The organism is Collimonas sp. OK607, assembly GCF_900111995.1.
Lineage (GTDB): Bacteria > Pseudomonadota > Gammaproteobacteria > Burkholderiales > Burkholderiaceae_D > Collimonas.
Genome location: NZ_FOKF01000039.1, coordinates 1 through 44,143 on the forward strand (window position 1 = coordinate 1; position 44,143 = coordinate 44,143).

At 56.5% G+C, this 44,143-nt stretch carries 38 protein-coding genes and 2 pseudogenes; 15 read left to right on the forward strand and 25 right to left on the reverse strand.

Annotation, left to right across the window (positions count from 1 at the left end; all coding sequences use genetic code 11):
* Window positions 1-392 precede the first annotated feature (392 nt).
* From trpS to BM029_RS20740, 3 genes are all read right to left on the reverse strand, one after another.
* Entirely contained in the window at window positions 393-1,427 is a 1,035-nt protein-coding gene (gene trpS / locus BM029_RS20730) for a tryptophan--tRNA ligase (RefSeq protein ID WP_092439305.1), read from the reverse strand.
* 136 nt (window positions 1,428-1,563) lie between these two features.
* Window positions 1,564-2,526: a Tim44 domain-containing protein gene (locus tag BM029_RS20735; RefSeq protein WP_092439307.1), complete on the reverse strand. Its 963-nt coding sequence runs from the start codon at window positions 2,524-2,526 to the stop codon at window positions 1,564-1,566.
* Between the two features lie 254 nt (window positions 2,527-2,780).
* Window positions 2,781-3,182: a hypothetical protein gene (locus BM029_RS20740; protein WP_139217310.1), complete on the reverse strand. Its 402-nt coding sequence runs from the start codon at window positions 3,180-3,182 to the stop codon at window positions 2,781-2,783.
* Between the two features lie 112 nt (window positions 3,183-3,294).
* Here BM029_RS20740 and BM029_RS20745 point away from each other — a divergent pair, with 112 nt between their 5' ends.
* The 4 genes from BM029_RS20745 to BM029_RS20760 are packed head-to-tail and all read left to right on the forward strand — an operon-like array spanning window position 3,295 to window position 7,919.
* The gene (locus BM029_RS20745) at window positions 3,295-4,029 is read left to right on the forward strand and encodes a response regulator transcription factor (protein ID WP_092439310.1); all 735 of its coding nucleotides are present in this window, start codon (window positions 3,295-3,297) and stop codon (window positions 4,027-4,029) included.
* A gap of 9 nt (window positions 4,030-4,038) precedes the next feature.
* Window positions 4,039-5,586: a sensor histidine kinase gene (locus BM029_RS20750; RefSeq protein ID WP_092439312.1), complete on the forward strand. Its 1,548-nt coding sequence runs from the start codon at window positions 4,039-4,041 to the stop codon at window positions 5,584-5,586.
* Window positions 5,587-5,619: 33 nt separating this feature from the next.
* Window positions 5,620-5,886: a DUF4212 domain-containing protein gene (locus BM029_RS20755; protein WP_092439314.1), complete on the forward strand. Its 267-nt coding sequence runs from the start codon at window positions 5,620-5,622 to the stop codon at window positions 5,884-5,886.
* Complete coding sequence (locus BM029_RS20760) at window positions 5,883-7,919, forward strand: sodium:solute symporter family protein (RefSeq protein ID WP_092439316.1); 2,037 nt, start codon at window positions 5,883-5,885, stop codon at window positions 7,917-7,919. Before BM029_RS20755 ends, BM029_RS20760 begins: the two co-directional genes overlap by 4 nt.
* 13 nt (window positions 7,920-7,932) lie before the next feature.
* Here the strand turns inward: BM029_RS20760 and BM029_RS20765 are convergent, their stop codons facing one another.
* The 4 genes from BM029_RS20765 to BM029_RS20780 all read right to left on the reverse strand — a co-directional run bounded on the left by BM029_RS20765 (window position 7,933) and on the right by BM029_RS20780 (window position 16,516).
* Window positions 7,933-8,877 carry a transglutaminase family protein gene (locus tag BM029_RS20765; protein ID WP_371329150.1) on the reverse strand — a complete coding sequence of 315 codons (945 nt, stop codon included), beginning with the start codon at window positions 8,875-8,877 and terminating at the stop codon, window positions 7,933-7,935.
* A complete protein-coding gene (locus tag BM029_RS20770; RefSeq protein ID WP_092439320.1) occupies window positions 8,874-11,420 on the reverse strand; it encodes a circularly permuted type 2 ATP-grasp protein in 2,547 nt (848 codons plus the stop codon). Before BM029_RS20770 ends, BM029_RS20765 begins: the two co-directional genes overlap by 4 nt.
* A gap of 364 nt (window positions 11,421-11,784) precedes the next feature.
* Window positions 11,785-15,138 carry a transglutaminase family protein gene (locus tag BM029_RS20775; RefSeq protein WP_092439322.1) on the reverse strand — a complete coding sequence of 1,118 codons (3,354 nt, stop codon included), beginning with the start codon at window positions 15,136-15,138 and terminating at the stop codon, window positions 11,785-11,787.
* A 154-nt stretch (window positions 15,139-15,292) separates the two neighbouring features.
* On the reverse strand, window positions 15,293-16,516 hold the full coding sequence (locus BM029_RS20780) for a polyhydroxyalkanoate depolymerase (RefSeq protein WP_092439324.1): 1,224 nt from the start codon (window positions 16,514-16,516) through the stop codon (window positions 15,293-15,295).
* A 141-nt stretch (window positions 16,517-16,657) separates the two neighbouring features.
* Here BM029_RS20780 and BM029_RS20785 point away from each other — a divergent pair, with 141 nt between their 5' ends.
* From BM029_RS20785 to BM029_RS20810, 6 genes are all read left to right on the forward strand, one after another.
* Window positions 16,658-17,311, forward strand: a complete 654-nt coding sequence (locus BM029_RS20785) for a glutathione S-transferase family protein (protein WP_092439326.1) — start codon at window positions 16,658-16,660, stop codon at window positions 17,309-17,311.
* 15 nt (window positions 17,312-17,326) lie between these two features.
* Window positions 17,327-17,791: a cupin domain-containing protein gene (locus tag BM029_RS20790; RefSeq protein ID WP_092439328.1), complete on the forward strand. Its 465-nt coding sequence runs from the start codon at window positions 17,327-17,329 to the stop codon at window positions 17,789-17,791.
* Between the two features lie 257 nt (window positions 17,792-18,048).
* A complete protein-coding gene (locus tag BM029_RS20795; RefSeq protein WP_092439330.1) occupies window positions 18,049-19,464 on the forward strand; it encodes a circularly permuted type 2 ATP-grasp protein in 1,416 nt (471 codons plus the stop codon).
* A 1-nt stretch (window position 19,465) separates the two neighbouring features.
* Window positions 19,466-20,482: an alpha-E domain-containing protein gene (locus tag BM029_RS20800; protein WP_092439332.1), complete on the forward strand. Its 1,017-nt coding sequence runs from the start codon at window positions 19,466-19,468 to the stop codon at window positions 20,480-20,482.
* Between the two features lie 8 nt (window positions 20,483-20,490).
* Window positions 20,491-21,303, forward strand: a complete 813-nt coding sequence (locus BM029_RS20805) for a transglutaminase family protein (RefSeq protein WP_092439362.1) — start codon at window positions 20,491-20,493, stop codon at window positions 21,301-21,303.
* 126 nt (window positions 21,304-21,429) lie between these two features.
* Complete coding sequence (locus BM029_RS20810) at window positions 21,430-22,302, forward strand: proteasome-type protease (protein WP_092439334.1); 873 nt, start codon at window positions 21,430-21,432, stop codon at window positions 22,300-22,302.
* Window positions 22,303-22,469: 167 nt separating this feature from the next.
* Here the strand turns inward: BM029_RS20810 and panB are convergent, their stop codons facing one another.
* The 7 genes from panB to BM029_RS20845 all read right to left on the reverse strand — a co-directional run bounded on the left by panB (window position 22,470) and on the right by BM029_RS20845 (window position 28,533).
* Window positions 22,470-23,324 carry a 3-methyl-2-oxobutanoate hydroxymethyltransferase gene (gene panB, locus BM029_RS20815; protein WP_170851163.1) on the reverse strand — a complete coding sequence of 285 codons (855 nt, stop codon included), beginning with the start codon at window positions 23,322-23,324 and terminating at the stop codon, window positions 22,470-22,472.
* 2 nt (window positions 23,325-23,326) lie between these two features.
* Complete coding sequence (locus tag BM029_RS20820; RefSeq protein WP_092439366.1) at window positions 23,327-23,974, reverse strand: deoxynucleoside kinase; 648 nt, start codon at window positions 23,972-23,974, stop codon at window positions 23,327-23,329.
* Window positions 23,975-24,080: 106 nt separating this feature from the next.
* Window positions 24,081-24,590 carry a 2-amino-4-hydroxy-6-hydroxymethyldihydropteridine diphosphokinase gene (gene folK / locus BM029_RS20825; protein WP_092439336.1) on the reverse strand — a complete coding sequence of 170 codons (510 nt, stop codon included), beginning with the start codon at window positions 24,588-24,590 and terminating at the stop codon, window positions 24,081-24,083.
* Window positions 24,587-25,966, reverse strand: coding sequence for a polynucleotide adenylyltransferase PcnB (gene pcnB / locus BM029_RS20830; protein WP_092439338.1), 1,380 nt, complete (start codon window positions 25,964-25,966; stop codon window positions 24,587-24,589). The genes folK and pcnB overlap by 4 nt, the downstream gene beginning before the upstream one ends.
* Complete coding sequence (locus BM029_RS20835) at window positions 25,963-26,637, reverse strand: histidinol-phosphatase (protein WP_092439367.1); 675 nt, start codon at window positions 26,635-26,637, stop codon at window positions 25,963-25,965. The genes pcnB and BM029_RS20835 overlap by 4 nt, the downstream gene beginning before the upstream one ends.
* 2 nt (window positions 26,638-26,639) lie before the next feature.
* Window positions 26,640-27,335 carry a DnaA regulatory inactivator Hda gene (gene hda, locus BM029_RS20840; RefSeq protein ID WP_092415328.1) on the reverse strand — a complete coding sequence of 232 codons (696 nt, stop codon included), beginning with the start codon at window positions 27,333-27,335 and terminating at the stop codon, window positions 26,640-26,642.
* A gap of 115 nt (window positions 27,336-27,450) precedes the next feature.
* Entirely contained in the window at window positions 27,451-28,533 is a 1,083-nt protein-coding gene (locus BM029_RS20845; protein ID WP_092439340.1) for an AI-2E family transporter, read from the reverse strand.
* A gap of 264 nt (window positions 28,534-28,797) precedes the next feature.
* On the opposite strand from BM029_RS20845, the gene purM reads away from it, so the two are divergent.
* Window positions 28,798-29,850 carry a phosphoribosylformylglycinamidine cyclo-ligase gene (gene purM, locus BM029_RS20850; protein ID WP_092439342.1) on the forward strand — a complete coding sequence of 351 codons (1,053 nt, stop codon included), beginning with the start codon at window positions 28,798-28,800 and terminating at the stop codon, window positions 29,848-29,850.
* A 112-nt stretch (window positions 29,851-29,962) separates the two neighbouring features.
* On the opposite strand, the gene can is transcribed toward purM, so the two are convergent.
* The 5 genes from can to grpE all read right to left on the reverse strand — a co-directional run bounded on the left by can (window position 29,963) and on the right by grpE (window position 35,441).
* Window positions 29,963-30,631, reverse strand: a complete 669-nt coding sequence (gene can, locus BM029_RS20855; RefSeq protein ID WP_092415322.1) for a carbonate dehydratase — start codon at window positions 30,629-30,631, stop codon at window positions 29,963-29,965.
* A gap of 145 nt (window positions 30,632-30,776) precedes the next feature.
* Window positions 30,777-31,487, reverse strand: coding sequence for a chalcone isomerase family protein (locus tag BM029_RS20860; RefSeq protein ID WP_244545154.1), 711 nt, complete (start codon window positions 31,485-31,487; stop codon window positions 30,777-30,779).
* A 123-nt stretch (window positions 31,488-31,610) separates the two neighbouring features.
* Window positions 31,611-32,738 carry a molecular chaperone DnaJ gene (gene dnaJ, locus BM029_RS20865; RefSeq protein ID WP_092415467.1) on the reverse strand — a complete coding sequence of 376 codons (1,128 nt, stop codon included), beginning with the start codon at window positions 32,736-32,738 and terminating at the stop codon, window positions 31,611-31,613.
* A 132-nt stretch (window positions 32,739-32,870) separates the two neighbouring features.
* Window positions 32,871-34,805, reverse strand: coding sequence for a molecular chaperone DnaK (gene dnaK, locus BM029_RS20870; RefSeq protein WP_092439345.1), 1,935 nt, complete (start codon window positions 34,803-34,805; stop codon window positions 32,871-32,873).
* A 96-nt stretch (window positions 34,806-34,901) separates the two neighbouring features.
* Complete coding sequence (gene grpE / locus BM029_RS20875) at window positions 34,902-35,441, reverse strand: nucleotide exchange factor GrpE (protein ID WP_170851164.1); 540 nt, start codon at window positions 35,439-35,441, stop codon at window positions 34,902-34,904.
* A 174-nt stretch (window positions 35,442-35,615) separates the two neighbouring features.
* Here grpE and BM029_RS25970 point away from each other — a divergent pair, with 174 nt between their 5' ends.
* Window positions 35,616-36,002, forward strand: coding sequence for a hypothetical protein (locus BM029_RS25970; RefSeq protein ID WP_170851165.1), 387 nt, complete (start codon window positions 35,616-35,618; stop codon window positions 36,000-36,002).
* Here the strand turns inward: BM029_RS25970 and hemH are convergent.
* From hemH to BM029_RS20895, 3 genes are all read right to left on the reverse strand, one after another.
* Window positions 35,964-37,070 (reverse strand): ferrochelatase, encoded by a 1,107-nt coding sequence (hemH, locus tag BM029_RS20885; protein ID WP_092439349.1) that lies wholly within the window; start codon window positions 37,068-37,070, stop codon window positions 35,964-35,966. The genes BM029_RS25970 and hemH overlap by 39 nt on opposite strands.
* A gap of 59 nt (window positions 37,071-37,129) precedes the next feature.
* Complete coding sequence (recN, locus tag BM029_RS20890; protein WP_092439351.1) at window positions 37,130-38,800, reverse strand: DNA repair protein RecN; 1,671 nt, start codon at window positions 38,798-38,800, stop codon at window positions 37,130-37,132.
* 81 nt (window positions 38,801-38,881) lie between these two features.
* The gene (locus BM029_RS20895; protein WP_092439353.1) at window positions 38,882-39,811 is read right to left on the reverse strand and encodes an NAD kinase; all 930 of its coding nucleotides are present in this window, start codon (window positions 39,809-39,811) and stop codon (window positions 38,882-38,884) included.
* A 67-nt stretch (window positions 39,812-39,878) separates the two neighbouring features.
* On the opposite strand from BM029_RS20895, the gene BM029_RS20900 reads away from it, so the two are divergent.
* From BM029_RS20900 to BM029_RS20910, 3 genes are all read left to right on the forward strand, one after another.
* Complete coding sequence (locus tag BM029_RS20900; protein ID WP_244545155.1) at window positions 39,879-40,622, forward strand: HAD family hydrolase; 744 nt, start codon at window positions 39,879-39,881, stop codon at window positions 40,620-40,622.
* A gap of 79 nt (window positions 40,623-40,701) precedes the next feature.
* Window positions 40,702-41,724: a heat-inducible transcriptional repressor HrcA gene (gene hrcA, locus BM029_RS20905; RefSeq protein WP_092415306.1), complete on the forward strand. Its 1,023-nt coding sequence runs from the start codon at window positions 40,702-40,704 to the stop codon at window positions 41,722-41,724.
* A 17-nt stretch (window positions 41,725-41,741) separates the two neighbouring features.
* Window positions 41,742-42,107, forward strand: a complete 366-nt coding sequence (locus tag BM029_RS20910) for a TfoX/Sxy family protein (RefSeq protein WP_092439357.1) — start codon at window positions 41,742-41,744, stop codon at window positions 42,105-42,107.
* Window positions 42,108-42,148: 41 nt separating this feature from the next.
* On the opposite strand, the gene fur is transcribed toward BM029_RS20910, so the two are convergent.
* The 3 genes and pseudogenes from fur to BM029_RS20925 form a co-directional block, all read right to left on the reverse strand.
* Window positions 42,149-42,574: a ferric iron uptake transcriptional regulator gene (gene fur / locus BM029_RS20915; protein ID WP_092439358.1), complete on the reverse strand. Its 426-nt coding sequence runs from the start codon at window positions 42,572-42,574 to the stop codon at window positions 42,149-42,151.
* A 112-nt stretch (window positions 42,575-42,686) separates the two neighbouring features.
* A pseudogene (locus BM029_RS20920) lies at window positions 42,687-43,691 on the reverse strand (group II intron maturase-specific domain-containing protein); the annotation flags it as partial.
* Window positions 43,639-44,143: pseudogene (locus BM029_RS20925) on the reverse strand (recombinase family protein); the annotation flags it as partial. The pseudogenes BM029_RS20920 and BM029_RS20925, both read right to left, overlap by 53 nt.

The following is a 44,143-nucleotide window of genomic DNA, read 5'->3' on the forward strand; positions in this document are numbered from 1 at the left end:
AACTTCCTATTGCCCAGTAGGCGATCGCAGCGTTTGATACGATGACGTATCGGTGTGGCACTGTCCAAATGCCGGCTCAAGCCCATCAAACTTAACCCACCTTGTAGCGCTGCCTGAACCAACGCAGCCACGCTTTGTGCCCGTTTGGCGTGAACACCAGGACACCTTTCTTCCAACAATTTCTGTATGATTCTTCTTGCATGCATGAGTGCTCTTTCTCTGTCGCAGTTTGGTCGCTACGTAGGAGAAAGTTAACAGCTCATGCATGCAACTGACAATTCAAAATCATTAGCCCTTTGATTTTTATCGATTATTTGAGGGGAAGGGTCAGGGTCAGAGTAATTTACGACGATGAGACTATCGTAAAAAAACTCTGACCCCAAATGACCACATTAGAAGTAGCTTAGGCCTAGGGCTGCTTTGACTTCGTCGGCGGTTTTAGCCGCCACTTCACGCGCCTTGGCGGTGCCGTCTTTCAGGATCTGCATGACATACCCCTTGTCCTTGGCCAACTCCTCGCGACGAGCGCGAATCGGCGCCAGCAAATCCTGCAAGCAGGCTTCCAAACGCACCTTCACCAAGCTATCGCCCAAACCACCGCGCACGTAGTGCGCCTTCATCTCCGCCAACCCGTCCTTATCAAGATCAAACGCATCCAGATAAAGGAAAGCCACATTACCCTCCAGATGCCCAGGATCCTGCACCCGCAAATGCAAAGGATCGGTATACACCTGCTTGACCGCCGCCCGAATCTCATCCGCTGTAGCGCCAAGGTTGATCGTATTGCCCAACGATTTACTCATCTTGGCCTTGCCATCAATACCCGGCAAACGCCCAATCTCCGGCACCAAAGCCTTAGCCTCAACCAGCACATCCCGCCCGACAGTACGATTAAACCGCCGCACAATCTCATTGGTTTGCTCAATCATAGGAATCTGATCCTCACCCACCGGCACCAGCGCCGCCTTGAACGCCGTGATATCAGCCGCCTGGCTAGCCGGATAAGTCAGGAAACCCGCCGGAATATCCCGCTCAAACCCCCGCAACCGGATTTCTTCCTTAACCGTAGGATTACGCTCCAGCCGCGCCACGGTAACCAGGTTCAGGTAATAGAAAGTCAACTCCGCCAGCTCAGGAATCTGCGACTGAATCAAGATCGTCGACAAAGACGGATCGATACCGACCGCCAGGTAATCCAGCGCAACCTCCACCACATTCCGGTGCACCTTGTTGGTGTCCTCCATATTGTCAGTCAGCGCCTGAGCATCGGCCAGCATGATAAATTGCCGATAAGTGTGCTGATAAGCAACCCGATTCCGCAAGCTGCCGACGAAATGGCCCAGATGCAACGGACCAGTCGGACGGTCGCCGGTCAAAATCACGGCGGAATCCGGGGCTGTCGTTGACAAACTCGTTGGCAAACTCATTAACATTCCTTTAGCAATATCCTGAAAACCCCGTATTGTGCCATTAGTCGTACGAACCAAAAGAAAAAGCCGCCGGCAATTTCTTGCCGGCGGCTTTTAAACACCATCCTGAGTTACAACTGCCCAAAGGCTAGATTCAGGCGTTTTGTTCCACTTGCTCGATCCCTGCCAGTATCCAGCCGCCCTGTCCCGCGGTTGGCTTGGACAAGTTCCAGATCTCGGCAAACGGCGCAGCAGCAGAAGCGTCGTCTTCCTTGATCATGCCGGTGAACTTCACGCTGGCCAGATAGTCGGCATCGACAGTCTCGATTCCCAGCAATTCAGCGTCCAGCGTCACGACATCGGTATGGTTATCCGATGCGCCGCGCTCTTGCAACTGCATACGCAACTCGGCAAACATCTCCGGCGTGGTGAATTCGCGGATATCGTTGCTATCGGCCTTGTCCCACGCCGCTTGCAGGCGCAGGAAGTAAGTCTTGGAATGACGCAAGAAACCGACAGTATCAAAGTCCGCAGGCACGCCCCAGCCACCAACGCCAGCTGCACCAGCTCCGGCACCCATCGCCGCCGCTGCAGGTGCCGCGTCAAAGGCCGTACGTTGCATAGGCTGAAAAGCTTGCTCAACACGCGAAGCGATTTCCGGCGTGAAGCTCGAAGGCGCCGATGTAGCAAACGCAGGACGCATGCCGTTGTTGCCAGCGGCACCGTTGCCCATCTTGCGGCGTACCAGCTTGTAAATGAACATGGCGGCAAACGCGAACAAGGCGATCATGATCATGTTGCTGATCATGCCAGCCATCGCACCGCCCAGGCCCATGCTGGACAACAACGCGCCCAGGCCCAAGCCCAGCAAAGCGCCGCCCAACATGCCTTTCCACATGCTAGGTTTGGCGGCTGCAGCAGCGGCCGGTGCGGCAGCCGCCGCGGCTGGCTTGGCGGCATTTGTGGCCTGATTCTGCGCCGGCGCCGCCTGGCGATTCATGCCTTGTGATTTTTTACCGAAGGAACTGCCGCCGCCCATGCGCTTGGCTTCAACGGTCGACATACCAGCTGACAACGTCATGGCTACGACGATCAGCGCCACGAATAATTTCTTCATACTTTCTCCTGAGATTTGATGCAATCACGGTCATGCATGACCGTATGAGGTCATATGCACCGCCGAGTTTTTAAACTTCGTTTGAAACTTCGCAGCCATGCCATGACGCTAAACGGCCCGGAATTAAGACCCGATGCAAGACGCGCATCAGTCTGCCGATCAGCATCGTGGATGATTGGAATCGCCGGGAGCTTACCCGGCAGATAGGAAGGCGCCTGCCGCCAGCTGCAATAGCAACGGCGACGTAAAGGCGCTTAGGCTCTAGGCGGAGGTCCGACCGGAGGTAAAAACGGAGGTTGGCGCGCTTTGTCGTTACTTAGCGCCGGTGTTGAAGCAATTGCCGCAGCGGCAAATATAAGGGGAAAAGCAGGTACCGTCTCATCGCCAAGATCGACATGCATCTCGATGTCGTCCACAACGCTATCCTGTGAGCTGCAATCGATGTCAGCCTTACAGACCGGCGCACCTTTTCGAGCGTCCTGATGATCATCTTGCTGAACCGCGTATGCCAGCGTCGCCACTACGTTTGCCTGAGGGTTTGCTTTAAATTCAGTCATGCCTGCAAAGACTTGCATAGGCAGCAGAAACATCAGCAAAAGAATCAGTAAGCGTCGCATCAAAGTGGGAAAGCGGATCCGGGTCAGATTAGGTGGCAATGATTATACCAAACAGAAGCGGTAATTTTGCTGTCGACCTTGCTGCAAAGAATGAAACGCCATAGACTACAAGCAGTACCTTCCACCCACCGTACACGGAAACACCACCAACATGCGCATTTTGCTTGCCGAAGACGACAGTGTTTTAGCCGATGGACTGACGCGTTCGCTGCGCCAGTCGGGTTATGCCACCGACTGCGTGATGAACGGGATGGAAGCGGATTCAGCCTTGTCGACCCAGGATTTCGATTTGCTGATCCTCGACCTGGGGCTGCCCAAAATGACCGGCCTCGAGGTGCTGCGCCGTCTGCGCGCCCGCAATTCACGGCTACCGGTGCTGATCCTGACTGCCGCCGATTCGCTCGAGCAACGGGTAAAAGGGCTCGACCTGGGCGCCGACGACTACATGGCCAAGCCGTTTGAGCTGTCCGAACTGGAAGCGCGGGTACGTGCGCTGACCCGGCGTGGCGCCGGCGGCGGCCCCACCGTCATCAAGCACGGCCCGCTAAGTTACGATCAGGTCGGACGGATCGCCTATATCAACGAACAGATGCTCGACCTCTCGGCACGTGAACTCGGCTTGCTGGAAGTGTTGCTGCAGCGCACCGGTCGCCTGGTCTCCAAGGAGCAACTGGTCGATCACCTGTGCGAATGGGGCGAAGAAGTCAGCAATAACGCCATCGAAGTGTATGTCCATCGTTTGCGCAAGAAAATCGAAATCGGCGGCGTGCGGATTGCCACAGTGCGCGGTCTCGGCTACTGCCTGGAAAAAATCAGCGAACCGCAAGTCAGTTCCGCAATTTCCGCCGCACCGCTGTCCCCGGTGGATTCGTCCAGCCGCCGCTAATACTTGCCCATGCGCGACACTCAATCCCTGGCCGCGCAGCCAAGCCCGACCAACCCATCTGCCAATCACACTGAAGAGCGGGTACAACGCTCCCTGTTCGGCGAGATCCTGGACTGGATGCTGGTGCCGCTGTTGCTGCTATGGCCGATCAGCATCGCGATTACCTATGTCGTCGCAAAGTCGATTGCCAACCAGCCCTTCGACCAGGCGCTGGACGATAGCGTCACGGTATTGTCGCAGCAGGTCAGCGAAGTCAACGGCAAGGTCGTGACGCGCCTGACCAATCCGTCCCGTGATTTCCTGCGCGCCGACGATGTCGATAATGTCTATTACCTGATCACCGGTCCGCATGGCGAATATATCGACGGCGACCGCGACATGCATTTGCCGGTGACCGAAGAAGATCCCTTACATCCGGGCACGGTCCGGTTTTTGGATAGCTCCGTGCACGGCAACGATGTGCGGATCGCCTACACCTATGTCGATCTGCGCAGTGCGATCGACGCCAATGACGCTGCCGGCAAGAAAGAACCGCCACGGCTAGCGCTGGTGCAAGTAGGAGAAACGCTGGAAAAGCGCGCCCGGCTGGCGAACGAAATCATCAAGGGCGTGATCCTGCCGCAATTCCTGATCCTGCCGATTGCGCTGGCGCTGATCTGGTTTGCCTTGTCGCGCGGCCTGTCGCCATTGTCCGAATTGCAGCAGCGGATCCGGGCCCGGCGACCGGACGACCTGAGCCCGATCGATTCAGGCCAGGTGCCGGAAGAAATCTCGCCGCTGGTGCGTTCACTCAACGATATGCTGTCGCGCCTTTCACTTTCGATTCAAACCCAGAAACGTTTCATTGCCGATGCTGCACACCAGATGAAAACACCGCTGGCCGGCATGCGCATGCAGTCCGAACTGGCATTGCGGCAGACCAGCCACCACGATATTCATCGGTCACTAGAACAATTGGCAAAGAGTTCCGAGTCGGCGACCCGGCTGGTCAATCAATTGTTGTCACTGGCGCGGGCGGAAAACCAGTCGCAGGAGAGTGCGCCGTTTGTGCAAGTCGATTTATCCGAATTCGCGCGTGCGGTGGTGCAGGACTGGGTCCAGGCTTCGTTCACCCAGCGTATCGATTTTGGTTTTGAACAGGCCGAACAGGCATTGCCGATCTTGTGTAACCCGCTCATGTTGCGCGAACTGCTTGGCAACCTGATCGACAATGCTTTGCACTACACGCCTGTCGAAGGCAGCGTTACCGTCCGTGTTCGCGGCGAGTCGGCAACAGGAATGGCGATACTAGAAGTCGAGGATACCGGCGCCGGCATTCCGCCAGCCGAGCGTGACCACGTGTTCCAACGCTTCTACCGTATCCTCGGCAGCGGCGGCGGCAATGGCAGCGGCCTGGGGCTGGCGATCGTGCGCGAAATCGCCCAGCAACATGATGCCGAAGTGACGATTTCCTACAATCCGCGCAGCACCGATCCGGAATTGCCTGGCAGCCTGTTCCGCGTCAGCTTTCGCTTGTTGGAAAACCCGGTTTCAGAATCCAATACGGATTTCCATTAACAACAACCACTAGCCATCAGACCAGACATACGTATGTTGAAACTCCGCCCGCGCCATCCCGCCAGTCACTGGCAAAGCACCAGACGACTGACGTCGGGGCTGTTGCTGATCTGGTTTGTACTGACCTTCTCCGTCATCTTCTTTGCCCGTGAGCTGTCGAACATAAGTCTGTTCGGCTGGCCGTTGTCGTTTTATATGGCGGCGCAGGGACTGGCGCTGATCTACCTGCTGATCGTCGCGGTATATACCTGGCAAATGAAAAAAGCAGATCAACGCCAGCCGGACCGCGAGCAGCAATGAACGATAAATCTTTCTTCTGGCGGCTGGTACGCTATTACGGTTGGTATACCGGCGGCTTCATCCTCTTGCTGGTGGTATTGGCGATCCTGGAAAAAGAGGGCTTGCCGCGCACCTGGATCGGCTACCTGTTCATGTTTGCCACCATCGTCCTGTATGCCGGCATCGGCATCGTCAGCCGCACGTCGGATGTATCGGAATACTATGTGGCAGGACGGCGCGTGCCGGGGCTGTTCAACGGCATGGCAACCGCTGCCGACTGGATCTCTGCCGCCACTTTCATCAGCCTGGCCGGCGGTCTCTACTTGCAAGGCTTCGATGGCCTGGCTTACGTCATCGGCTGGACCGGCGGCTATTGCCTGGTTGCCTTGATGATCGCCCCGTATCTGCGCAAGTTCGGCCAATACACGATCCCGGATTTCCTCGCCGCACGCTATCGTGGCCACACCAACAGCAATCCCGTACGAATAGTTGCGGTGGCGGCTACAGTAGTGATTTCCTTCATTTACGTAGTGGCGCAAATCTACGGCGTAGGCCTGATCACCTCTCGCTTTACCGGCGTTGACTTTTCGGTCGGCATTTTCCTCGGCCTGGCCAGTATCCTGGTCTGTTCTTTCCTGGGCGGCATGCGGGCGATTACCTGGACCCAGGTGGCGCAGTACATCATTATTCTATTTGCCTATTTGATTCCGGTCATCTGGCTATCGACAGTACATACGCACAACCCGGTAGCGCCATTTTCCTACGGCTCGGTGCTGTCGCAAATCGACACCATCGAAAAGAAACTGGATAAAGATCCGAAGGAGATCGAAGTACGGGCGATGTTCAAAGCCAACGCCGATGACTTCGATACGCGCCTGCGCAATATACCGAAATCCTGGGAACAGGGGCGCATAGATGCACAGCAGCATCTCGAACTACTCAAGCGCAACAACAGTTCCCTGATCGAGATCCGAGCCGCGAATCGCGCCTTGAACAACTATCCGAAGACACCAGAGGAAGCCGAGCGCAAATGGCAGCAGGACAAAGCCGCCAACCTGGCGCGCGCCGAGCCACCGCTACCGCAGGCAACGCCCTATCCCGGCGCGACCAAGGAAGCATCGGATATCAAACGGAATAATTTCCTGGCGCTGGTGTTTTGCCTGATGCTGGGCACGGCTTCCTTGCCGCACATCCTGATGCGCTACTACACCACGCCGTCAGTGCAGGAAACCCGCAAGTCGGTATTCTGGACGCTGTTTTTCATCGTGCTGATCTACCTCACAGTGCCGGCGCTGGCGGTGCTGGTGAAATACACCATCTACACCTCGCTGGTCGGCTCCCAGTATGCGCACCTGCCGGAATGGGTATCGTACTGGGCTAATATCGACAAGAGCAATCCCCTGGTCAGTATTGTCGATCTTAACCACGACGGCATTGTGCAGCTGTCGGAAATCAATCTGGACGGCGATATGATCATGTTGGCGACGCCAGAGATCGCCGGCCTGCCCTATTACATTTCCGGACTGGTCGCGGCGGGTGGACTGGCGGCAGCGCTATCGACCGCCGACGGCTTGCTGCTGACGATTTCCAACGCCTTGTCGCACGATGTCTATTACAAGATGATCGATCCGCATGCTTCCAACGCCAAGCGTGTCACCGTATCCAAGTTGCTGTTGCTGGTAGTGGCGTTGCTGGCGGCGTACACCGCATCATTGAAACCGGGCGATATCCTGTCGATGGTAGGCGCGGCATTTTCGCTGGCGGCCTCGACCTTGTTCCCGGTGCTGGCGCTGGGGGTGTTCTGGAAACGCGGCAACCAGCAAGGGGCGATTGCCGCCATCGTAGTCGGGTTCAGCACCTGCATCTATTACATGCTGCACACCTATCCGGCGCTCGGCGGTTCAGTCAGCGGCCAATGGTTCCACATCGCGCCGATGGCTGCCGGTGTTTTTGGCGTGCCGGCGAGTTTGCTGACGCTGATTGTGGTGAGCTTGCTGACACCGCCGCCGGATCCGCGTGCGGTTGCGTTGCTGCATCAGATTCGGGCGCCTTAAAAAAGCTGCCGCCTCACACCGCGAAACCAAACCCCGGCGCCTCATGTGCCGGCAATACCGTCACTGCCACATCCATGGTTTGCTGCCCGCCGCCAATCAGCACGCCGCGCAAGGGCGAGACGTCGAGAAAATCGCGGCCCCAGCCGAGCGTGATGTGGCTGGTGTCCGGAAAGATGCCATTGGTCGGATCGGCATCTATCCAACTGCTGGGCTGGCCATCGAGGCTCGGGCAATATATCGATACCCAGGCATGCGAAGCGTCGGCGCCGATCAAGCGCGGCTGTCCCGGCGGTGGTTCGGTCAGCAGATAACCGCTGACATAGCGCGCCGCCAAACCCATTGAGCGCAGGCAGGAAAGCATGAAGTGCGCAAAATCCTGGCATACACCGCGTCGGGTAGCAAATACCTCGGTGACCGGCGTTGATACCGTGGTGGCCAACGGGTCAAAGGTAAATTCCTGGAAAATCCGCGTCATCAAGGCTTCTATCCCTGCCAGTAACGGCAATCCGGGCGTAAACGACTCTGCGGCGTAAGCCAGAAGCTCGCGCTTGATCCGCACGTGCGCCGATTCAAACAGGTAGCGCGTGGCTTCCAGATCGTCGGGTAATAAATATTGGCCGGCGTGATACGAAAGCGCGGCACGTGCCTGCTCCCAGGTCGGCGTGACCGAAGGTAATTGGCGCGGCGTCAGCGTGACCCAGGATTCGGCCAGCGCGCGCAGATCGGTATGGTCGCTTTCCAACGAAAACGATTGCATCGGATTACCGAAACTATCCAGCAGCAATCGCAGGTTTTGCGGTTCGGGCGTAATGCTGATACCGTGCGAAGTGCAGGTTTGCCATGGCAGCGAACGCGGCGTCAGGCGCAGCATCTGGTGCGACAAGCGCACTGCTTGCGAATACGCATAGTGCGTATCGTGACGAATGTGATAAGTGTAAGAAGGGTGCTCGCTCATCATGACACTCCCTGGCTCACCGGTGCATTCAGGGGAGTAAAGAAATGCCGGGCCAATTCATCGGACAAGGAAAAAGCGCCGGTGATCGCATCGCGCATCAGTTGCACCAGACGCGCATGTGCATCTGCCACAAACAAGGAATCGTGGCTTAAGTCCTGTAATTCAAATTCACGCAGCAAGGCTGATAAATGCGCCGGCGTATCCATGTTGAGGGTGCCGAGTTGTTCAGCGATATCGCTCAGATAGCGCTCCAGCATATGGAACTGGAATGCGATGCCATGCGGATTACTGACGTCGAACACCAGCAGATGCAACACCGGCAGCCATTCCGGCGCCCGTCGATAGCGCACGCGATAAGTGACTACGCTGTTGGCTGACTCCAGCAGCCACGGCAAGGTCTTGTTCTGGCGCTCTGCCGGCAACTGCAGGAACTGGCCGAACAAGGTCGCCAGATGCGTCATGCGTTCTATGTGCCGGCCCAGCATCAGGAAATGCCAGCCTTCGTCGCGCGTCATGTCGTCTAGCGCGTGTCCGGCCAGGCCCACGCACGCCTGGATCACGTTGTTCAGTATGGTCAATGCGCCGCTAGGTGTCGCACCGGTGTGAGCGCCGCTGTCTGCCGTCAGGCCTGGCATGCGATTAAGCGCTTGCCAGTTATCCAGCGAGAGGTGTTCGCGCACTTGGTAACCGCAATGATGCAAATGACGCAGATTGGCGGCGATGCTGACGCTCGCGGTGGGATCGACGATGGCAGCAATCAGGCCTAGCTGCATGGCGTTGACGGTTGGCCGCCCTGCTGTCGTGGCGCTCGGCAGAGTAATCCCGAGGCCTCGGCAGATTTCACAGAGCTGGTAAAAAGTCTCGCGCGCTTCACCCTGCAGATCGGTGCTGCGTTGCAGGGTCGCCCTGAGCAGATGCGCCAGGTTGTCGCAGCGCTCGGCGTAGCGCCCCATCCAGAACAGGTTTTCGCCGGCATGCGATGAAATATCGACGGTGCTGTAAATCGTATCCAGTGCGCGCTGCCGCGCATCGATGGCTTCCAGCGGCGCTGCCAATGGTGCGGTCGCTTCACTCACTTCCGGCCGCACCTGACTCAACACCCACACATCTTTACTGGCGCCGCCCTGCTGCATCGATACCACATCCTTGCGCTGGCGCGGTGCGACCCGCGTCAGGCCGCCCGGCATCACATGGTAGCTGCCGTCGGCAGCGGCGACCACGAATACCCGCAAGCTCACCGCGCGGCTCATCAAGCGATATTCGCCGCTGCGCGATAATACCGGCGCCTGCGACAAACGCACCCATTCCTGCGCCACATAGGCATGCGGCTGGGCCAGCAAACTATCGATCACGCGTTGGCGCGATTGTGCGTTCAGACTGTGGCCATAGACCGGTTGCATGCGCATCGATGGGAACGCCGGCATGATCACCAGCTGCTCCAGATTGGCCAAGGTGTAATCCAACGCAGGCTTTTCGCCGCACCACCACGACGCCACCGCCGGCAAGGCCAGCGGCTGGCCCAGCAAGCGTTCGCAAATGGCCGGCAGAAAGCCGTGCAAGGCGCCGGATTCGAGCACGCCGCTGCCGAGTGAGTTGGCGATCAGCACATTGCCGAGGCGCGCTGCCTGCACCAGGCCGGGAATCCCGAGGGCTGAGTCGGCGCGCAATTCGAGCGGATCGCAATAATCGTCATCCAGCCGCCGCAGGATCGCATGGACGCGCCGCAAACCGCTCAGCGTCTTCAGGTACACCATGTCGCCGCGCACCATCAGATCTGCCCCTTCGACCAGCGGAAAGCCCAGGGTATGCGCCAGGAATGCGTGCTCGGAGTACGTTTCGTTATACGGTCCCGGCGTCAGCAACACCACCAGCGGCGGTTCACCGCCGGCCGGCGCCAGCGTGTTCAGACTATCGTGCAGTGTGTGGAAAAATTTCAGCAGGGATTGGACATGCATGTCGCGCACCGTATCCGGTAATGCGCGCGACATGATCTGCCGGTTCTGCAAGGCGTAACCGGCACCCGAAGGTCCCTGGGTACGATCCGACATGACCCACCAATGGCCATCAGGTGAACGCGCCAGGTCGATCGCATACAGGTGCAAATGTATGCCAGCCGGCGGTTCTATGCCGCGGCAGGGCCAAAGGTAGCCATGCTGGCCGAATACCAATGCCGGTGGCAGCAACCCTTCCGAAAGCAGTGTTTGGGGGCCGTACAGATCGGCCAGGACCGCGTTGAGCAGGCGCGCACGCTGGGTTACTGCTGCGGACAAAGTCTGCCATTCATCGGCGGAGATGATCTGCGGCAACAGATCCAGTTCCCAGGGGCGGTTGGCGCCTTGCGGATCGGCGTACACATTGTAGGTAACGCCTTCTGCAGCAATCGCTTCGCGCACCTCGCGCGCGCGGCGCCGCAAAATCTCTGGCGACAAGCCTTCCAGCTGATCGATCAGCGTACGCCAATGCGGCCGCAGGCGACCGCCGGCTTCAAGCATTTCGTCGTAACGATCCGCTTCTGCGGGGTAACTCTCAAGTAAGCGCTGGTACATAGTCCTAGAGACGGCAGTAGAACGCGCCCGAGTGCGCTTTTGCCGGTGCACGTGGCAAGGCGCGACGACGCGGCAGGGCTTTCCCTGCTAGGAGGAGCAACGCAGCCAGGTGCGCCGACAAAAGTGCAATCGGGTGCGTAACGTTGCCACCCTGTGGGTGAATCGACAAGGTCCTCATATTCACAATGCCCAGACGTCTATCCAAGTACAAACTAGTGGTCTACTGCCGTTTCTAGGACAATCGATCGCTTGCGTCACCTGGAACAGTTTAAATGCAAGATCAGCCGCCAGCGCGTCCAAAAGCTGTAGCGCAACCAGGAAATAGTTGCGTTACAGCTTTTTCGACCATGCCTGCCGAGCTTGATCAGAAGTGACGTAAGTCTAACGTAAATGGGAGCTCGATGGATGCTATCGGCATAGTTACCTGCATCTGCCCCGGGGTGTGATTGAGACGGAAATAACGCGCGAGACGCCGGCTTTCCGCTTCGAAAGCATTGACCGGGAACGTCTCGTAGCTACGCCCGCCCGGATGCACCACGTGATATTGGCAACCGCCCAGGCTGCGACCGTTCCAGGTATCCACCAGATCGAAGGTCAAGGGCGAATCGATGCCGATGGTCGGATGCAGGGCTGACGGCGGTTGCCAGGCGCGGTACCGCACGCCGCTGACAAACTCGCCGACGCGCCCTGTCGGCTGCAAAGGCACGGGCACGCCGTTGCAGGTCAGCACATAGCGATCGGGCGCCATGCCACTGACTTTCACCTGCAACCGTTCGAGCGAGGAGTCGACGTAACGGGCGTTGCCGCCGGAGCGGCTTTCCTCGCCCAGTACATGCCATGGTTCCAGCGCCGTGCGCAGTTCGAGGGCGATGCCATTGACGGCAAAATCGCCGATCTTTGGAAAGCGGAACTCGAAGTGCGGCGCAAACCATTCCGGCTTGAGCGCATACCCGGCCTGCTGCATGTCATCCATCACGTCGCAGAAATCCTGCCAGATGAAATGCGGCAGCAGGAAACGATCATGCAACTCGGTGCCCCAGCGCACCAGGCGTGGCGGCTTGTATGGCGTTTTCCAAAAGCGCGCTACCAGCGCCCGCAGCAGCAATTGCTGGGTCAGGCTCATGCGCGCATGCGGCGGCATTTCAAACGCGCGCAATTCCAGCAAACCAAGACGGCCGGTGCTGCTGTCGGGTGAATACAGTTTGTCGATGCAAAACTCGGCGCGGTGCGTGTTGCCGGTCACGTCGATCAACAGATTGCGCAGCAACCGGTCCACCAGCCATGGTGCGCAACCGTCAGCGGCGAGTTGCTTATCCATCTCTGTGAACGCCAGTTCCAGCTCGACCACGGCGTCGTTGCGCGCTTCGTCCACGCGCGGCGCTTGCGAAGTGGGGCCGATGAACATGCCGGAAAACAGATAAGACAACGACGGATGGTTGTGCCAATAACTGATCAGGCTACGCAACAGATCCGGACGCCGCAGGAATGGCGAGTCGCTGGTGGTGGCGCCGCCCAGCACCAGGTGATTGCCGCCACCGGTGCCGGAGTGATGACCGTCGAGCATGAATTTCTCGGTGGTCAAACGGGTCTCGCGTGCGACGTCATACAGATAGGTAGTGTTGGCAACCAACTCGCTCCAGCTATGCATGGGCTGGATATTTACTTCGATCACACCAGGGTCGGGAGTGACGCTGAATTTACCCAGCCGCGGGTCGTTGGGCGGCTCATAACCTTCCATCAACAACGGCTGCTTCAAAGCCTGGGCTGTGGCTTCGATCGCTGCTACCAACTCCAGATAGTCTTCCAGCCGGGCCAGCGGTGGCATGAACAGATACAGCACACCTTGCCGTACTTCCGCACACAAGGCAGTGCGGGCAATCTCATCGGCCGACTCGAATGGCGCCGGCGCCGCTTGTGCTTCACTGGCGAAAGCCGAACTATATTTCGGCGCATCTGCAGCGGCTGCCTTATCCTTGCCGGCGGTAGCAGCCGGCGTCGCAAGCCGATGACGGATTTGCTGTGCAATCGGCAATGGCTGGAAGGCCTGCGTAGGATCGGGCTGATGCACGTAAGGGTAATCATCAGTCTTGACCCATGGCTGCGAATCGAGCGGCAGTCGGTAGCCTAACGGCGAATCGCCGGGTAGCAGATAGCAGAACTCACCGCGCAAATACCAGCTACCGCTTTTCCACTCGCGTTCATCGTCGCTGCGGGCCAGCGGCAATACGTAGCCGGCAACTTTGCGCAAGCCTTGCGAAAAGACGCGTGCCAGCCTGGCGCGTTCCTGCTTGTCATCCAGCCGCGCGTCGGACGGATCGACGTTAATCGCCAGACGGCGCTCGCGCCACAAGTAGTAGTAAATATCCTCATAGGCAGCAAACACGTGTTGGCGATCCAGCGACAGGCGCGCGGCAACGCCTTGTAAAAAACGTTCTGCGACATTGTCATCGCCGGCTTTCACCTGCGCCCGGGTTTCATCTGCAATCAATGCTGGCGTGGTCCAGATCGGTTCGCCGTCGCGACGCCAGTAACAATTGAGCGACCAGCGCGGCAACTGTTCGCCCGGGTACCATTTTCCCTGGCCGAAATGCGGCAAGCCTTGCGCCGCATATTGCTGCCGCAGCCGATGATAGAGTTCAGCCGCCAGCGGTTTCTTGGTAGGGCCCATCGCAGCCGTGTTCCATTCCTCGCCATCCGGATGATCGAGCGCGACAAAAGTCGGTTCACCGCCCATCGTCAGACGCACATCTAGCGTATCCAGGTCATCGTCGATGGCGTGGCCCAGTTCTTCAATCTCTTCCCATTGCTGCTCGCTATACGGCTTGGTGACGCGCGGCGATTCCCAGATGCGACGTACGCTCATGGCGTGTTCGAATTCTACTTCGCATGGCTCGACCATGCCGCTGACCGGTGCTGCCGACGACGGCTCCGGCGTGCACGACAGCGGGATGTGCCCCTCCCCTGCGAACAAACCGGAGGTTGGATCGAGACCGATCCATCCGGCGCCGGGCAGGTACACTTCGCACCAGGCGTGCAGGTCGGTGAAATCGGTTTGCGGTCCGGATGGGCCATCCAGCGATTTCTGGTCGGCCGTCAGCTGGATCAGGTAACCCGATACGAAACGCGCCGCCAAACCCAGGTAGCGCAGTATCTGCACCAGCAGCCACGACGAATCGCGACAGGAACCTGAACCAAGGTCGAGAGTCTGCTCCGGCGTCTGCACTCCCGGTTCCATGCGAATGGTATAGCTGATCATTTGCGCCAGCTGCTGGTTCAGACTGACCAGGAAATCCTCTGTGCGTATTCTTTCACGCGGTACCTGATCCAGAAATTTTTGCAGCAACGGCGTCAGCGGCAATTTCTTGCGGTACGGCTCCAGCTCGTTCTGTAATTCCGGCGCGTAGGAAAACGGCACTTTCTCGGCATACGGTTCAAGAAAAAAATCGAAGGGATTGAGCACCGACATCTCGGCTACCAGATCGACTTCGATGCGGAATTCACTGGCCTTTTCCGGAAACACCAGCCGCGCCAGATAGTTGGCCTGTGGGTCTTGCTGCCAGTTGATAAAATGCGGTTCCGGCAATATCCGCAGCGAATAACTCAGGATCCGGGTGCGGCAATGCGGCGCCGGCCGCAAGCGGATGATTTGGGGTCCCAGGCTGATCGGACGTTCGTAACGATAAGTGGTGAGATGATTGAGTGCTACGTGAATTGACATGGATATCCTCTGTGGCAATCAATAATTTTTTCGTAGGGCGGGCACGCCTTTGTGCCCACGCGTGAATTCACATCACGTACACGCCTGTTGAGGCACCGCATGGGCGTGCACTCCGGTTATCACGGTCACGCGTGGGCACAAAGGCGTGCCCACCCTACTGGTGGCTGTAAATAAATTCGCGCAAGCGCGGATAGATTTCCTTGTCCCAGCGGTGGCCATTGAATACGCCATAGTGGCCGACACCGGTTTGCACATGATGCGTCTTCATGTAGGGCCGTATGCCGCTGCACATGTCCTGCGCCGCCACGGTCTGGCCTACTGCGCAGATATCATCCTTCTCCCCCTCTACGGTAAACAATGCGGTGCGGCGAATCGCCGCCGGTTCTATCGTACGCCCTAATGCCTTCATTTCGCCAAGTGGTAATGCGTGATCCTGGAAAACGCTTTGTACCGTTTCCAGATAAAACTCTGCCGCCAGATCCGACATGGCGAAATACTCGGCATAGAAAGTCTTGATGACGTTGGCTTTATCGTCTTCGCCTTCCACCAGATAGTTGTACAGGTTTTGAAAAGCCTTGAGGTGGCGTTCCAGGTTCATGCTCATGAATGCATTCAGCTGCAGGAAACCGGGATAGACCTGGCGCTGGCTACCGGCGAAACGGCCGGGAACGGTGCTGACCAGATTGTCTTCGAACCAGGTGATAGGTTTGCTTTTCGCCAGGTGATTGACTGCTGTCGGATTGATGCGGGTATCGATGGGGCCGGCCATCAAGGTCATGCTGGATGGTTGCGCCGGATGTCGTTCGGCAGCCATCAGCGCTACCGCCGCCAGCGCCGCTACAGTCGGCTGGCAGACCGCCAGCAGATGCGTGCCGGGGCCGATTTTTTCGATGAAACGGATCAGGTGCGCGACATATTCGTCGAAGCCGAAACGGCCGTCGCTCAAGGCCACGTCGCGCGCATTGTGCCAGTCGGTGATATATACGTCATGATCGCGCAGGAGCGTGCTCACGGTGCCGCGCAGCAAGGTGGCGAAATGTCCCGACATCGGTGCCACCACGAGTACACGCGGCTGCACTACCTTGCTGTCCTTGCGGAAACGCAACAAAGTACAGAATGGTGTCTGTTCGGCCACTTCTTCATGCACCGAAACCGTGCAGCCATTCTCCTCCACGCTGTTTATCCCGAATGCGGGGCGCTGATGCGTCAACCGGGTGCAGGAAAACACTTCGCAAGCTGCAGCCAGCTTTCGCAGCGCCAGACTGTCGGGCCATCCTTGCCACTTGTAGCCCAACACCGGTGCGGCCATGCCAGCCCACGCGCGCATCGGATCGCTAAGATCCGAATAGCCCTGATATGCCTGGTAAATTTTAGTCATGGGACTACCCTGTTATTGGAATGCCGGCAAACACCTCGTCTGCAATATCCATGCCCATATCTCTGGCACGGCCTTTGCTCAGTAGTTGTCAAACGGTTTGCCAATCACGTCACTTTCGACCCAATACGGAAGAATATTGCCATGCCTAAGACCACATTGAGCATTACCAGTAAAAATTATTCGTCGTGGTCGTTGCGCGGCTGGCTGATGACGCGGTTTTCCGGCCTTGAATTCCAGGAAAACCCGATCTCGCCGGACGATCCGGATGCACGCGCCGAAATCCTGCTGCTGTCGTCGTCGATCCTGGTGCCTTGCCTGTATCACGGCAATATCGTGGTGTGGGATACCTTGGCTATCGGTGAATATCTGCACGAGATCCGGCCCAAGGCCGGGCTGCTGCCGGCGGACCGCGCCGCGCGCGCCCACTGCCGTTCGATCTGCGGCGAAATGCATTCCGGCTTCAGCGCCTTGCGTTCGGCGCTGCCGATGAACATCAAAGCGCATTTTCCCGACTTCAAGGTGTGGTCACGTGCCGAAGCCGACATCAAACGTATCACCACCATCTGGAAACAATGCCTGGCGACCTATGGCGGACCATTCCTGTTTGGCGAACGCTCGATAGCCGATGCCATGTATGCACCGGTGGCGACCCGGTTTTTGACGTACGATGTAAAACTGGATTCCGTCTGCAGCGCCTATTGCAAACGCATTATTGCAATGCCGGAAATGCAGGAATGGATCAAGGCCGCCAAGCTTGAACCGGACGACATCAATGAACTGGATGTAGAGTTTTGAGAAAGGATAGCTGCGATGGATACAAGCACAGGTACAACTGCCAGCCCGGCTGTGTCGTCGGCCGAATCGTCGGCCACCTCGTTCTCGCATGTCCGCGAGGGCGATACTGAATTCGAATCGGGCGGCCTGCGTGATTTTTTCCTGTATCGCGATCTCGGGATTGCCGCCGCCACCGGCGGCCAGGTGGTGGCGCATCTGGTGAAAGCCAACATGGCGCCCGAAGTAGGTACCGGCTGGCACCGGCACGAAGCTAATTTCCATATTGTCTACATGCTCAAGGGCTGGGCTCGTTTCATGTACGGCGATAAGGAAACGCTGGTCAAGGCCGGCGACTGCGTGCATCAACGCCCAGGCATAGTGCATTTTTTATTCGACTACTCGGAAGACATGGAGTATCTTGAAATCGTCAGCCCGGCGGCATTCACTTCAATCGACATGCCGGCACCGTGCGCCGTCCCGGCGCCGACGCCGTGGACCTGATCGCGTTGAGCGGCATTGGACACCAGGTTTTTGCAATCAAAACAACATGGAGGACGCCACCCAGATTACGCAAAATTTGCTAAGAGCTGACCCGGCATTGTCTAAAATAAAGCCTGTTCAAATTACAACATCACATGTTAATTTTTGAATAATCTTTTACACGAGCCAAAGCTTAAACGTCAGCCAGCAGCGTGCAACAGGCACGCTTCTTGATAGCTACTTGATAGTTTCCGATCAAACCACAGCAAAGCAAGATCATGGCAAATTTTTTCGATGAAATGTACTCCGATGGCAAATCGTCCGTGCGCCCGCACTATGACGAATTTTCCAATTGGCTCAACGCTCAGACCGCTGAAACCATCGCCCGCAAGCGCGCCGAAGCCGACCTGATTTTCCGTCGCGTCGGTATTACCTTTGCGGTCTATGGCAACGATGCCGGCACCGAACGTCTGATCCCCTTCGACATCATCCCGCGCATCATCCATGCGCAGGAGTGGGCTACACTCGAAGCCGGCCTGATACAGCGCGTCAAGGCGCTCAACATGTTCATCCATGATATCTATCATGGCCAGAACATCGTCAAGGCTGGCGTGATCCCCGCTGAACAGATTTTCCGCAATGCCCAGTATCGCCCGGAAATGCAGGGCATCTCGGTTGCCTCGGATATCTATGCGCATATTGCGGGGGTCGATATCGTACGTGCCGGCCAGGGTGAATTTTACGTGCTGGAAGATAATCTGCGGGTACCTTCCGGCGTGTCCTACATGCTGGAAAACCGCAAGATGATGATGCGGCTGTTCCCCGAATTATTCTTGCGCCACAAGATTGCGCCGGTCGATCACTATCCTGACATGCTGCTGGATAACCTGCGTTCGGTGGCGCCGGTTGGCGTTACCGATCCAACCGTGGTGGTGATGACACCTGGGATGTATAACTCGGCCTACTTCGAACATGCTTTCCTGGCGCAGCAAATGGGTGTGGAACTGGTTGAAGGCCAGGATCTGTTCGTCAACGATAACGCGGTCTACATGCGCACCACGCGCGGCCCGAAACGGGTCGACGTGATCTATCGCCGGATCGACGACGATTATCTCGATCCGCTCGCCTTCCGTCCCGATTCGTCGCTCGGGGTGCCCGGCCTGCTGTCAGTATACCGCGCCGGTAATGTCACGCTGGCCAATGCCATCGGAACCGGTGTCGCCGATGACAAATCGGTCTATCCGTTCGTACCCGACATGATCCAGTTTTATTTGTCGGAGAAGCCGATCCTGAACAATGTCCCGACTTACCAGTGCCGCAAAAAAGACGATTTGCAGTACACCCTGGATAACCTGAAGGACCTGGTCGTCAAGGAAGTGCACGGCGCCGGCGGTTACGGCATGCTGGTCGGACCAGCTTCAACCAAGCAGGAAATCGAAGATTTCCGCCAGCGCGTGATCGCCAAGCCGGACGGTTATATTTCCCAGCCGACCCTGGCTTTATCGGCTTGCCCGACCTATGTCGAATCCGGCATCGCGCCGCGCCACCTCGACTTGCGGCCGTTTGTGCTGTCCGGGAAAAAAGTCTCCCTGGTGCGTGGCGGCCTGACCCGCGTCGCCCTCAAGGAAGGTTCGCTGGTGGTTAATTCTTCCCAAGGCGGCGGCACCAAAGACACCTGGATTCTGGAGAAATAACATGCTCAGTCGCACCGCCGATCATTTATTCTGGATGTCCCGCTACACCGAGCGGGCAGAAAACACCGCACGCATGCTGGACGTGCACGTGCAAACCGGGCTGTTGCCGCAATCGGTTGAAGATGCGGAAATAGGCTGGCGCGCAATCCTTGGCATTTCCGAACTGCAGCAGGCTTTCGATAAAAAATATAGCGTGCTAACGCAAAAAGACGTGATTGATTTCATGGTGCGCGATCCGAGCAATTCTTCCTCGATCGCATCCTGCCTGAAACAAGCGCGCGAGAACGCCCGCGCGGTGCGCGGCGCGCTGACTACCGAAGCCTGGGAAATCCAGAACGCCACCTGGATCAAGATGCAAGGTTACTTGCAGACCGATGCGCTGGAGCGGAATCCGAGCGAATTTTTTGAATGGGTAAAACACCGGTCGCATCTGTCGCGCGGGGTGACCATCGGCACCATGCTCAAAGACGAAGCGTTTCACTTCGTCCGCCTTGGCACCTTCCTGGAGCGCGCTGACAATACCGCGCGCATCATCGATGTCAAATTCCACGGAGCGAAAAAAGGCCAGTACAAGAAAAATCATCAAAACGGCCAGCAACAAAGCACCGAACAGCGGCATGCTGAGGAGCGCAAGGATGCGATCGCCGAACCGCAGGTGGATTTCTACTACTGGGCGGCGATTCTGCGTTCGGTGTCCGGTTTTGAAATCTACCGCAAGGTGTACCGCGACGTGATCACCCCGGCCCGCGTGGCTGATTTGCTGATCCTGCGGCCGGACATGCCGCGCTCATTGCTGGCCTGCATGACGCAAGTGGTCGGCAATCTGAAACATGTGCAAAACGACATTTCTGCCGACACCGAGCGTTTTGCCGGAAAGCTGCATGCCGATCTCAAGTTCAGCAGTCTCGACGAGATCCTGGACGCCGGCCTGCATGATTACCTGACGCAGTTCTTCGAGCGTATTTTCGAACTCGGCAATCGCATCAGCCGCGATTTCCTGGTGCCTCTCAACACCTGATGCCTGACATGCTACTGACTATCCGGCATGAAACGGTTTATCACTACACCGCAGCGCTGACCTACACGATTCAGCAGCTGCGGCTGACGCCGCGCGCGGAAGTGCAGCAGCGTACCCTGGCCTGGAATATCCGGAGTTCGGGTACGCGTCATCCTTTCACCGATGCCTTCGGCAATCCAAGCCACACGCTGACCATTACCAGACCGCACCACGAAGTGCGCATCGTCGCCGAAGGTACGGTCGCGATCGCTCCCTTGCATCTGGGCCGTCTGCCGCAACCGGGCGAATTTTCGCCATTGGTATTTACGGTGCCGACGCAACTGACGCAGCCCACCGTAGCCGTGATGGATTTTGCGCATCGGCACCTGCAGTCTGGCGCCGGCAACACGCAGCTACTGGACCTGGCGCAAGCCATCTGTGCGGCCGTGGCCTACCAGAGCGGATCGACTGCAGTGACCACCAGCGCCGACGATGCGCTGGCCCTGGGACAAGGCGTCTGCCAGGATCACGCCCACCTGTTCCTGGCTTGCTGCCACACGGCAGGCATCCCGGCGCGCTACGTGTCGGGCTATATCGACCCCGGCAACACCAGTCATGCGGAAAGCCATGCCTGGGTGGACGTATGGGTAGAGGAACATGACTTTTCCGGCTGGATCAGTATCGATGTGACCCATGCGTGCTTTGCCAGCAATAACTATTGCAGACTGGCAATTGGACGGGATTACGATTCGGCTGCGCCGGTACGCGGGGTACGGCGCGGTGGCGGCGAGGAAACGTTGACCGTGCAGGTTAATGTTTCTGCGCTGCCATCAGATCAATGAGTCAGGGGCTTTAATTCAGGATTAATTCGTGAAAGTTTGTTACATGACTAACAAACTGTGGCAATCTGACCAGGATACGGATTTGGCTTACTGTAAAATCTCGACTTTGTATTTTTCTCACACATCATGACTTACTGCGTAGCCCTGCGCCTCGATTCCGGCCTGGTTTTTCTTTCCGACTCACGCACCAATGCGGGAGTCGACCACGTCGCCGTCGCGCGCAAGATGAGCGTGTTCGAAAACCCGGGCGAACGCCTGATGGTCTTCATGACTGCCGGCAACCTGTCTATTTCACAGTCGATCAAGGAAATCATCGGTGAGCGCGTGAACGCCGCCGGCAAGACCATCTGGACCGCCGACTCGATGTACGAGGCTGCGCAAATTGTCGGCGAGGTAATCCGCACCGTGCATGACCGCGAAGCGGCGGCACTGGAAAAATTCGGCATCGATTTCAACGTCAGCATTATCTTCGGCGGCCAGATCAAAGGCGAGCGTTGCCGCCTGTTCCAGATTTATTCGGCCGGCAATTTCATCGAATCGCACAACGAAAATACCTACTTCCAGATCGGCGAATCCAAATACGGCAAGCCGATACTTGACCGCGTCATCACGCCTTCCTCATCGCTTGACGAGGCGGCAAAATGTGCGCTGATTTCGATGGACTCGACCCTGCGCTCCAACGTCTCGGTGGGCTTGCCGCTGGATATGCTGCTGTATGAAAACGATACGCTGGCAGTCACCCGCTTTGTGACGATCGGCGAAAAGAACCAGTACTTCCAGATGATCCGGGAAAACTGGGGCAAACAACTCAAAAGCGTATTCGACGGCATCGCCGATCCGGTCTGGAATGCCAATCCGGAAACCACCTCCAATGTGCTGTCGGCACAAGGCTCGCGCAGCGAACCGCTGGTGGTGATGGCGCCGCAAGAACTGAGCACCGAGAGCCCGCCGCCGCCGCTGCAAACGCTGGCACAGGGAGCCAACGGCAAGCAGCATTAATTTCACGCTGCCTGTCAGGTGGAAAAAGAAGTAGGGTGGGCACGCTTTTGTGCCCACGCGTGAACTCACTCCACGCACATGCCTATTTCCGTGCCACTTGGGTCCGTACTCCGGTTATCGCGGTCACGCGTGGGCACAAAAGCGTGCCCACCCTACGAATAAAAAACTCAGAAGCAATGTTCAGGCGCCGGAAACGACTTGTCCTTCACCGCGCTGACATACGCCAACACGGCCGCATCGATGCTGGTCTGACCGTGCATGAAGTCTTTCACGAAACGGGCTTTATGGCCGGGAAAAACACCTAGCAGATCGTGCATCACCAGTACCTGGCCGGAGCAATCCGGGCCGGCGCCGATGCCGATGGTCGGGATGCTCAGCAGGTCGCTGACTTCCTTGCCCAGCGCTGCCGGAATCGCTTCCAGCACCAGCAAACTGGCGCCCGCTGCCTGTAACGCCAGAGCGTCTGCCTTCAACTGTTCGGCTGCCGCGGTCGATTTGCCTTGTACCTTGTAGCCCCCCATCTGATGCACCGATTGCGGCGTCAGGCCGAGATGGCAGCAGACAGGAATCGCGCGTTCGGTGAGGAAACGCACGGTGGGCGCCAGCCAGGCACCGCCCTCGATCTTGACCATTTGCGCGCCAGCCTGGATCACCGGCACCGCGTTCTCGAATGCGCTTTCCGGCGTGGCGTAAGTGCCGAACGGCAGATCGGCCAGCACCAACGCGGTACGATTGCCGCGCGCCACACTGGCGGTGTGATACACGATCTCTTGTATGGTTACCGGCAAGGTCGAGTTGTGGCCTTGGCAAACCATGCCGAGCGAATCGCCGATCAGCAAGGTTTCAACGCCGCAACGATCCATCAAGGCGGCGAAGCTGGCATCGTAGCAAGTCAGCATGGTGATTTTTTCACCCTTTTCGCGCAAGGCTTGCAGGGCCGGGATGGTGATCGATTTGCTGCGGGTAGCTGATTTCGCTGCCGGATCGCTAGCTGGGTCGGTGCCTTGTATATATCCTGCCATTGTCATTCTCCACGATTGAAAAATTCACGCTTGCCGCGCATGCCGTCGATGCGGGCCAGCAATAAGCTGAAATCGGCTTCATTGCCGGCCAGGTCCAGATGTTCGTTATTGACGATCAGCAGCGGCGCATCGTCGTAGTGATAAAAGAAGCGGCTGTAGCTTTCGCACAGGCGCGCCAGGTATTCATGCGAAATGCCGGCTTCCATTTCGATGCCGCGTTTTTTGATGCGCTCCACCAAGGTTTCCGGCTCTGCTTGCAGGTAAATCACCAGGTCCGGCGTCGCCACCTGCGGCCGCAAATGTTCATACATTTGCTGGTAGAGCTTGAGTTCTTCGTCAGCCAGCGTCAGGCTGGCGAAAATCGGATCCTTGGCCAGCATGAAATCGGCGACCAGGTGGCTGGGGCTGTCGAACAAGTCATTCTGTGCCGATTCGCGCAGCTGGTTGATGCGCTGGAACAGGAAGAACATTTGTGTCGACAGCGCGTAACGCGGGGCGTCACGGTAGAATTTTTCCAGGAAGGGGTTGGCTTGCGGTTGCTCCAGCAAGACTTTACCGCCCAGGTGCATGGCGATCTTGTTCACCAGCGTGGTCTTGCCGACCCCGATCGGGCCTTCTACGACGATGTACTTGTAGCTATCTAAATTCATCTGTCTAAATTCGCGTTTGAGAGTGGAGTGCAGCATGCGTGAAGAGATGCGTGAAGAGGACAGTGTGCCAGAAGCTGGCACATCCGGCAGGCGACCATACGGATTCTTATACTTTACGGATAGCCTGATCCGCTACCAGCGGGGCAAACTGATGTGCCGGGCCGTGCTTGGGAATGACGATGAAGGGATCGATCTGCAATAACGGAATCAAGACGAAGGCACGTTGTGTCATGCGCGGGTGCGGTACCGTCAGCACCTCGTCCGCGATGATCGACTGGCCGTAGAGCAGCAGATCCAGGTCCAACGTGCGCGGGGCGTTCGGATATGGACGCTGGCGGCCGAAATCCTGCTCAATCTGCTGCAATCCCTGTAGCAAGGCATGCGCACTCAGGCGGGTTTTGACACGCGCCACAGCGTTGATGTAATCGTCGCCGCCGGCGTCCAGCGGCGCTGTGCAAAACAAACTGGATTGTGTGTCGAGGCTGGTGTCGGGCAGCTTGCCGAGTTGCAGGATGGCGCGCTGGACCTGGGCGCTGGCATCGCCCAGATTGGCGCCTATGCCGATATAAGCGGTGATCAGTTCAGCAGACAAGGTAGCGGAAGCCATCGCTGTCATTGACCACCCTGATCGTCACTGCTGCGGCCGCCCGGATTGGCGGTCTTGGCACCGCTGCGCGATCCACGCCGGCGCGGACGTTTTTTAGGCGGCGCAGCTTCGGCCGCTACTTTCGGTTTTTGCGCCAGCAGCACTTCGCGCTCAGCGCTGTCGCCCTCCATGAAAGCGGTCCACCATTCGCCGATTTCGCTATCGATCTCGCCCGAGGCGCAGCGCAACAGCAGGAAATCGTAGCCGGCGCGCAGGCGCAGATGCTCCAGCAGCTTGTATGGGGCCTTGCCGGTGCGACGTTCAAAGCGCGGCTGCATGGCCCAGATGTCACGCATGTCGGAAGCTATCTTGCGTTGCAGGGCCAGCTTGTCGGTTTGCGCTTCCAGGACATCGTCTGCTGCCAGATGTAGCGCCGGAATAGGGAATTCGCCGGCTGCCTTGTACGCAGTCCACTTTTCCAGCACCTGGTGCCACAGCAACGAGGCGAACAGGAAGCCGGGAGAAACCGGCTTGCCTTGTTGCACGCGGACGTCGGTATTCGCCAGCGCCAGCGTTACGAACTTTTCGCCCAGCGGCTGCTCCAGCACCACGTCGAGCAACGGCAGTAAACCGTGATGCAGCCCTTCCTTGCGCAATTGTTGCAAGCAAGCCAGCGCATGGCCGCTCATCAGCAGCTTCAGCATTTCATCGAATACCCGCGCCGCAGGGACGTTATCGATCAACGCCGCCATCACCGGTATCGGCGCCCGGGTGGCCGGATCGATCGTAAATTTCAGCTTGGCGGCGAAGCGCACAATACGCAGCATGCGCACCGGATCTTCCCGGAAACGGGCTTCCGGATCGCCGATGATGCGCAAGGTCTTGGCGCGGATATCATCGATGCCGCCGTGGTAATCGAGCACGCTCTCGGTGGCCGGATCGTAATACATCGCATTGATCGTGAAATCGCGCCGCACCGCATCTTCATGCTGCTCGCCGAAGGTATTGTCGCGCAAGACACGGCCGTGCTCGTCTTTCGGCGAGCCGTCGGATGAAGCGCCGCGGAAAGTGGTGACTTCAAGCAGATCCTGGCCAAACATCACATGCACGATCTGAAACCGCTTGCCGATGATGAAAGCGCGCCGGAACAAACGCTTGACCTGTTCCGGCGTGGCGTTGGTGGCAACGTCGAAATCCTTCGGTTTCACACCCAGCAACAGATCGCGCACCGCACCGCCGACGATGAAGGCTTTATAGCCGGCATCCTGCAGCGTCTTGGTGACGCGAATCGCATTGGAGGAAACCAGTTTCGGATCGATGCCGTGCTGTTTCGGGCCGAGTATCAACGGTTTGGTGGGATCTTTTTTCTTTTTCCCAAGGATGGAGCGAATCAGCTTCTTGATCATTGCGCGTCGAATAAATTCAGGATTGGCCAGCCGTTCGCGCTTGCGTGCGCTTTCAACAAGGCGTTGGGGTTGGTGGCAACAGGGTCGGTGACCAGCAGCATCAACGGCAGGTCGTTGTGCGAATCGCTATAGAAATAACTGCGCGGGAAGCTGGCCAGCGTCATGTCCATGGTGGCCAGCCAGGCATGGGTATGGGTGACTTTGCCGGGACCGTAAGTCGGCGTGTCTGCCAGCTTGCCGGTAATCTCGCCGTCACCGGTGGTTTCCGGGTCCGAGGCGATCAGGAAATCGACACCCAGCGCCTTGGCGATCGGCTCGGTCACGAAGCTGTTGGTGGCCGTTACTATCGCTACCAGGTCGCCGGCATCCTGATGTTTTTGCAGCAAGGCGCGCGCAGCCGGGGTAATTTGCGGCTCGATCACTTGCTTCATGAATTGTTCATGCCAGGCATCGAGCTGCTTGCGTGGAAATTTCGACAATGTGCCGAACGCGAATTCCAGGTATTTGACCGGATCCAGCGTACCTGCCTGGTATTGGGCAAACCACTCGGCATTGCTCTTTTCAAAAGCGTCCGGATCTACCGCGCCGATGCGTACCAGGAACTGCCCCCATTCATAGTCGGAGTCAACGGGCAGCAGCGTGTGGTCAAGGTCAAATAGAGCCAGGTTCATGGTCATTGTTTATCTTCGGATTCGAGTTGCAACAAGCTGCGTAGCAAAGGCAGCGTTATGGGGCGCTGGGTCTCCAGCGAATAGCGGTCCAGCTCGTCCAGCATGGCCGATAAAGACCGCATATCGCGCCGGAAATGCGTAATCAGGTAGGGTAACACGCCGCTCGACAGATGCAGGCCGCGCACCTGCGCCGCATGCGTCAGGGCGGCGATTTTTTCTTGATCGCTCAAACCGTGTAACTGATAGATCAGGCCCCAGCCGAGGCGCGTCCGCAGGTCTTCGCGTACGCTCAGTTCGGACGGCGGCAGCTCGCCGCTGGTGATCAGCCAGCCGCCATGCTCGCGAATCTGGTTGAACAGGTTAAAAGCTTCGATCTGGTCGTCGGCCGATAATTTATCGCAGTCGTCAATCAGGTAACCTGGTACATCCGGCGAGAAATTGAACGCCTCGGCGTCGTCGTTGGGACCGTGGATCAAGCGTGCATTGGTGCTGCTGGCCAGTGCCTGCAGCACATGGCTTTTGCCAGCGCCGGCCTGGCCCCAAAGGTATACAAAACGGTCGCCTGGTGCGGTGAGGGATTTTGTCGAAGGCGCGACCAGACGCTGCAAGAACTGTAAGGCTTCTTGGTTCTGCCCGACCACGAAAGTGGCCAGGGTCTGCGGCTCATCCGCAGTAATGTCCAGCGTTAGCTGCCTCATTCTTGTTTCTTCACTATTACTATTACTTAATCAATTGGGGAGCAATGTTGCTCCAGATTTCTTGTTTCTTTAGCCGGTTACTGGCGGGGCAAGGAGCAACCGCTACTTATCTATTCTATGTATTATAAAAACTGCTTTTCAAGTAATGCGCGCGGACATGTTTGACCACCACCGACATGATCGCTGAACATGGCAGCGCCAGCAGTATCCCGACGAAGCCGAATAACTGGCCAAAGGCCATCAACGCGAAAATCACGACCAGTGGATGCAGGCCGATGCGCTCGCCTACCAGGCGCGGCGTCAGGATAAAACTTTCGAGTACCTGGCCGATGCCATAAACGATAGCGACCGCAATCAATCCATGCCAGCCACTAAACTGCAACATCGCGGCGATCAACGCCAGCGCCAATCCAAGGCCGAAACCGACATAGGGGATGAATACCAGCAAACCGGTAATAATGCCCACCGGCAACGCCACATCGAACCCGGCAATTGCCAGCCCGGTCGAATAATAAATCGCCAGAACCAACATTACCAGCAATTGGCCGCGTAAATACTGCGCCAGCAGGCTATCTACCTCTTGCGTCATGTTGCCGGTCTTGCCTTGCCAGCGGCGCGGCACCAGCCGGCTCGCGCGCGCGACGATCGAATGCCAGTCCTGCAGCAGGTAAAACAGTACCACCGGCACCAGCAGCAGCGTGGCCAGCCAGCCCAGCACCGCCGTGCCGCCAACCTTGACCGAGGCTAGTACCGAAGTCCAGATTTCATCGCCGCTGGTCGACAGCTGCTTGGTCAGCATCTCTTTGATGCCGGTGCCGTCCAGCCGTACATTGATGCCGAAATCCTGCAAATGCGGGCCGATGAAACCATCCAGCTTGTTGAGGAAGTTCGGAATCTGGTCTTGCAGCAAAGGAAATTCTTTGCGCAAAACCGGAATCACGATCAGGATCACCGCCAGGATCGCGAACACCAGCAGCAGTATCACGATCAGCACCGCCAGTGCGCGCGGAAACGGATATTTGCCGATGCGTCTGCGCGACAGCCAGTCGACCCCCGGATTAAGTGCATAGGCGAGGATGGCGGAGGCGATGAAAGGCGTCAGGATCGGCCCCAACGCGACCATTAATGCCACAATCAGTAGCCCAATTCCTAGCCACAAAGCCGTTTGTTTTTGTTCGTCGGTAAAAGAAAATGGCATGGAATCGAAAGTTTGATGGATCGGTTTGATAAAATACCGCTTTTACCGCGCAATAACCTGGCCGAAACCAAGCGATTGATAAGCTAAAAAACAAGACAAAACCCTGGGAAAAGCTGTATTTCCCGCTGTTTTACCTCTTGTTTGGCTGTTTTTGGCCGGTTATTTGATCTGATTTACAACACTTGGTACAACTAAGTACAGTGATGCAAATCCGATGCGTGGCCGAATTTCTCCTATTTTACCGCCTCTGCCGCCAATCACATCATGACTTCCACTTCAAACGTTTCCAACGTGCCACTCTCTTATCGTGACGCCGGTGTCGATATCGACGCTGGCGACGCCCTGGTCGAGGCAATCAAGCCGTTCGCCAAACGCACCATGCGTGAGGGCGTGATGGGCGGCATCGGCGGTTTCGGCGCCTTGTTCGAGATCAGCAAGAAATTCAAGGAGCCGGTACTGGTCTCCGGTACCGACGGCGTCGGCACCAAGCTGAAGCTGGCATTCCTCCTCAAACGCCACGACACGGTCGGCATCGACCTGGTTGCAATGAGCGTCAACGACATCCTGGTGCAAGGCGCCGAGCCGTTGTTTTTCCTCGATTACTTCGCTTGCGGCAAACTCGATGTACCGAGCGCCACCGATGTCATCAAGGGCATCGCCAAAGGTTGCGAGCTGGCAGGTTGCGCACTGATCGGCGGCGAAACCGCTGAAATGCCGAGCATGTATCCGGATGGCGAATACGACCTGGCCGGGTTCGCGGTCGGTGCGGTTGAGAAATCCAAGCTGATCGACGGCACCAAGATCGTGCCGGGCGATGTAGTGCTGGGCCTGGCATCGTCGGGCGCGCATTCCAACGGCTATTCGCTGGTGCGCAAGATCATTGAAGTTGCCAAGCCTGACCTGGATGCCGATTTCCACGGCCGCAAGCTGGCCGACGTGCTGATGGAACCTACCCGCATTTACGTCAAGCCATTGCTGGCGCTGATGGCGTCGATGGAGGTCAAGGGCATGGTGCATATTACCGGCGGCGGCCTGGTGGAAAACATTCCACGCGTGCTGCAAGACAACCTGACTGCAGTATTGGACAGCACCAGCTGGACCATGCCACCACTGTTCACCTGGCTGCAACAGCACGGCCAGGTTGCCGACGCGGAAATGCATCGGGTCTTCAACTGCGGCATCGGCATGACAGTCATCGTCGCCAAGGAAAACGCCGACGCCGCGATGGCGCAATTGCAAGCTGCAGGGGAAACTGTTAGCCGGATTGGTGAGATTCGTGCGCGTGCCGAGGGTGAGGCGCAGACTATCGTAGTCTGATCTTTGCCCGACATCCACCATAGCGTGGAATAAAAAAGACGAAAAAAAGACGACCAATTTACCGGTCGTCTTTTTTTTTGCTTAATGATTGCAGGTGATTGCAGTGAAGATTTTAATCTTCGTAACGCTTCAGACTTGCCGCCATGCCCTTGTCCAGGTCGGACATACAGCTGACAGTGACTTCCAGATCGCGTAACAAGCCGTCCCGCACGCTATACACCCAGCTATGAATGGTCAGGGGCTGGCCGCGGTCCCAGGCATCCTGGACGATTGTGGTGCGGCAGATGTTGGCGACCTGTTCCATGGAGTTGAGCTCGCACAGACGATCATGGCGTACGCTTTCCGGCAACACGTCACCGAGATAGCGCTCATGCTTCTGATGCACGTCCTCGACATAACGCAGCCAGTTATCGGCCAGTCCGACGCGGCGCTTGGTCAGTGCCGCATGCACGCCGGAGCAGCCGTAATGGCCAACCACGAATACGTGTTTTACCTTCAGTACATCCACCGCAAACTGCAATACCGACAAACAGTTCAAATCGCTATGCGCAACCACGTTGGCGATATTGCGGTGAACGAATAACTCACCCGGCAGCAAGCCCAGCAATTCATTTGCCGGCACCCTGCTGTCGGAACACCCAATCCAGAAATACTCTGGCGCCTGCTGTGACGCCAGTACTTTAAAAAAATCCGGATCGCGGGCGGTCATACCAGCCGCCCACTCACGGTTTCTCTGGAAAAGATCTTCTCGGGTCAGGGATTGCTTGTTGTTTGCTGTCATCGGTTTCTATTCAATAAAGTTCCATCTACATGTTATTTGTACAATACATGCAAGACATCCTAGGCCTTATTTTATAGAAACTTGGCAAATCCCATCGGCTTTTATCCTCTTTTTGGCCGATAGTCGCTATTCCCTTCGGCCTTACCTATCCCGGCTGACCTAACAAGGAGAGTTTCAATTTGCTGTCGGCAGGCTTTTCACCCAGCCAGATTTTCAGTAAAGAATTATAAAAAATCTGATCTGGCAAAGTCTCGGACACCGGTTTGCCGTTGAAGTGAATTTGCGTACCGACTCCTGGAATCCAGTCGGTCGTCAACACGTCTCCCTTTTTCAGCTCTGGGATCGAAGCAAACAATTCACCAAATTTCAGCAACTGGTTGATGATCTTCGATTTGTCTGCTTTATCCACATTGTTTTGGATGCCCGCCATGAAAGCGCGACTGAAGTCTTCACTGCTGACATCGCGCAACATGACCAGCTCGATACGCCGTGCTCCAGGGGCAGCCAGCACGTCCGGCACAGTGGTTTTTTTATCAGCTAAATACAATGCGGCGGTATAGACTTTAAAGATGACTTTATAGCGGATCCCGGCGCCGTTGAGCTTCAAGTCCTGATTGCCGACTTTGGCTGTTTCGTCGATCTTGACGCCGCCTACATCCAGCGCAAATGCGCTCTGCGCCAACACCAGTGCGGAAAATACGCAGGCACAAGCCCCTGCACGCTTCAAACGAGCAACTACTTTCATGTCTCCCCCTATGGTTTGTATATGGTGGGTTTGTGCTGATCGCAAATAAAAGAACGATCGTTTTATTATTGCACTATACAGAATAGAGAGCAGAACAAAATTATGCAACAAGGAATTTGTTAACCGTTGCCAGAGCATCGGCTAAAGCAACGAAGGCAATGAAGGCAAAATGCAAAAAAAAAGCCGCCAACCTTACGCGGTTGGCGGCTTTCATGCGGTTCAGAGCAGGCGTATTTACTCGAAGAACTCTTTTACCTTGTCTTTCCAGGATTTGCTCTGCGGGCTGTGTTTGGCGCCGCCTTCGCTGGTCAGTTGTTCGAACTCTTGCAGCAATTCTTTCTGCCTGTCGCTCAGCTTGACCGGCGTTTCCACCACGACGTGGCAGAACAAATCGCCGGCATAGCCAGAGCGTACGCCCTTGATGCCTTTGCTGCGCAGACGGAAGGTCTTGCCTGACTGAGTGCCGTCTGGAATCGTGAAGGACGCTTTACCGTTCAATGTCGGTACTTCGATTTCACCGCCCAAGGCAGCTTTGGCAAACGAGATCGGCATTTCGCAATGGAGATCGTCGCCTTCGCGCTGGAATACCGCGTGCGGCTTGATGTGGATTTCCACATACAGGTCGCCGGTCGGGCCGCCGTTCATGCCTGGCTCGCCGTTGCCGGAAGAGCGTATCCGCATGCCGTCGTCGATACCGGAAGGGATCTTCACTTCCAGTGTCTTGTTGCGCTTGATACGGCCGGCGCCGGCGCAGGATGTGCATGGCTCAGGAATGATCTTGCCGTTGCCGTGGCATTTCGGGCAAGTCTGCTGGATGCTGAAAAAGCCTTGCTGCATCCTGACCTGGCCGTGACCGCCGCAAGTCGGGCAGGTGATCGGTTCCGTACCGGGTTTGGCTCCGCTGCCGTGGCAGGGTTCGCACTCATCCCAGCTAGGCACGCGGATCGTGGTGTCGAAGCCGTGTGCCGCTTGTTCCAGCGTAATTTCGAGGTTATAGCGCAAATCGGCGCCGCGATACACTTGCGGGCCAGCGCCACGACCGCCGCGGCCACCGCCGCCGCCGAAAATATCGCCGAAGATATCGCCAAATGCATCGGCGAAACCGCCGCCACCGCCACCGCCGCCACCCATGTTAGGGTCGACGCCGGCATGGCCATAGCGATCATAGGCTTCGCGCTTTTGCGGATCGGTCAGCATCTCGTAGGCTTCTTTCGCCTCTTTGAATTTGTCTTCCGCACCTTTGCTATCCGGATTACGGTCCGGATGATGTTTCATTGCGAGTTTGCGATATGCCTTCTTGATTTCATCATCAGAAGCATTTTTTGCAACACCCAGAATTTCGTAAAAATCACGCTTCGCCATCTTTTCTATACCCTGTTGTTTAAGCGAAAACGCCGAACAGTGCTGCAACAGCATCTGCCCGGCGATTCCTCGCACTGGTTTACCGATTCAAATTGCAAATTGAAGACCGGCAAACCAGCGCTGACGAAGATCTTACTTGTCTTTCACTTCCTTGAAGTCGGCGTCAACTACGTCGTCCTCTTTCGGCTTGGCTTCTGCACCGGCAGCACCGGCTTCGGTACCACCTGCTGCAGCTTGCTGCGCCTGCATGTCGGCATACATCTTTTCACCGAGCTTTTGCGCGGCAGTGGTCAGGGCGGCTGTCTTATTATCGATGGCGGCCTTGTCGCTGCCCTTCAATGCTTCTTCCAGTTCCTTGATCGCCGCTTCGATGCTTGCCTTCTCGCCGGCTTCCAGCTTGTCGCCGTATTCGGTCAGCGATTTCTTGGTCGAATGGACCAGTGCATCGCCTTGGTTATGCGCTTCAGCCAATCCCTTCAGGCGCTTGTCTTCTTCGGCATTCGCCTCGGCGTCGCGCACCATTTTCTGGATTTCTTCTTCGGTCAGGCCGGAGTTAGCCTTGATCGTGATCTTGTTTTCCTTGCCGGTTGCCTTATCCTTGGCGCCCACGTGCAAAATGCCGTTGGCGTCGATGTCGAAGGTAACTTCGATCTGCGGCGTGCCGCGCGATGCTGGCGGGATCCCTTCCAGATTGAATTCGCCCAAGCCCTTGTTGCCGGCAGCCATCTCACGCTCACCTTGGAAAACCTTGATGGTCACGGCCGGCTGATTATCGTCGGCGGTCGAGAACACCTGGCTGAACTTGGTCGGGATAGTAGTGTTCTTTTGAATCATCTTGGTCATCACGCCGCCCATGGTTTCAATACCCAGGGACAATGGAGTCACGTCCAGCAGCAGCAAGTCCTTGCGGTCGCCCGACAAGACCGAACCCTGGATCGCAGCGCCAGCAGCGACGGCTTCATCCGGATTAACGTCCTTGCGTGGATCCTTGCCGAAGAATTCCTTAACCTTTTCCTGCACCTTAGGCATACGGGTCATGCCGCCGACCAGGATGATGTCGTGGATGTCGGAAATCTTGACGCCGGCATCCTTGATCGCGATACGGCAAGGCTCGATAGTCTTGGCAATCAGTTCTTCCACCAGCGATTCCAGCTTGGCGCGGGTCATCTTCAGGTTCAGATGGACCGGTGCGCCGTTCGCCATGGCGATGTACGGTTCGTTGATTTCGGTCTGTTGCGAGGACGACAATTCGATCTTGGCGCGCTCAGCCGATGCCTTGATGCGTTGCAGCGCAATCGCGTCCTTGCCGAGGTCGATACCGTTGATCTTCTTGAACTCGTCCAGGATGTAATCGATGATGCGTTGGTCGAAGTCTTCGCCGCCGAGGAAAGTGTCGCCGTTAGTGGACAGCACTTCAAATTGCTTTTCGCCATCGACATCGGCGATTTCAATGATCGAAACGTCGAAAGTACCGCCGCCCAGGTCATACACGGCAATCTTGCGATCGCCTTTTTCTGCCTTGTCCAGACCGAATGCCAACGCAGCCGCTGTCGGCTCGTTGATGATGCGCTTGACGTCCAGACCGGCGATACGGCCGGCGTCCTTGGTTGCCTGGCGTTGTGCGTCGTTAAAGTAAGCAGGCACGGTGATCACGGCTTCGGTGACTTCTTCGCCGAGGTAGTCTTCTGCCGTCTTCTTCATCTTGCGCAGCACTTCCGCAGCGATTTGCGGCGGCGCCAGTTTTTGATCGCGTACGGCAACCCATGCATCGCCGTTGTCGGCTTTGATGATCTTGTAAGGCATCAGCGCGATGTCTTTTTGTACTTCTTTTTCGTCGAACTTACGGCCGATCAGACGCTTGGTTGCGTACAGCGTGTTGGTCGGGTTAGTGACAGCCTGGCGCTTGGCTGGAGCGCCAACCAGGATTTCGCCATCTTCTTGATAAGCGATGATGGAAGGCGTGGTACGTGCGCCTTCCGAGTTTTCGATCACTTTCGGTTGACCGTTTTCGATAACCGAAACGCAAGAATTGGTGGTACCCAAATCAATGCCGATAATTTTACCCATGGTGTATGTCCTTTACTGAATATTTGATTAATGTTTTGATGGTCTGAATATAGGGAGCAAAGCAGCGCTTTCAAGCACTAAAATGCGCACATTTTTTTATTTTGCTTGGGCCACCACGACCAGTGCAGGCCGCAACAGGCGGTCGGCAATGGTGTATCCCTTTTGCAGTACCGTCACCACGGTATTGGCATCTTGCTCAGCAGGCACGGTTGAAATTGCCTGGTGTTTCATCGGATCGAGCTTTTCACCTACTTGCGGCGAGATTTCCAGCAAACGATTTCTTTCGAAAGCTGAAGACAGCTGCTTGAGCGTCATTTCCACGCCTTCCTTGATCGACTCAATCGACGGTGTTTCGATTTTCAGGGCCATTTCAAGGTTGTCCTTGACCGGCACCAGCGCTTCGGCAAATCCCTCGATCGCAAATTTATGCGCACGTGCAATATCTTCTTGAGCGCGGCGACGAGTATTTTCTGCTTCGGCTTTGGCGCGCAAGAACGCATCTTGCATTTCCGCGATCTTGGCTTGCGCTTCCGACAACTGGATTTCCAGCGTGGATTCAGGAATTACCGTTGCATCTTCGGCAACAGGATTTTTTTCCGTTTGCGCCTGTTCGTTCTGATTTTCCATGTGTTCCATTCAAAAATCTCCAACAATCAATAATTTACTAAGTATAGGAAGCCAAATGAGGCTATACCCCTATTTTTTCAAGGGTTAAATCAGGGGATAAAAACGCGCACCCGATTTTGTCCTGAGCTTCGTCCCAACCCTAATGAATAAAGGATGGCGGCAGGATCAACGTCCGGCAACAAATTGAAACAAAATTTACCTGCCAAAGGTTTGCTGCAACGCGACATTGGAACTATGCTGAAGGTGTGGACTCAAACAGAAAAAATTAACCCGCAGCAACTAAAAAAAGGGGAATATCATGAAACTATCGCTAATATCCGCGCTTCTGGTCGTTTATATTTTGCTGGCAGCAAGCTGGATCAGCTATTCGCAACTGGTCGCATTGTATTGACTATAGCTAATTGGTTCTGCACTTGCCAATTGCAAGATGAGCAACAATCCTTCATGCGCACCCGACATTGGGCGCTCATTATAATTGCGCCTTGTCGGAGCGGCGCACATCCACTCAAAATTTCTGCAGCAAACCAGGGTTTATTGGCTTGCGCCCAGGCGCACAGCTTGCTGCCGTGAGGCTTCCGCCTGTTGTTTCGAGGCCTCCCGTTCGCTCTCTGTCAGATGCGTAGGCCAGCCGATCAGATGTTCCTCTACCACACTGGCCATGGCTGAAATCCAGGCCGGCGACTGGTTCAGGCAAGCGATGAAATGAAACTCCTTGCCGCCCGCCTTGAGGAAATCCTGTTTCGCCTCTATCGCGATTTCCTCCAGTGTTTCCAGGCAATCGCTGGTAAAACCGGGACACATCACGTCGACACGGCCGACACCTTGTTTTGCCAGCTTCTGCAAAGTCGGCGCGGTATATGGCTGCAGCCACTCCGCCTTGCCAAAGCGCGACTGGAAGGTCAGTTGATATTGTTCAGGCCCCAGCCCCAGCTCTTGCGCCAGCAAGCGCGCGGTTTTTTGACATTCGCAATGATAGGGATCGCCCAGTAACAAAGTGCGCTTCGGCACGCCATGAAAACTCATGATCAGCTTGTCCGGCGTGCCGTGCATGGCCCAATAGGCCAGCACCGACTCTTTCAACGCCTGGATATAAGCCTCGTGATCGTGATAATGCTTGATAAAACGTAATTCAGGCACATTGCGCACTTGCGCATAATGCGCAAATACCGCGTCGTAAATCGACGCCGTGGTGGTGGCCGAATATTGCGGATACGCCGGCAAGACCAGGATCCGCTCGCAACCGTCTGCTTTCAACTGGTCCAGCACTTCCGCTATAGGCGGTGCGCCGTAGCGCATGGCATAAGCCACTTGTACCTGATGCCCGCGCTGGCCCAGATACCCGCGCAACAAGATCGCCTGCTTGCTGGTGTGAACTTTGAGCGGCGAACCCTCATTGCTCCAGATAGAGGCGTATTTGTGCGCCGACTTGCCGGAACGGAACGGCAGGATCACGCAATGCAAAATCCACCACCAGATCGCCCGCGGAATTTCCACTACCCGGGGATCGGACAGGAATTGCTTCAGATAAGAACGCACCGCCTTGGTAGTCGGTGCATCCGGCGTACCCAGATTGACCAGCAGCACTGCGGTTTTACCGGTCTTGCCATGCGTGAAAGGAGGTTCTTTACGAAATGCCATGCGGGGATACCCGAAAAATGAGAGCCGATTTAGAGTGCCGGTATCTAGAGCACGAATATCTAGAGTGCCAACAATTCACGCGCATGCTTGCGCGTGGTTGCGGTGATTTCCAGGCCACCCAGCATGCGGGCGATTTCTTCAATCCGGTTCTTGGCATCGAGGCCATCAATCGCCGACACCGTCTTGTTGCCCAGGCTTTGTTTGCTGACCTGGAAATGCTGATTGGCCTGGCTGGCAACCTGCGGCAAATGGGTCACGCACAATACCTGGCGATCCTGGCCCAGGCGCTTCAACAAACGCCCGACCACTTCCGCCACGCCGCCGCCGATGCCGCTGTCGACTTCATCGAATATCAAGGTCGGCGTCGCTGTGGCGCTGGAGGTAATCACTGAAATCGCCAGCGCGATCCGTGCCAGTTCGCCGCCCGAAGCCACTTTAGCTAAAGGCCGAGGCGCCACGCCGGCATGACCGGCAACCAGGAACTCGACTTGCTCGACGCCATAGCTAGCCGCTTCGCAGGGATTCAATGCAATCGCGAAACGGCCGCCGCTCATGCTCAAATCCTGCATCGCCGCAGTGACTGCCGTGCCCAGCGCCTGGGCCGCCTTGGCGCGCGCTTTCGACATTTTTTGCGCCAACGCCAGATACGCGGCTTTCAACTTTTCTTCTTGCGCCCGCATGGCGTCGAGATCGCTGGCATCCGCCAGTTGACGCAGTTGCGCTGACAGCGTCTCCAGCTCTTGCGGCAGTTCGTCCGGCGCCAGGCGGAATTTGCGGCCTGCCGAATGGATCGCTTCCATCCGGTCTTCAACCTGATGCAGCCGCGCCGGATCAAGCTCGACCCTGCTCAAATAATCGTTCAGCGCATAGACCGCTTCCTGCAACTGGATACGGGCTGGCTCCAGCGCTTCCAGCACTGGCTTGAGGCTGCTGTCGACATCGACCAGCTTGCCGATTTTCTGATTCAACGCCGACAATTGCGACAACATCGGCGGTGTATCGTTGGCATCATTTTCGGAAATCACGTTGAGTGCTTCCTGCGCTCCTTCGATCAGGCTGGCGGCATGCGACAAGCGGCTGTGTTCATTAGTGATTTCATCCCATTCGCCTGGTTTGACCGCCAGTTTTTCCAGCTCGCCAACCTGCCACTCCAACCGCTCGCGTTCCAGCAATACATTCTTTGCATTGGTTTCAAACTCTTCGCGTTGGCGCGCCAGCGAACGCCAGCTTTTAAAGGCGCCCGCCAGCGTGAGCAAATCGTCCTGCAGTCCAGCTTGCCCATCCAGCAAGAGGCGTTGCGCATCGCTCTTCAACAGAGACTGATGCGCATGCTGACCGTGAATATCGACCAGCATTTCACCCAACTCACGCAGTTGCGCGGCGGTTGCCGCAACGCCGTTGATAAAGGCTTTGGAGCGGCCAGCATTGTCGATCACGCGCCGCATCAGGATCACGCCTTCCTCGCTGGCAAACTCGTTTTGCTCCAGCCAGTCGCCAACCTCGCCGTCAGCCGCGCCGGCCAGTGTGAATTCCGCCGTCACATCGGCCTTGGCCGCGCCTTCGCGTACCACGCTGGCGTCGCCGCGGCCACCCAGCGCCAAAGCCAGGGCATCGATCAGGATCGACTTGCCGGCGCCGGTTTCGCCGGTGAAAACGGTAAAGCCGGCGGCGAACTCAAGTTCTATGGCGTCGACGATGACAAAATCGCGTATGGAAAGTGTGCGCAACATGAGAATGTGGAAGTGGCTTAAAAATGGGTGTAAAAATAGCGTTGAAAAATGACTTGCGAATGAATTACAAATACAAATGATTTACTTCAGTTGCCCTTCCGCCGACGGATATTCGTTCCAGTGTAACTTTTGCCGCAAGGTGTCGTAATAACTCCAGCCGGCCGGGTGCAAGAAGGTGATAGTGTGTTCGGAACGCCGTATCAGTATGCGGTCGCCATGCTGCAGGCTGGCCAGCGACTGCATGTCGAAATTGGCGCTCATGTCGCGACCGTTCACAATTTCAATCACGATTTCACTGCTGTCCGGAATCACGATCGGCCGGTTCGACAGCGCATGCGGCGCAATCGGCACCAGCACGATGCCGCCCAGCGAAGGATGCAACAAAGGCCCGCCTGCAGACAAGGCATAAGCGGTGGAACCGGTCGGCGTCGCCACGATCAAACCATCGGAACGCTGGTTATACATGAAGCGGCCATCGACCTCGACCATCAGTTCCGCCATGCCGGAAGCCGCGCCACGCGACACCACTACATCGTTGAATGCCAGGGCGCTGAAGATTTGCTTGCCGTCGCGCATGACCGCCCCTTGCAACAGGCTGCGGCGCTCCGATTCGACATTCCCATCCAGCATTTCACCCAGCACCGGCAGCATCCGCTCCAGCGAAATATCGGTAATAAACCCGAGCCGTCCCTGGTTGATGCCAATCAAAGGTACGTTATACGGCGCTAGCTGACGGGCGATCCCGAGCATGGTGCCGTCGCCGCCGACAATAATCGCGGCGTCAGCCTGTTCGCCTATCTCGGCCGGGGTCATGGCGGCAATGCCGGCCATCGCGACATTCTGCGCGGTCTCGGCTTCGAGCACCACGTGGTGACCGCGATCTTGCAGGAAATCGACGATTTCGGTCAGCGATTCGGAGATGCCGACTGCAAAATATTTGCCGACGATAGCAATGGTTTTCGGCATGGAGGTTGATGATCCGGGTTGAGAAGATGATTTTATAGGCCGCATGCTGCCGATTAGACCATAATTTAGGCTTGCAATGAAGGATACGCACATGGCGCCTGCTAATAATCTTATGAGTAATTCAACCATCTTCCCACCATCCCGGCCCGGCAAACCGCTTGCCATCAAGGCCGTGCTGTTCGACCTCGACGATACGCTGTGGCCGATCGTGCCGGTGATTGCACGCGCCGAACAATTGCTGTTTGACTGGATGCGCGAGCATGCCCCTGCAGTTACCCGCCAATTCACGATAGAAAGCCTGCGTCAGCAACGCCTGGATCTGGCGGCGACCAACCCGGTCTTCAAATTCGATCTTTGGAGATTGCGCCACGCGGCGCTGACCGCCAGCTTCAACAGCGTCGGCGAAGACGCCCGCAAAGTGGATGCGGCGATGGCGGTATTTTCCGAGGCGCGGCATGCCGTGACGCTGTTCGACGACGTCGAACCGGTATTGGCCCGCCTGCAGCTACGCCACCGCCTGCTGCTGGGCACGGTCTCGAATGGCTTTGCCGATCTTGACAAAATCGGCCTGGCCCGGCATTTCCAGACATCGATCGCAGCGCATAGCTTTGGCTGCGCCAAACCCGACCCAAGCATTTTCCACGCAGCTTGCGCAGCCTTGAATGTGACGCCGGAAGAAACCGTATATGCCGGCGATGATCCGTTGCTGGACGTGGTCGGCGCCCAACAAGCGGGCTTGCGGGCGGTCTGGATCAACCGTTTTGACCGCGTACTGCCGGCCGGCGTCAGCGCTCAAGCCTGTTGCACCAGCTTGCATGAGCTGGAAGCATGGCTGGAACAAACTGCAATTGGCTGACAAAAACAGTGTATAAGTGCATTAAGTGCGTTCATAAGCGGCTGGCATACAAGCCCCGCGCTCGTTAAAATAGACCCATATGCAACTAGATAATCGCGCTCAAACCCTGCTAAAAGCTCTGGTCGAACGGTACATCGCCGACGGCCAGCCGGTTGGCTCGCGCGCCCTGTCCAAGATTTCCGGCCTGGAACTGTCGCCGGCGACGATCCGCAACATCATGGCGGATCTGGAAGAAATGGGTTTCGTCGCCAGCCCCCACACTTCCGCCGGCCGGGTGCCGACGCCGCGCGGCTACCGCATGTTCGTCGATACCTTGCTGACGGTTGAACCGATTGACGAAAGCGCGCTGGAGTCCAAAATGCAGGCCCGCCTGCAGCCAAATTCGCAACAAAAGATCATTGCCAATGCGGCACAAGTATTGTCATCTCTCTCACATTTTGCCGGGGTAGTGCTATCGCCGCGGCGCGAATCGATCTTCCAGCAAATCGAATTCCTGCGGCTCTCGGAAAAACGCATCCTGCTGGTGATCGTCAGCCCCAACGGCGACGTCCAGAACCGGCTGCTGCTGACCGATGTCGATTACAGTCCAGCCAAGCTGGTGCAAGCCGCCAACTACATCAACCAGCATTACGGCGGCCTCAGCCTGGACGACGTCCGCATGCGCCTGCAAGGCGAGTTGCGTAAGCTGCGCGACGACATGACCTGGCTGATGCAGGCGGCAGTAGAAGCCGGCAGCGACGCCATGACCGACAATAGCGACGAAGTGGTGATTTCGGGCGAGCGCAACCTGCTCAGCGTTACCGACCTGTCGTCCAATATGGATTCCTTGCGCAAGCTGTTCGACATGTTCGAACACAAAACCAGCTTGATGCAATTGCTCGACATCTCGGGCAAGGCGACCGGCGTCCAGATTTTCATCGGCGGCGAATCGCAACTGGTGCCGATGGATGAAATGAGCGTAGTGACCGCGCCGTATGAAGTCAACGGCAAGATCGTCGGCACGCTGGGGGTGATCGGTCCTACCCGGATGGCCTATGAGCGGGTGATTCCGATTGTGAATATCACCGCCAAATTGCTGTCGAATGCGTTGAGCCACAGCTGATTACGGTTGCCGGCAACGTGTCCAAAAACGACGCAATCATCGACTATATCCGCGAGCTGCTGGCGTCGCTTGGCGCTATTAGCGCCCGCAGGATGTTTGGCGGCCATGGCATTTACTACGATAGCGTGATGATCGCTCTGGTTGCCGATGGCGCCCTGTTTCTCAAGACTGATGAGGAAACCCGGCCGCAATTCGCGGCTGCCGGTTGCCGGCCTTTCGTCACCGAAAGCAGAGGGAAGTCGATTGAAACGAGCTATTGGTCGGCGCCTGAAGACGCCATGGATGCCGCAGCTGCGATGACGCCGTGGGCGCGGCTTGCTTATGCGGCTGCGGTGCGTAAGGCCAACGCCAAGCTGGCGCCTAAACCCCGCAAACGCTCGTAGGGTGGGCACGCCTTTGTGCCCACCCTACCGTTAAATTACGGTCACCCTTTTTTCTTACGGCAATCCCGGCAATGGCCGTATAAAGCCAGCGCATGGTCGGCGATTTCAAAGCCATGTTCCTTGGCAACGACTTTCTGACGTTTTTCAATTTCTTCGTCATAAAATTCCTCAACCAGGCCACAATCCAGGCAAACCAGATGGTCGTGATGCGAGCCTTCGTTGAGTTCAAACACGGCCTTGCCGGTTTCAAAGTGGTTGCGTTGCAACAGTCCCGCCTGTTCGAATTGCGTCAGGACACGGTACACAGTTGCCAGACCGACATCTAGATTGTCGCTTAGCAAAATTTTATAGACGTCTTCGGCACTCAGGTGACGCACGTCGCTATTCTGGAAAATTTCCAGGATTTTCAGGCGTGGCAAGGTGGCTTTGAGGCCGCTGGCTTTTAGTTCGGATGGATTGTTCGGCATGTTTTGGTCACAAATGGATGGAGGGTAGGAAGGACCCGTTACCGGAATCCCTCCCCCCTAAGAACCGTGCGTGCGACTTTCATCGCACACGGCTCAAGCAGAACAAAAGTTCCTATACAGGAACCGGTTTTACAACTTTCAAAGCAAGGCTATGCACCTGCGCATGGCAATTCGGGTGCAGCAGAACGCGATTTCCCAGAACATCGGAGCCACCATTCACACGATATTCTATGTGGTGGTTGTGCCAACCGGTGTCAAGGTCCATCTCGGTCCCGCATATCGCACACAAGCCTCGTTGATCAACATAGAGTTTAACCCACTCTTTTCGGTATCGCATGGATTTCACCATACGCTCCTGACGAAGGGTCTCGCCGTACATTTCACACTCCGGGTCATAGGGGTTGTATTCCCCTTTGATTTTCTTGCAATAGACGATGGGAGTACTCGCAAGCGAATACAATTCCATGACATCCTTCCTGCCATCTTTGTTAGTGACATCCGTAGCAAACACCCAACCCCGATTGCCGACTGACCGCCAATATTTCTGGCGAATCCAGTTTCCGCTCTTCATTGGATGACGACGTTTCGCCCACCGCATCAATCGCCAGAACAGCAACGATTCCATGCGTGAGAACGCTTCTTTAGCAACCACGGGGCTGTGATACTGCGACCAGCCTCGTAGCATGGGGTTCAACAGCCGAATCAGATCTTCCTGCTTGGCACCCAGATTGTCGTTGATGATATTTCTGAGCTTTTCATAAAACGCCTTCACGTTTTTCTTACTAGGCTTAATCAGTAGTATCTCGGATTTCTTGCGAGCATATTTCCGAAAATTCCACCCCAGAAAATCGAAACCTTCAGTGATGTGTATGACTTTGGTTTTAGCCGCAGACAGTCGCAGTCCTCGTGTTGCCAGGAATGATTCTATCCACGGCTTGATTTCTGTTTCCAGCAACTCTTGTGAAGCGCCGGTCACAACAAAATCGTCCGCGTACCTTACGACAGCAACCTTCAGTTTCAGGGCTTTGGTGATACCAAATTTCTTTCCAAGATACTGGTGAAGTTCAGTTTCCAAGCCATTCAGCGTCCAATTTGCTAATGCAGGGCTGATTACGCCGCTTACAATGTTGCATACTTTTTACTCCATCGTTTGATTCATTCGAATTTTCGCTGGCGTGCGCCCCCGGCTGCGGGTCGATCCTGAACACAACGACGATTTCATCCTTATGGATTTCGACGCGCTTGACCAGACCCAACACGATCCTGCGCTTCGTTTCAAGATCAATCGTATCAAGTTTTTCGGTCACGGCGCCCGCAAATTCCTCGAGTCGACTTATGACCAGAAACAGCTCGCTTTGCACCGCCCCTTGCTGCCTGGACTCAAAGATCTGCTGGTCAATCTGCTCAAGCCGATTCTTCAACTGCTGCATCTTCGGTTCGAAGTCGGTCTTATCGATGATACCGTCTGCATAGCTGTCGATCAGCCGGGATTTACCTTTTTCCAACTGCAGCCGCTGCTTTTCAAGGTTGCTCGTGTCAAAGCCACGCTTCTCATTGCGCTCCATCATA

Excerpts from the sequence above, each read along its gene's own strand:
- trpS (WP_092439305.1), bottom strand. The coding sequence starts at position 1,427 with ATGAGTTTGCCAACGAGTTTGTCAACGACAGCCCCGGATTCCGCCGTG.
- BM029_RS20735 (WP_092439307.1), bottom strand. The coding sequence starts at position 2,526 with ATGAAGAAATTATTCGTGGCGCTGATCGTCGTAGCCATGACGTTGTCA.
- BM029_RS20745 (WP_092439310.1), top strand. The coding sequence starts at position 3,295 with ATGCGCATTTTGCTTGCCGAAGACGACAGTGTTTTAGCCGATGGACTG.
- BM029_RS20750 (WP_092439312.1), top strand. The coding sequence starts at position 4,039 with ATGCGCGACACTCAATCCCTGGCCGCGCAGCCAAGCCCGACCAACCCA.
- BM029_RS20755 (WP_092439314.1), top strand. The coding sequence starts at position 5,620 with ATGTTGAAACTCCGCCCGCGCCATCCCGCCAGTCACTGGCAAAGCACC.
- BM029_RS20760 (WP_092439316.1), top strand. The coding sequence starts at position 5,883 with ATGAACGATAAATCTTTCTTCTGGCGGCTGGTACGCTATTACGGTTGG.
- BM029_RS20765 (WP_371329150.1), bottom strand. The coding sequence starts at position 8,877 with ATGATGAGCGAGCACCCTTCTTACACTTATCACATTCGTCACGATACG.
- BM029_RS20770 (WP_092439320.1), bottom strand. The coding sequence starts at position 11,420 with ATGTACCAGCGCTTACTTGAGAGTTACCCCGCAGAAGCGGATCGTTAC.
- BM029_RS20775 (WP_092439322.1), bottom strand. The coding sequence starts at position 15,138 with ATGTCAATTCACGTAGCACTCAATCATCTCACCACTTATCGTTACGAA.
- BM029_RS20780 (WP_092439324.1), bottom strand. The coding sequence starts at position 16,516 with ATGACTAAAATTTACCAGGCATATCAGGGCTATTCGGATCTTAGCGAT.
- BM029_RS20785 (WP_092439326.1), top strand. The coding sequence starts at position 16,658 with ATGCCTAAGACCACATTGAGCATTACCAGTAAAAATTATTCGTCGTGG.
- BM029_RS20790 (WP_092439328.1), top strand. The coding sequence starts at position 17,327 with ATGGATACAAGCACAGGTACAACTGCCAGCCCGGCTGTGTCGTCGGCC.
- BM029_RS20795 (WP_092439330.1), top strand. The coding sequence starts at position 18,049 with ATGGCAAATTTTTTCGATGAAATGTACTCCGATGGCAAATCGTCCGTG.
- BM029_RS20800 (WP_092439332.1), top strand. The coding sequence starts at position 19,466 with ATGCTCAGTCGCACCGCCGATCATTTATTCTGGATGTCCCGCTACACC.
- BM029_RS20805 (WP_092439362.1), top strand. The coding sequence starts at position 20,491 with ATGCTACTGACTATCCGGCATGAAACGGTTTATCACTACACCGCAGCG.
- BM029_RS20810 (WP_092439334.1), top strand. The coding sequence starts at position 21,430 with ATGACTTACTGCGTAGCCCTGCGCCTCGATTCCGGCCTGGTTTTTCTT.
- panB (WP_170851163.1), bottom strand. The coding sequence starts at position 23,324 with ATGGCAGGATATATACAAGGCACCGACCCAGCTAGCGATCCGGCAGCG.
- BM029_RS20820 (WP_092439366.1), bottom strand. The coding sequence starts at position 23,974 with ATGAATTTAGATAGCTACAAGTACATCGTCGTAGAAGGCCCGATCGGG.
- folK (WP_092439336.1), bottom strand. The coding sequence starts at position 24,590 with ATGACAGCGATGGCTTCCGCTACCTTGTCTGCTGAACTGATCACCGCT.
- pcnB (WP_092439338.1), bottom strand. The coding sequence starts at position 25,966 with ATGATCAAGAAGCTGATTCGCTCCATCCTTGGGAAAAAGAAAAAAGAT.
- BM029_RS20835 (WP_092439367.1), bottom strand. The coding sequence starts at position 26,637 with ATGAACCTGGCTCTATTTGACCTTGACCACACGCTGCTGCCCGTTGAC.
- hda (WP_092415328.1), bottom strand. The coding sequence starts at position 27,335 with ATGAGGCAGCTAACGCTGGACATTACTGCGGATGAGCCGCAGACCCTG.
- BM029_RS20845 (WP_092439340.1), bottom strand. The coding sequence starts at position 28,533 with ATGCCATTTTCTTTTACCGACGAACAAAAACAAACGGCTTTGTGGCTA.
- purM (WP_092439342.1), top strand. The coding sequence starts at position 28,798 with ATGACTTCCACTTCAAACGTTTCCAACGTGCCACTCTCTTATCGTGAC.
- can (WP_092415322.1), bottom strand. The coding sequence starts at position 30,631 with ATGACAGCAAACAACAAGCAATCCCTGACCCGAGAAGATCTTTTCCAG.
- dnaJ (WP_092415467.1), bottom strand. The coding sequence starts at position 32,738 with ATGGCGAAGCGTGATTTTTACGAAATTCTGGGTGTTGCAAAAAATGCT.
- dnaK (WP_092439345.1), bottom strand. The coding sequence starts at position 34,805 with ATGGGTAAAATTATCGGCATTGATTTGGGTACCACCAATTCTTGCGTT.
- grpE (WP_170851164.1), bottom strand. The coding sequence starts at position 35,441 with ATGGAACACATGGAAAATCAGAACGAACAGGCGCAAACGGAAAAAAAT.
- hemH (WP_092439349.1), bottom strand. The coding sequence starts at position 37,070 with ATGGCATTTCGTAAAGAACCTCCTTTCACGCATGGCAAGACCGGTAAA.
- recN (WP_092439351.1), bottom strand. The coding sequence starts at position 38,800 with ATGTTGCGCACACTTTCCATACGCGATTTTGTCATCGTCGACGCCATA.
- BM029_RS20895 (WP_092439353.1), bottom strand. The coding sequence starts at position 39,811 with ATGCGGCCTATAAAATCATCTTCTCAACCCGGATCATCAACCTCCATG.
- BM029_RS20900 (WP_244545155.1), top strand. The coding sequence starts at position 39,879 with ATGAGTAATTCAACCATCTTCCCACCATCCCGGCCCGGCAAACCGCTT.
- hrcA (WP_092415306.1), top strand. The coding sequence starts at position 40,702 with ATGCAACTAGATAATCGCGCTCAAACCCTGCTAAAAGCTCTGGTCGAA.
- fur (WP_092439358.1), bottom strand. The coding sequence starts at position 42,574 with ATGCCGAACAATCCATCCGAACTAAAAGCCAGCGGCCTCAAAGCCACC.